The following is a 55599-nucleotide window of genomic DNA, read 5'->3' on the forward strand; positions in this document are numbered from 1 at the left end:
CGAGATAAGGAACTCAACAAAATCAAGGGCAAGCCTTTGCCGGTAAATGTGAGATTTTGCCGATAAAATCGAGATTTTTCCCCCTAAAAGTGAGACAGCGTTTACAGGGGTGTGCGGCTGGCTGCGATGGAGATGAAACGGGACCTGACAGAGTTCGCCAAGATCGCCTTGCTCCGGACCTATCACAAGGAAGCCCGTTGGCTCGCCACCGTCGATCGTATCGCGCCAGATACAGCACCGCTTTCACACGCAGGATCAAAGAGCACCGAACAAACCTGATCGGCATCTCGTCTTTAAGGGCAAAGAATCTTGCTTTTCGGCACCCAACGCGACGAATCTCAAAGTTAAAGGCAAAGTGACACCCGGTCAGCGGATCAGTCGCCGCATCGATGTAGAGCAGCTGGTTGTCCTCCTGTTCAATCGTGCCGAGGAGCAGGTCCTTCGGATCGCGGGCGTAGATGTCCCATCGTCCAATGGTGCCCCGGCTCACGAAGACGAGCGCGTCCATCCTTTTCCTCCGCTTCGAGCTGGCAACATGGTGCCAACCTGAACCTTACCAAAAGCAGGTCCCATTGTAGCCGCCCCTTAGGAGCCAACCCTGTGATCCTTGGCCTAAGAACTGGCGTCGCCCAAGGGTAATGCCGCCTGGAACCGTCGGCCGCCGTCCGTGGTTGGATCGCCTGCCAAGCTCTTCGCGAGCGGCTTTTCGACTCAAGGATTTCGCTTGCCATGACCGCCATCACTCCACCACCCCAGGGGCGCCCGAATGGACAAGGCCCATCCATGTTGTCGACGGTCGGAGCCGCCGTTCTGGGCTGGGCGCTGATCAGGCTTGTCATCGGCGGATCGCCCGGAAACCGAGCGACAGCCAAGCCCCTAGCGCGGCAGGCTGAGCGCACGTCCGAAGGACAGGCAGCCGGGTTCGGGGGCAAGGCCCATGCTCCTAGGGAGGCTGCGGACGAGAAGGGGCGCGGTCGCGAGGCCAACACCCCGACCCAGATCCCGAGCCTCGGCTGGAAGGACATCCTGTGGCGGACCTACGAGGAGTTCAGCCAAGACAGGATCATGTCGGTCGCTGCTGGCGTGACCTACTACGCCCTGCTGGCCATTTTCCCCGCCATTGCCGCGCTGGTGTCGATCTACGGCCTGTTTGCTGACCCAGTGACCATCCAGGACCATCTCAATGCGCTCGCGGGCGTGCTGCCGGGCGGCGCCATGGAGATCATCGGCGAGCAGGTGAAGCGCATCGCCTCGGCGGGCGGAGGCAAGCTGGGGCTCAGCTTCATCATCGGCCTCGTAATCTCACTCTGGAGTGCCAATGCCGGCATGAAGGCGGTCTTCGACGCCCTCAACATCGTCTACGACGAGGAGGAGAAACGCAGCTTCCTGTGGTTGAATGCCCAGTCCCTCACGTTCACGCTCGCCGCCATCGCGTTCGTGCTTGTCGCACTGGCCGGCATTGTCGTGCTGCCGGTCGTGCTCGACTTCGTCGGCTTGGGCGCGGCCGTTGAGTGGCTTCTCTCCCTGGCCCGCTGGCCAATCCTCCTGGCCGTGGTGGTTGCGGGATTGGCGGTGCTCTACCGCTATGGGCCAAGCCGCGACAAGGCCGAGTGGAAATGGGTGACGCCCGGCGGCATCGTGGCGGCGGTGCTATGGCTTGCCGGCTCGATGCTGTTCTCGTGGTATGTCTCGAACTTCGGCAGCTACAACGAGACCTACGGCTCGCTCGGCGCCGCCATCGGCTTCATGACCTGGATCTGGCTGTCGAGCGTCATCGTGCTGCTGGGCGCCGAGATCAACGCCGAGATGGAGCACCAGACGGCGCAGGACACGACGGAGGGTCCGCCCCAGCCGCTGGGCACCCGCGGAGCCCAGATGGCCGACAACATCGGACCCGCCAAGGCTTAGAGGTAGCGTAACCGAAGCCGCGAGGGCGAGGGCACACGAAGCCCGTCTCGGTGTTTATTCGTGGTGCTCCGGGAGGCCGGTTTGGAATTCCGTGTTCATTACAGGCCACCCGGCAGCTGCCGCACCTTGTCGGTGATCGTCGATGCCGACACGCGCGAAGAGGCCGAGTATGTGGCCGCCATCCAGTATGAGTTCCCGTCCGGCACCAAGGTGATCGAGGCCAATCCCTACAATGTCCATGGCCTCGTCAGGACAGAGCCGAAGCTTGATCTCTATTCGGAGGTTCGGCGTCGGATCAACGATGGCTACTACGATGAGTGGCCTCTGACACTCGACGAACGGTCCCGTCGAAGGCACCAGTTCTCCAACGAGGTGGCTGCGATCTTTGGCACTAGGAAAGGCCATGACCACCTGTTCGAGACAGCCGAACGGCTGGCGCGCCAGTTCCGGCTGACCGGCAAGACCACCATTGCAGGACACGTCGTGGACCAGCATGCCCGGCTCAACTTGCTTGACTGGTATCAGCAGCTGAAGCTCGTCGCTGATCACGTCGTGGCGGCACCGGTTCACGGGGATCCAATGGAGATCGTGCGGCCGATCGATAACCGGGTGGGTGCGCGCATCCGGCGGCAGGCCAGGCGCGACGCGGCGGCCAAAGCTCTGTTCGACGCGATGCTGCATCGGCTGTTGGACTGGGAGGGGCGGCCCGTCGCACCGGATTGGGCAATGCAGCCCGAGGCCATCAAGGACGTGTTCAGGCGGAAAGTGCAGGCTACCCATGGACATTGAAACGATCCAGACCAGCATTGTCGAGTTCGTGCGGCAGAACCAGTCCTGGGCGCCTTTCATCGTCGCTGCGCTGGCGTTCGGCGAGTCGGTCGCCTTCCTGTCGCTGTTTGTGCCCGCCACTGTAATCCTGATTGCGATCAGCGCCTTCATTGGGGTGGCCGACCTGGAGTTCTGGCCGCTCTGGCTCGGCGCGGCCATTGGGGCAGCCACCGGCGACGTGGTGTCCTATACGCTCGGCCGGCGCTTCAAGACGTCCATCTACAGGATCTGGCCGCTCTCAACCCACCCGCAGCTTGTTGGCAAGGGTGAGCGCTTTTTCTGCCGACACGGCATTTGGGGCGTGTTCATCGGCCGCTTCTTCGGTCCGGCGCGGGCTGTGGTTCCCCTGGTCGCGGGCGTTTTCGGCATGCAGTTGCCGCTGTTCATGGCAGTGAACGTCGCCTCGGCCCTCATCTGGGCGTTCGCTCTCCTTGCACCGGGAGCAGGGCTGTCGGAGTATCTCGGTTGGTGACCAGACCCGAAGCCAACGGAGGTGACTTATTCTGCCGCTGTGCCTTCATGCTCCCTAACCGCGGCGTCCTTCCGGTCCTGGTCGCGCACAAGCCAGTGCACTGAGCCCAGCGCCAGGATGGCCGCGGCCAAGCCGATGATGGTGAGCGGCTCGGTCTTGGTCGCGTCCAGGATGATGAACTTGCGCACGAGCGCCAACAAGGCGATCAGCACCACCGTGCGCACCTGCACGATGCTTTCCTTGCGGTGCAGGACGCCGATGATCGAGTGGTTGAACTCCAGGGCGATCAGCACGGTGAAGATCATGCCGAAGATCGCCTGGAACACGCCGGTCTCGGCCGGGTCGAGCAGCCCGAACAGCACCAACATGAGGATGCAGAACGTCAGGTTCACGAGCGCCGCCGCGATCACAAGGCTGATCAGGCCGGTCAGGACGAGCGAGACGACCTGCTCGAAGCGCTCGTAGGTGCTCAGGCCCGGCCACGCCTCACGGGTTTCGCGCAGGGCGTGGTCCACGGCCGCGGCGGCCCGGCCGGTGCCCATCGGCGAGCGGGGATCGGTCCCGTTGGTGCTGGGGTGATCCCCCTCTTCAGATGGTTGCATAATGCGCGGTCCGTCTGCTCAGGTGCTGGCGCCGCCCGGGGTGTTGTCCGGCGTTCCGCCACCCTGTCCACCCTGACCGCTCCCGCCTTCTGTGGGGCCATGCCCACCTTGGGCGCTCTGGCCTCCGGCCCCGCGGGCCTGAACCTGAATGCGGCGGGAGCGCTCCTGCTGGGCCGTCTTCGGCAGGGTCACGGTGAGCACCCCGTTCTCGAAGTGCGCCTGCACCTGTTCCGGGTTGATCGGGAAGGGCAGGCGCACGGAGCGTTGGAAGGTGCCGTAGGAGCGCTCGACGAAATGGAAGTTCTCCTTTTCGTTCTTCTGCTCGAACTTCTTCTCGCCCCGGATGGTGAGCACGTCGTCGTCGAGGCTCACATCGATGTCCTGTTCGGTGACGCCGGGCAGTTCCGCGGTGATGCGGATCTCGTTCTCGGTTTCCGACACATTCATGCTGGCGTTGACGAAGTTGCCGACACCGCCCTGGCCTTGGCTGCCGCCCGCAGCGGGTAGGCCGGTACCACGCAGGACATCATCAAAGAGGCGGTTCATTTCGCGGTGAAGCGACAGGAAGGGATCGTTCCCGCCCAGCAAGCCAAACCCGGTGCGGGAGGGTGTGAGGGGATTGCGGGCCATTCTCGTATCCTCCTTTCAGAGATGGATCACGCCGTCACGGCGACGAAGAGATACTGACCATCGCGCTTCACGCGCAGCAGGACCGGTTTCTTGTCTTTCTGCGCTTGCGACCAGGCTTGCGCAACATCCGCCGGCCGGGTCACGTCACGGTTGTTGACCGAGACTATCACGTCGCCTGGACGGATGCCGTTCTCGGCCGCCGGGCTGTTAGGCGCCACCTGCTGGACAAGCACCCCTGTGGCGTCTGAGCCCAATCGGCGACGTGCCTCTTCGTCGATCGGGGCTAAAGCGACGCCAAGCCGCTTGCCCTCCGCCTCCGAGCCTTGCTGAGCGTCCCCCTGGGCCGCTTGCTCTTCCTGACGCTGGCCCACGGCCACCGTGATCTCCTGCGTGTTGCCGCCCCGCACCACCGTCAGGCGCGCCTGCGTGCCGGGCTTCAGGCCGGCAACCGTGCGTGTGAGATCCCGACCGCTCTCGACGGCCTGGTCTCCGATGCGGGTGATCACGTCGCCGGACTTGATCCCGGCTTTCTCAGCAGGACCGCCCGGTTCCACGGAGGCAACCAGCACGCCCTTGTCGTCCGGCCGCCCGAGCGCCTGGGCAATCGCAGGGGTGATCTCCTGCAGCCGCAGGCCGACATAGCCGCGCTCGACGCGGCCCGTGCGGATGAGTTGCTCGGCCACAGTCTGCGCCGTTCTGGAGGGCACGGCAAAGCCGATGCCGATGTTGGCCCCCACGGGCGAGAAGATGGCGGTGTTGACGCCGATCACCTCGCCGCGGGCGTTGAACAGCGGCCCGCCCGAGTTGCCGCGGTTGATGGCGGCATCGGTCTGGATGTAGTCGTCCAAGGGACCGGACTGGATGTCACGCGAGCGGGCCGACACGACGCCCACCGTGACGGTGCCGCCCAAGCCGAAGGGGCTGCCGATGGCGATCACCCACGAGCCAGGCTCGGCCGCGTCCGAGTTGCCCCAGGTGGTCACGGCCATGTTGGGCTGAGGCTCGATCTTCAGCACGGCGATGTCGGTGGCCGGATCCCGCCCCACCAGCTTTGCGGGAACCGGGCTGTTCTCACCGAACGCGACATGGATGTCGTCGGCATCCTCGATGACGTGGTTGTTGGTCACGATGTAGCCATCCGCACTGATCACGAACCCTGACCCGAGGCCCTGTCTAGGTTGCTGCCGCTCAGGGCTGGAGCGCTCCTCGAAAAAGCGGCGGAAAAGATCAGGCAGATCCTGATCGTCTGGTGTGGATTGCGCCCGCTGCTGCCGCTCTTCCACTCGCTGCTTCGTCGTGACCGCGACGACCGAAGGCATCTTCTGTTTGACAATGGCGGTGAAATCCGTCGGCACCTGCTGTGCGAGGGCAGGGACGGGAGCGGCGGAAGCGAGGAGAAGCAGAGCTCCTCCGATCACATTGGCCCGGAGGCGGACGGGCAATCTGCTGTCATGCGTCATGGAAACCTCGTGGCGGTCGGGTTGGCCTGCATCGGCGTTGAAGGCTCGGAGTGAATGCCGTGTCAGGCATCCGGTTCCTCCTCTCCCTCCTGGAGTAGGATCGCGGTCTCCCGGACCCGGATTGCGTTGATCTGAACCTGCGTGCTCTGCGCCCCTTCCTTGAAGACGACTTGCGCTGACGAAGCCTCTCGCAGCGTAGCCGTGATCGTTGCAGGAGCGGCTCGAACGTCCGCAGATCCATCTGTTGCCTTCCTGTGGATCTCATCGGAAACGGCATCTCTCGGGGAATCGGGACGGCTGATTCGGTCGGACGCCGGCGCGGAGGAACGTCCTGGCCCTAAGCCTTCAAAGCCCTCCAAGACATCCAGCAGATCATTAAGCGCCGCATCTGAGATGAGTTCATCGTCGTCCACTCGGATCCCCTCGGCCGCAGAAGTGCGGTCCATCAGGGTGATCTCAGGTCCGAACCATTGCGGCGGAGCAAAGTGTCCGGCCTGATCCTCATTGTCGAACTCGATGACGATACGACCCGGCTCCGACGCGGTTCCAAGCCTGTCAACCAGGATCTCGCGTCCGGCGACGACCATCCGCGAGCGCTCGTAGGCGATCCTTCCCTCAGCCACATCCAGGAGCGCGTCCGCGTGCCCGGGCGGCACCGGGCTGCGGTTCACTCTCGGCCATGGCTGGGCTACGCCATGAACCAGATCAAGACGACCAACGTCATTCTCCACCTGCACGCTCAGAATCTGGCCCGACCGCGTGCGGAAGGATCCTTCCACCACGCGGGCCGTCCCGCGCTCCCGATGGATCAACCGTGCCAGCGAAGACGCGAGCAGGTAACACCGAATGATCATGGCTCACCATGTCCCGCCTGCCATCGACGGGATCAAGTCCCGGCCGGGTAAAAGGTTCATCCACTCGAGATAGCCAGTTTCGAGGCCGGAACCGGGGCTCGCATCCTTCCGTTGATCCTCGCCTTCAGACCGAGGAGCGACGCAATGGAGTTCTGGCACCTGATCGCGAACGATCATGCCAATATCGTGAGCCTTCATAAGGATATCCTCCGCGCGATCCCGGGCGCTGGTGTCAGGAGCCGCGACCGACTGTTCGATGAACTCGACGGCGAGCTCCGGCGACATATCGAGGCTGAGGAGGACAGCCTCTATGACGCTCTCGAGGATGATAAGCGGGCGAAGCGCCTGATCGATGAGCTCGAAGATGAGCACAAGCAGATTAAGAAGCAGCTCAGGCACCTTTCCCGGATCGGTGACAAGAGCAGCCGAGAATGGACCCAGCAGTTCGAGGATTTCACCTACCTGCTTGATCGCCATTTTCATCGGGAGCAGCACGAGCTGCAGCCGTTGGCACGCGAGGTCCTGAACCCGGAAGCGATCCGAGCGATACGCCATGTATTCGCGGAGGAGAAGATCGAGGAGTTTCGCAAGAGACGGCATGGCGCCTTAGGCGATCTCCCATCCGGCCTGATGGTGGGGGCGCTTGCCAGCGCAGCTGCCGGAGCGCTCGCATTCATAGCGTGGCGTAGCGGCTCCTTGCAGAGGCTCCCCGCGGCTCGTCCAGCGCAGCGTCTCCTGTCCCGCCTGCCGGTGACGAACCGGCTCTCGGGCCTCTTCAGTCGCGGGGGGCGAGCTGTCCGGATCCATGGCCCCGATGTGTTGAGGGATGTCGCACGACGCACGCGCACGCCCGTTCAGGATATCTCGTCGCGCCTGCAGCTTCCTCTTGGGACAACCTACTCGCTCGTGGCGGCCCTTGAACGCCAAGGCTTGGTGCGCGTGTTCAGACCCGAAGAGACCGGACGTGGCCGTATTGTTGAAATCACCACTCAGGGGCGCGAGCGAGCTGCGCGCTCGCGCCAGAGCTCCTGGTGAGACCCATGCATCCAAGCCGAACGTCACATCACGAACAAGCTCCAAGTACGTTTCGCTCGGCTGCAGCCGACCAGCAGATTTCCGTGGCCCTGCTTGGAGGACCTTGCTGTCGTTACAGGCGCGACGGGACGGCTGCCACCATCCATCCATTAGGTGTCGGATCATATTAGGATCGGACGAACTTCAGCGTTGCCGGAAGGAGGAGTGATGATTGATCTCGGCAGAGGCATAATCTCAGGGCTTGTTGCCGCAGGTGTCGTGTCCGGGGTCATCGTGCTTGGTTGGACGGTCGGCGTCTTCCCTGAGCCGGACCCGCTCCTCATCACCAATGGAATTGTCATTCAGCCCATCGGGTTGAGTTGGGTCATCCACTTCGGGGTGGGAACATTTCTCTGGGGCATGTTGTTTGCGCTTTTAAGCCCTATCCTCCCTGGTCCCTCTTGGGGCAAGGGTGCACTGTTTGGAGCCATCATTTGGTGCGTGGGCTTAGCTGGGGCTTGGTACGTCGAGCCGAGTGCGTATGCTCCGATCAACATAGGTTCCCTTGCGCTTCACCTGCTTTTCGGCGTTGTGCTCGGGAGGACATATGGGGCTCTTTATGACCCGAGCAGTCGGCGTGCTCCGGATGTCCTGACCTATTGATCGATCTGCCGCCCCGCTTCCCATGAACCCCATCTGAAGTTTCCCTACACATCTGGTAGCCTCGTCGGGCAACTTTGATGCCTCTGTGATTTCGCAAGACACGCCGGGATCCGGTGAATCCATACGTGGTGGTCGCAGCGTTTGTTAGTTCTGACCATGAGCTCGGTGATGTGATGATGGCCTCGAACGTTCTCATTGCTGTTGGTGCCAGCGCGGCTGCCGGCGCCGCTACCGGGCTCGGGGCCCTGCCTCTGCTGCTGGTCAAGCGCATCTCCCCGAGAACCGAGGACGCTATGCTCGGCTTCGCGGCTGGCGTGATGACAGCGGCTGCGTTCTTCTCGCTGCTCCTGCGCGGGCTTGATGCCGCCCGCGCCCAGATCGAGGGACAAGTCGCCCCTGTCGCAAGCGTTGCGGCAGCGCTTCTCGCGGGCGCGGTGGTGATCGGACTGATTGAATGGTACGCACCGCACGAGCACTTCATTCATGGGCGTCAGGGCCGGTCAACGAGAGCATGAGGAAGTGTGGGGCAGACTGGTAACGGATCGGCGGTACAAGGTTTCCGGCCAGACGAAACAAGGTTGCGAGGCACCTTCATTTGCCAAAGCGCACTCAATCCAAACCCGAGCCGCCTGATCCTTCTCCAGCTCTGGAAATTCTGCAGTTCAAGATTTGGCTGCTCGGGATCAGCCCCATGATCTGGCGGCGGGTTCAGGTGCCAGCCAGCATGACCCTGCGAGAGTTGCATGGTGTCATTCAGGTCGTGATGGGCTGGGAGGGCATCCACCTGTTCCAGTTCACTCTTCGAGCCCGGCGGTTCAGCTCCTTGGAGTTGGCGGCGCAGTCTCCGGATGTTCCGCTCTCCGAGCTTCGCCTCCGCTCAGGGATGCGCTTTGGCTACGAGTACGATCTCAATGGTGCATGGAAGCACGAGGTGCGCCTCGAGAGCCGGCATGAGGCTGACCCTGGAAGAGGCTATCCTATCTGCCTGGATGGGGATGGATCCTGTCCGCCAGAGGATTGCGGCGGAGTGCCTGGCTTTCAGGCCCGGCGTGAGGCCTGGGCCGCTCCGGAAACCAGTCGGGACTTCGCCGTCCTCGCCAATTTCGTTGATCAGCTCGCTCTGAAGCGGAGCACAGGCGCCTCTATCGGCGCCGAGGAAGTCGATCAGGTCCGGGAGGCTCTGGAACGCCTTGAGGTGCGTCAACGATGGCAGGGCAAGCCGTTCTCGCGCAAGGACGTCAACGGGCGGCTAAGGAACGCCGAGTATCTCGACCTCATGCATCAACAGTGGTGAAGCCGTGCGCTCCAATGGCCAGCAAAGGCGCCCGGCTTTCTCAAGAGCGCACGGAAGGTTCCATGCAGGTCAGGATCATGCTTCAGATCATCGGAGACGATGGTACCGTTGGCGACGCGGAGGAGGTCGCAGCTCTGACCAAGATCACCGAGCGGGCTGAGGATTTGGGCCTATCCCTGGCCGAGAGCAAGGCCCTGCTGGCAGCCGCTCAGCAGCGGATTGTCGAGGCTCAGGTCAATGGCTGGCTCGAGAAACACCGGCACTGCCAAGGCGGCGGTCGGAAGCTCCGGTGCAAGGGCAGCTACCCGCTCACTTTCCGGACCTTGTTTGGCGATGTCCGGCTCAAGAGCCCCCGCTACTACCTCCCCAAGGAGCGGCAGACCAATGGTCGGGCAACCATTTCGCCATTGACGCAGTTGCTCCCTGACCATGTTGCGCCGGAGCGCCTGTACCTCGAGACCCGCTGGGCCTCGCTTGTCCCCTATGCGGCAGCCGCCGATCTCCTGGCCGACGTGCTTCCTATCGCGAGCGGCGTCAACGCGACGACGGTACGTCAGCATGTGCTCCGCACCGCCGAGCGGATGGAGGGCTGCCTCGCTGAGCAGCGGACCTCGTTCATGGAGGGAACGGACTCTCGCGATTGGGAGGATCTGCCGGTCCCCGATGGACGGATGGTTGTCGGCCTGGACGGCGGCTACATCCGCGACTGGCGCGACAGGAAGAAGAATTTCGAGCTGATCGTCGGCCGGTCCATGCCCGAAGAAGGAGAGGCTCGGTACATCGGTTTTGTCCACGGCTATGATCGCAAGCCGCAGCGTCGCATCATCGATCATCTCAGGCGCCAAGGCTTCCAGGCCGATCAGGATCTGACCTTTATCACAGATGGCGGGGACGAGGTCCGCTCCCTCGCTGAGCGGATCAGTCCGTGCAGCGAGCACGTCCTCGACTGGTTCCACATTACGATGCGGATCACAGTCCTGCGCCAGTTTGCTCAGGGACTGGTGCACCATGACAAGGATGATGGGATGGCGGCTCTCGATGAGCTGCGCCGGATCAAGTGGTTCCTCTGGCATGGCAATACCTATCGAGCCCGCGAGGCCATCGATGATCTGGTGCTCGATCTGGAAGCTATCGACAGTCGCTATCCCAACTTGCGCAAGTTCAGGACGGCTATGCGGGCGTTCCAGGTCTACATCGCAAGCAACGAGTCAAGCCTGATCAACTATGGCGAGCGCTACCGGTCCGGCGAGCGGATCTCCTCGGCTTTTGTTGAGGCAACGGTGAACGCGGTCGTCAGCAAGCGCTTTGCCAAGAAGCAGCAGATGCAATGGAGCCGACGCGGGGCTCATCTGCTCCTGCAGACCCGCACCAGAACCTTGGATGGCTCGCTGCGTGCCGCATTCGAACACTGGTATCCCGGCATGGTGAACGACAACACCAAGGACCACGGACAGGCAGCCGCTTGACTGCCCCACGCTTCCTCATGCTCTCGAAAGAAAGTACGCTATACAGCGGGAGTTATCGCAAGCACAGGAGTTCGGCCTACATGCGTCTGCCACTTCATATTACCCTTGCCACCGATCTCAGTGCCCGGAGCGATAGGGCTTTCGAGCGCGCCGTTCAGCTCGCACGGGAGTGGAACGCCCGGCTGTCCATCGTTCATGCCATTGAAGGCCATCAATACGCCTCCTGGCAGAAAGGATCATCCTGGCGCTGGTCGGCTAACCCGGTCGAATGGGGCAAGACCAAGTTGCGGCGCGAATACCCGGGCTGGGACTCTGGTTCCATGGAACTCGAGGTGAAGCCAGGCGACCCTTACGAGATTGTCAAAGCAGCCGCCCTGCAGAACGATACCGACTTGATGATCGGAGGGGTAGCACGTGACGAGCCTTACGGGCGCGATGTTTTGGGCCGGCTGATTGGTGAGCTGACAAGAACCGCGCCGGTGCCCGTGCTCGTGGTCAAGAAGCGCCTCTCAGGACCCTACCGCCGGGTGGTTGTGGCAAGCGATCTGTCAGAGGCGTCGCAAGCTGCGTTGCAACTAGCGTTGCGGTGGTTCCCGGCCGACGTGGTCACGCTCTATCACGCCATTGAGGCGGCCGCCGCGGGTCAATCACCAGATGACGAGGTGCTGGCGCAGTGCCGCAAGTGGATAGAGGAGACGTGCGGCGAACGTGCAGAGGGCCTTGATGTCGTCGCCCAGCGAGGCGAGGCCAAGGGCCTATTGAAGTATCACGTAGAGGATCATGACGTGGATCTCCTGGTCATCGGAACACATGGCCGCTCCGGCATCGCACATGCCCTCCTCGGGAGCGTCGCAGCCGAAATCCTTCAGCTGGTGAAGTGCGACATTCTGGTCGTGCGACGGAGGTCGTAAATTGTGGGGCATGATGACTGTACAGCAGGAACCTGAGCAACGCTGCTGATACAGGCTGCAGGATCATCCACCTCGTAAACGATACCAAAGCACTTGGGAGACTGAAACACCACCACCTATGCCGAGGCGGAGCAACTAGGACAACATTCAGAAATCGTCTTGCTCAGGTCCAGGAGGAGATCCGCCGCCCATGACCTTGCGCCAGATCAATGCAGCCTTCTTTCCTGTGCTTATGATCAGGGTTGCAGTCGGGCGTGATCCTGCTGTTGATCCTGGAGGGCGAGAAACACCTCTGGGGCCGTGCGGGCGAGCTCAGGCCAATCCTCAAGCATCGCTGAGTGAAATGATCCATAAGAAGGAGACGATATGCTGCGCAGTATCCTGATCGCCCTCGATGGCTCTCCGTCGAGCCTGCAAGCCGCCGGCCTCGGACTGGAGCTGGCCCGGCATCACAAAGCTCACGTGGACGGGCTCGGCATTGTCAACTCGGCTTGGATTCAGCGCCCTGAGGCGGTGCCGGTTGGCGGGATGGCCTACAAGACCGCCCTGGACCTGAAGGAACTCCAGAGTGCGGCCGAGCGGGTGGACGCGGTCCTCCGCGACTTTCGCGAGCGCGCGGGGAGGGCGGGCATTCCCTCGTTCGACATCCGCGAGGTCGATGGCAGCCCCCTTCAGGTGGTCGAGATCGAGGCGGCGTCCCACGACCTGATCGTGCTGGGCCGCAACAGCATGTTTGACGTGGACGGCGAGATCTGCGAGCTGCCCCTGTGCGTCGACCTTATCATCCGAGGCGAGCCGCGCCCGGTCCTGCTCGTGCCAGAGGCCGACCGCGGTCCACGGCATGATGCCTCGCAGGCGCCGGTCCTGGTCGCGTTCGACGGAAGCCCCGCGTCCTCCAGGGCAGTCCACATGTTTGCGCTCCTTGGACTTGGCGCGGGGCGCGTGGTCCACGTTGTGACGCTCGACCGGTTGTCATCCGGTCGGGCCGAGGAGACCGCTCGCCGCGCCTGCGCGTTACTCCGGCGGCACGGGGCGGCCGAGACGCACGCCATCGGCTTGGGGGACCACGAGGCGGGCACTCCCGCGGAGACGATCCTGGGACTTGCCAAAGCACTCAGGCCCGGGATGATCGTCATGGGAGCCTATGGCACCCGCGGGATACAGGAAATCTTCGGCTCCTGCACGCGGGAGGTCCTAAACGCCTGCCCCACTCCCCTGTTCCTGCACCACTAGAGGTCGCCCCTCCACGATGGCCGGCTGGAAGGAGCCCCCCGATGCATGTCACGGTCTTCAGCACCAAGCCCTATGACCGCCGGTTCCTGGAGGCGGCGAACGCCATGGCCGGACATTCCCTGTCCTTCCTCGAAGCCCGTCTGTCCTCCGCGACCAGTGGCCTGGCCGAGGGTGCCGGTGCCGTGTGCGTGTTCGTCAATGACGAGGTGAACGCAAGCGTCCTGGCCAGGCTGGCGTCCATGGGCGTCAAGCTTGTGGCCCTGCGCGCCGCCGGGTTCAACAACGTCGACCTGGAAGCGGCCCGGCGCGAGAGCATCAAGGTGGCCCGGGTGCCGGCCTATTCGCCCCATGCGGTGGCCGAGCATACGATTGCGCTCATCCTCACTCTCAACCGCAACATCCATCGCGCCTACAACCGGGTTCGGGAGGGCAACTTCGCCCTCGACGGCCTTCTCGGCTTCGATCTGGCGGGCAAGACCGCTGGGGTCGTGGGAACCGGCAAGATCGGCGAGGTGGTGTGCCGGATCCTCACGGGCTTCGGGTGCACTGTGCTAGCGCATGATCCGCAGCCCAACGCCGCCTGCGAGCAGATGGGGGTGCGCTACGTGCCGCTGGAGGAACTGCTCGCGCTCTCCGACATCGTCAGCCTTCATTGCCCGCTGACGCCCGCCACGCATCACCTCATCGATGCCCAGGCCCTGGGGCGCGTGAAGCGCGGCGTGATGCTCATCAACACCAGCCGTGGAGCGGTCATCGACACCAGGGCGGTCCTGCGGGGGCTGAAGGACGGCACCATCGGGCATCTCGGCCTCGACGTCTACGAGGAGGAGGCGGACCTCTTCTTTGAGGACCTGTCGCAACGCTTCATCGACGACGACGTGTTCGCGCGGCTGCTCACCTTCCCGAACGTGCTGATCACCGGCCATCAGGCCTTCTTCACCGGGGAGGCGCTAGCCAATATCGCCGAGACGACCATCGACAACATCACCGCGTTCGAGCGGACGGGACAGGCGGCGCACGAAGTCTCGGTGGAGAAGATTGCCCGATAAGAGCATCAGGTGAGACAGGCGTGACATGAAGGCAGTCTACGCTGCGCTCCCTCTGGCTCTGGTGCTGGTCCTGATGATCGGGCGGCGCTGGCCTGCGGCCAAAGCAGGCCTTGCAGGTTTAGCGCTGGCGACCGTGCTGGCCCTGACGGTCTTCGGAGGTGGCGCCGGGAGCCATTCTGAGATCGGCGCAGGCGGCTTACTCGCAGGCTCCGCCCTGGAGGCGCTGTTCACGGCCGCCACCATCCTCTGGATCATCTTTCCCGCGCTGGCCATCTACGAGCTCCAGGTCCGGTCCGGCGCCTTCGACGTGATCCGCGCCGGCCTTGCGGGCCTGTCCGGGGACCCGAGGATCCAGGCTCTCCTCGTGGCCTGGTTCTTCGGCCTGTTCATGGAGGGCGCGGCCGGTTTCGGCACCCCGGTGGCATTGGCGGCGCCCCTGCTGGTCAGCCTCGGTTTCTCTCCCGTGAAGGCGGTCGCTCTCGCCCTGATCGGTCATGCGGTCGGCGTCTCGTTCGGAGCGGTCGGAACACCGGTGCTGGCCCAGGTCTCGCTCGTGGCGTTGAGCGCCGCGGACATCGCGCAGGCCACGGGCCTTCTGCACGGTGGCCTCGGAGTCATCCTGGCGCTGTTCCTCGTGCGTCTGTCGGGGGATGGCGCACCAACGGGCCGGCAATGGGGTTGGGGCGTTGTGGCAGCCGCCTGCTTTCTCGCTCCCTATGCCGCACTGGCGACAATAGTGGGGCCGGAACTCCCAACGCTCGGGGGAGCCCTGATCGGCGGAGCATGCTTCGTCCTCATCCTCCGCTGGAAGGCTGGGCCGTCGAGCAAGCTTGATTGGCGGAATGTCATGAAGGCAGGCATGCCCTATGGCATCGTTCTCGCGCTCATTCTCGCAACCCGGCTGCTGCCGGGATTGAGGGAGCAGCTCCGCTCCGTCGAGATCTCCTGGTCTCTGCTCGGAACGTTCCGCGGAAGCATGCAGCCGCTCTATCACGCCGGAACGATCCTGCTGCTGGGGTTCGTGCTCGGCGGGTTTGCCCAAGGACGCGGGCTTGCAGACCTGCTCAAGGCCTCCCGTGCGGCCCTGCGCCGGCTGGCGCCGGTCACGCTCGCCCTCGTGGCGATGCTCACCCTGTCCCGCCTGATGCTGCACGCCCGGATGATCCAGGAGTTGGCCGAAGGCGCCCGGGAGGCAGGAGCGGCATGGCCGCTCCTGGCGCCGGCCATCGGGGTCCTCGGTACCTTTGTGACCGGGTCCGCCACGGCCTCAAACATCCTCTTCACCGAGTTCCAAGCGGCCACAGCCTCGGCGCTTGCGCTGCCGCTCGCGACAATGGTAGCCGCGCAGGGTTTTGGCGCGGCAGTGGGCAACATCGTCTGCCCGCACAACATCATCGCAGGAGCGGCCACCGTCGGCCTGAATGGGCAGGAAGGGGAGATCCTGACAAGGACTGTGCTGGCCTGCATTGCCTATGCGCTGGCCGGCGGTCTCCTCGTGCTGGTCCTCAGCTCATGACCATCGCCGGCCGCAGACGTTTACCGAAGCGTATGAAACCTTGAAGCGAGCCCAGCCATGAAGCCTGTCGTGACCCTGACCCTCAATCCGTCCATCGACGGCTCCAGCGAGGCCGAAGCCGTGCGCCCCATCCGCAAGGTGCGCACCTCCAACGAGCGCTACGAGCCGGGTGGGGGCGGGGTCAACGTCACCCGGGTGATCCGGGAGCTCGGCGGCTCCTCCCTTGCGCTCTACCTGGCCGGAGGGGTCACGGGCGCGGTGCTCGAGGAGCTTCTCGCGGGCAGCGGTATCGCGGGCAGGCGCATCGCGATCGAGGATCAGACGCGGGTCAGCCTCACGGTCTTCGAACGCTCCACCGGACTTGAGTACCGCTTCGTTCCCGAGGGGCCGCACGTCGCCCCGTCCGAGTGGCAGGAGTGCCTTGCGGTGCTGGGCACCTTGGAATGCGAGTATCTCGTGGCGAGCGGCAGCATCCCTAGAGGCGTTCCGACGGATTTCTATGTCCGGGTCGCCGCCATTGCACGGGAGAGAGGGATGAAGCTCGTCCTCGACACATCGGGAGAGGCGCTCCGTGAGACGATCGCCGCCGGCGGCATTCACCTCGCGAAGCCGAGCCTCGGCGAGTTCGAGCATTTCGTCGGCCGCAGCGTGAAGGATCCAGGCGCCCTGGAGGAGGCCGCCATGGAGGTGGTTCGGTCCGGCCGGGTCGATCTCCTCGCCGTCACCATGGGCCATGAGGGCGCGGTCCTCGCCCATGCCGGCGGCGTGCTGAGGCTTCCGGCGGTGAAAGTCGACGTGCGCAGCGCCGTAGGGGCTGGCGACAGCTTCGTCGCCGCGATGACGCTGGCCCTGGCGCGCGGCGCTGCGCCCAGAGAAGCTTTCAGGTGGGGTGTCGCCGCGGGAACCGCAGCTGTTCTGACACCTGGCACCGGTCTGTGCAAGCGCGGGGATGTCGAGCGCCTCTTCGATGCGATATCGCAGAAACAGGGGGCCTTGGCACCCTGAGGCCTCCTGGACAACCATCGGCGGGCCCGGTCTCGATGCGCCTGCGCTTCCGTCCCGATCTCCCCGCATCGAGGGAAGATCAGGCTCCGGGAACCGGCAGCCGCTTGGGATAGCTTCGGTTGGATGGGCGCTGACGACAACCTGGAGGAGGGAAGATGCCCAAGCGCCTTGCACTGTCGCTGGCTAGCCTGTCGGTTGGCGGCCTTGCGGCCGCCTGGGCCATGCGGGGCTACGATCACCGCGAGGCCCGGTGGGCCTGGGACGCCCTCGCGGCCGAGACCGTTCGGCCTGCGGGCATGTTCGGGCCGGCGATGGTCGCCGGCCTGCCGGAGCCGGCCCGGCGCTACTTCACCTTCGCGATCGCCCCGGGCACGCCGCTCCGCATGGTCGCTGAGATCGACATGGTGGGCGAGATCGGCCTGGGCGACCGGGACCGGCCGAACTACCAGCCCATAGTGGCCCGCGAGATCCTGGCGCCGCCGCACGGCTTCGTCTGGATGCCCCGGATCGGATCGGGGCTGGGCCGCATCTCAGGATCGGACGCCTGCATCGGGGACCGGGCCTGGACGCGCTTCTGGCTTCTCAACACGGTTCCGGTGGCCCGCACCAAGGCAACTCCCGACCTGGTCCGCTCGGCCCGGGCCAGGGCCGTCGCCGAGGCGCTCTGGGTCCCAGCGGCCCTCCTGCCGGCCAACGGCGTCACCTGGGAGCCCGTCGACGGCAACCGCGCACGGGCCGTCTTCCGCCACGATAGTGAGAGCTTCGCGTTCGAGCTGACGGTTGCGGATAACGGGCGCCCGCTCTCCGTCGCCATGCGGCGCTGGACCAACGCCAATCCGGAGAGGGTCTTCCGCTACCAGCCCTTCGGTGCGACGGTGGAGGAGACAGGCACCTTCGCGGGCTACACGATCCCGACCCGCATCGACGGCGGCAACGGCTTCGGAACGGACGAGTATTTCCCGTTCTTCCGCGCCCGGGTGACGGAGGCGCGCTTTCGATGATCCTTGCGCAGGTCCTGCTCCCATTGGCGGCTATTCTCTGCCCGGTCCTCCGGCGCCCGTCATCGGCCTGGGATTTCGGCCTGTGGACGATGGCCGCAGCGGCGCTCCTGCTGGCGGTGCGGCTTGCCGGGATCTGGACCTACCTGCCCCTGTGAACCCCTCTCGCCTTGTCAGGACTGCTGGCGCTCGCTGCCGTCCGGTCGGCATGGCGCCTCCATGAGCGACGGCATCCTCCCCGGTCGTCTTGGTGGCCGTGGGCCGAGCGCGCCATAGCCCTTGGGTTACTGAGCCTCGGGACCGTTCTGTCCGGACTGGCGCTTGCGGGCCGGACACCGCCTGCCGATCCGTTCCTCGATCTCGCATTCCCGCTGCGGGACGGCGCGTTCTACGTCGCCAACGGCGGCTCGGCCGGATTGGTCAACGCCCATGTCGGCTGGGCCGACGATCCCCGGCTCTGGCGCTATCAGGGACAGCGCCATGCGGTTGATCTCATCCAGGTGGACCGGCTGGGCTTCCGCACGGCGGGAGGCGCCTTGGGTCTGCTTCAGCCGACCGGTCCCGAGGCGTACTTGATCTTCGGCAAGCCTGTCCTCGCCCCGTGCAGCGGGCGGGTCGAGGCGGCCATGATGGATTGCGCGACATGCGGGTTCCGGAGACCGATCGCCGGAACCCGACGGGCAATCACGTGATCCTGCGCTGCGGCATCCTGCGCTGCGGCGGATTCGTGGTCCTCCTGGCGCACATGCGCGCCGGCAGCGTGCGATTGAAGCCGGGCGATGATATCAAGACGGGCGACGAGATCGGCGCGGTGGGCAATTCCGGCAACACCGGGGAACCGCATCTGCATATCCATGCGCAGCGGCCCGGTCCTGCCGACGCGCCCTTGTCCGGCGACGGCGTGCCGATTCGCTTCGGCGGGCGGTTCACCGCACGGAACGACGTCGTGACGATCGGCCGCCCGTTCGGTGATCAGGCCGACTGATGCCGGCCGCTCATGCGCAGGCTTCCACGACGTTGCGGATCTCCCCGAGACCAGGCGAGGGCAGCGGACGCTCCCCAATGACCGGAGGTGAACGCACCCTGTGGAGGACCATGGCATTCAGGGGCGGAATCCCTGTTCTGGGCTCAGCCGAGCGGGGCTTCCATCCGCTCCTTCAGCGCGAGGAGTTCCCGAACGTATGGGCGCGCTGCTCGGCATGGGCCCGCCGAAGGGCGGAGACCATTCCGTCCCTGCGCTTCTCATCGGCTGGAGTGCTCGTGAGAGCCTCAAGGCTCTTTTCATACGAGAAATCGATATCAGCCAGAGCCGCCAGCAGGGATTGAAGCCTCGGAAGAATGTCCGGCGCATAGATCTCACCCGAATTCGGCACGTCCTGGATCCGGGAATGCGCGACATAGGCGGTCATGGAGCCCTCCGCTCGTCATCTTGGCTGCTTCTCGAACCATTTGAATCCACGCAAGATTAGGCACGGCACTTTGGTCGGCGCAGGGCAGCTTGGCGGGCACGGTTGCAGTCATCGGAAGCAACCCTGGAAGCATCGTCGGCTTCCTGGCCGTCATCCGCCTTGATGCAGATCAAGGCGCCTCAACGAAAACAGCGTGAATTTGACACAAGGGTGATTGCTCGTACGGAGCTGGATGGAGGGACACGACCAGCCCGAGAGGATGGAGGCCACCATGTTAGGCTGGATTGTCCGGGGTCTTCTGATCGTTACGGGCATTGTGACAGGCTGGTTCGTCGCGCAGGACGCCGCGATCTTCGGCGTCGCACAGGTGATGGTAGCTCTCCTGCTGATCACCGCCGTGGTGGCCATCCTGGCATTCTGGCCATTTCAGTGGACCATCAGCCTGGACCGCTTTCGTAGTAAGTCGCGGTAGGAGCCGAGATCCCTGGAGATTGGGGACGCCGCGCCTGGAGGATGGGCGCAAGCCCTACCCTGAGACTCGACACGTGGGATTGCTTGATGCCCTGATCCGCATCACCACGGCGATCTACGGCGTCCTGAAGGTGGCGGTCACCCGATGGGGTTGAGGAGATTCCACGACTTCCCATCAGGCCTGCATCACATAGGTGCCGGGTGCATCGCACAGGGCAGGGTAGCCCTGCGCCGGAGCACCCAATGCAGGTGGACTGGTAGGCTCTCCGGAATGGGAGGCAAGCCAACAGGTCCATTCCGGCCACCACGAACCCTCGAACCGAGGTGCAACCCTGGTCCAGGTGTCGGGATCCACATAGTGGCCGCTAGCGGATCTCGTCAGAACCTGGAAGCTTCCTTTGGCCTGACTGGGATCGGCAACGATGCCAGCATTGTGACCTCCCTTCGTGAGAAGGAAAGTCACGTCGGTATCGGCCAGGAGATGGATCTTGAACGCCGAGCGCCAGGGCGCCACGTGATCGCGCTCGGTGCCGACCGCAAAGATCGGAGCCCGGATGTCACTGATGGCGATAGGGCGACCATCGACCTGGAAGCGGCCTTCGGCGAGATCGTTGTCGCGGAAGAGCTGCCTCAGGTACTCCGTGTGCATGCGATACGGCATGCGGGTCGCATCGGCGTTCCAGGCCATGAGATCGTTCATGGGCGTGCGCTCGCCCATCAGGTAATGCCGGACGAGCCGCGACCAGATGAGGTCGTTCGAGCGCAGGAGCTGAAAGGCTCCGGCCATCTGCCGCGTGTCGAGATAGCCCTGGCTGCGCATCAGGTCCTCGAGGAAGTGGAGCTGGCTCTCGTTGATGAACAGGGTGAGCTCCCCGGCCTCGCGGAAGTCCGCCTGCGCCGCCAGCAGGGAGATGGTGGCCAAACGCCTGTCGCCGTCGCGGGCCATGGCCGCGGCCGCTATGGAAAGAAGCGTGCCGCCGAGGCAGTAGCCAACCGCGTGAACCTTTTGATCAGGCACGATGGCGTTCACGGCATCCAGCCCGGCCATCACCCCGAGAGTGCGGTAATCGTCCATGCCCAGGTCCCGGTCCTCGGCGATCGGGTTCTTCCAGGAGACGATGAACACCGTGAAGCCTTGCTCCGTGAGGTATCGGACGAGCGAGTTCCGGGGTGACAGGTCGAGGATGTAGTACTTCATGATCCAGGCGGGCACGATCAGGATCGGCTCGGGCCTGACCCTGTCGGTTGTCGGCTCGTACTGGATCAGCTCGATGAGGCGGTTGCGGTAGATCACCTTGCCCGGCGTGACGGCCACATCCCGGCCGACCTGGAACGCCTCCGTGCCGGCGGCAGGCTTCCCATGGACGATCCGCTCCCGGTCGTCCGCGAAGTTGCGCAGTCCCTGTACGAGGTTCCGGCCGCCTGTTTCCAGGATGCGCCGCTGGACGACGGGATTGGTGGCGATGAAGTTCGTCGGCGAGGCCATGTCGAGGATCTGGCGCATGGCAAACTCGACCACCGCCTCATGCTGCCTCGTGACGCCGTCGACCCCGGTCGTGGCGTTGTCCCACCATTGCTGCTGGAGCAGGAAGCCCTGCTGAATGACATTGTAGGGCCATTGCCACCACTCCGTCTCGGCAAAGCGGCGATCCTGGGGCAGGGGTTGGATGCAGGGCTCGGCTGTTCCCCCGGCTGCCGAACATTGAGCCGCGTACTGCGCCAGCCGCCCCCATGCGCGGGCTCCCTTCGCGGCGAGCTCGACCTGTTTGCCTGGGGAGATCGCCATATGGACAGCCCAGTCCATGAAGGCTCCGGCCACGGCCGCGGGGGACAGGCCGGCCGTGAGGCGTGCCAGCCCCGCATGGGCGATATGGTCGAGGGAATCGCGGAGCTGGTGCAACTCGGCATCGTTCCAGTCGTCCAGAGGCCTCGGCGGCGCGGTCGCCTTGATGCCCTCGGCTGCCGGCTTGTCAGCGGAAGGAGGTGGCTGAACAACCTCCGACGTCCGTCTGGGTCCGCGGCTGCTTCTGAGGGGCGCTGTTGGGCGAGGGGGCATCTCAGGCTCCAGACATGGTCCCTCACGGGAGGGTACGGGACTGCTGCACATTGACAGGTGCGCTGGCTCGGGGCGTTGCGCTGAATCAAAGCATCATCCGGGATTTCGACTACATCATGGTTCCATCGCTCACCCGGCGAGGATCCATCTCGCCCGGGCAGGCCAATGAGGAGTAGGCAATGATCAGGGACGTGATGGTACATCTGGATGGCAGCCCCGAGGACGAAATTCGTCTGGAGTACGGGCAGACTCTGGCGTCCGGCGAAGGGGCCCACCTGATCGGCATCTTCACCAACCTGCTTCCTGACCTGTCGACCGCCATGCCGTTCGATGGCGGCGCTGCCGCCGTCGTGCAGATCGTCACCGAGCTTGAGCAGCAGGCCCGCAAGGACGGCGATGCCACGGCCGGGCGCCTGGCGGACAGGATCACCCGACTTCCGGTTCCGACGGAGCTGCGCCGCTTCGACGAGACCTTCGGCACCATGTCGATCAGGGTGGCTGAGCAAGCCCGCTACGCCGACCTCTTCGTCGCCACCCGTCCGTATGGTGCGGGTGACACTCCCGTGTGGCTTGACTTGGTCGAGGCCGTCCTCTTCGGCAGCGGACGCGGTCTCCTGGTCGTTCCGCCGGGTCACCGCCAATCGGGACCCGTTCGGACGGTTCTGGTGGCCTGGAACGGAAGCCGCGAGGCCGCCCGTGCCTTGGGCGAAGGGCTGGGGTTCATCCAGGATGCCGCGCGCACCGTCGTCCTGATGATCGATCCCAAGGGCAACGCCCTTATGGGCCAGGACATCGAACGGCATCTCGCCCGCCACGGGGTGACGGCCGAGATCGTCGCAGTCGAAAGCCGGGGGCGCCGGGTTGCGGACGTGGTTCTCGATGAGGCGCGCCGCGTGTCCGCCGATCTCGTCGTCATGGGGGGCTACGGCCACACCCGCCTGCGGGAGCAGGTCTTCGGCGGCGCGACCCTGGACATGCTGACGATCTCGGACCGCCCCGTGCTCCTGGCGCATTGAGCGGAACGCAGCCCCTGATGGAGGAGCCTGCATGACACGCGTCGCCATCATCCAAGGCCATCCGTCTTCCCACAGTCGTCATTTCTGCCATGCGCTGGCCGATGCCTATGCCCAGGGCGCGGCCGAAGGAGGGCATCAGGTTCGCGTGGTGCCCGTGGCCGATCTCGACTTCCCGCTGCTGCGTTCGAAGAGTGATTGGGAGGGCGCCTTGCCGTCGCCTGCCATTGCAGAGGCACAGCAGGCGCTCGCCTGGGCCGAGCACCTCGTCATCATCTATCCCCTGTGGCTCGGCGGAATGCCGGCACTGCTCAAGGGCTTCATGGAGCAGGCCTTCCGGCCGGCCTTCATGACCGGGGGAGAAGGCCCGAAGGCGAGCTGGAAGACGGCTCTCAGAGGCCGCTCGTCCCGGATCATCATCACCATGGGCATGCCCGTGTTCGCGTATCGCTGGTACTTCGGCGCGTACAGCCTCAGGAGCCTGAAGCGCAGCATTCTCTCGCTGGTCGGCATCGGTCCGAACCGCCACACGCTGGTCGGCATGATCGAGGGAATGAGCGATGCCAAACGCAAGGCATGGCTCAGCACTATGCGTAAGCTCGGAGCCAAAGCGCGGTAAGTGTGAGCCATGTCGGGCATCCGGAAGGCCGCACCTGAAATCCCGTCCATGCTGCACCCACCTGCGATCCTGGGCGCACAGGGCATGCGGGATCTTGACCGCTTCGTCCGTCCCATTCTCTTGGTCATGCCTCTGCTGGGACTGATCCTGGGATTCGGCACGCGCCATGCCGGGGTCGGGCAGTGGTCCGGATCAGTCTGGGCCGCGGCCACGATCCCCGTTCTGGGTGCGCTATTCCTCGAGATCGTTGCAAGCCTACGCCGGGGATGTAGGGCTCGACATCGTGCATCACGACGGGTCATCCCTCCATGCCCCAGTTCCAGCTCGATCCGGCCCAGATCAACGATCTGCTCGCCTATCTGAATTCCATTCAAGGCTAGAGACTTGCTCACTCGCGCACGACGCGGACGAGATCTGACCGTGAGAGAGTACGTTCATCGTCTCGCTCCCGAGAAGCAGCGCCGGGTCTCCAGCGCATCAACGCTGGTGGTCGCAGCTTCGGACAAATCTGCTATGCCTGTTTTCGCCTATGCTCCTTGAACAAGGCGGGTTTGGTCCTCCCAGACAGCAATCAGTGAACACGTCCGATTGAACACCAACGGGAGAGGCCGTAAAGCTGAGAAGACTTGCTCAGGCGACAACGCCATCATGCCGCATCCTCACGAGCCTGTTGGGCTGTGTTGGGGTAATCTGTCGCTGCCAATCCCTTCTCGCGAAGAGAGAAGAAAGAATGGCTTCGGCTGAGAGGAGCAATTGCACCTTCATCCGAAGCATTGCATTGGCTCCTGCATCTTGGCCAACATTGCAATCCCGCACGGGCAGATCTATGACCAGCCCGATGCGGCGAAGCGGAGCTTGGAGTACGGCTGACGGTACTCGGGTCTTGGATCCCATCCTGCGAAACAGGATTATGTCGCCGGACGAGGCGGCCGCCCTTATCCCCTCCGGCGCGAATGTCGGGATGAGCGGCTTCACCGGAGCCGGGTATCCGAAGGAAGTCCCGCTCGCCCTCGCGCGACGCATCGTGGGGGCGCACGAGGGCGGCGAAGCGTTCAAGATCGGGGTCTGGACCGGCGCTTCGACCGCCCCGGAGCTCGACGGGGTACTGGCCAAGGTCGACGGCGTCGAGATGCGTCTGCCCTACCAGTCGGACCCGACCTGCCGGCAGCACATCAATGCCGGTGAGATGGACTATCTCGACATTCACCTGTCGCATGTGGGCCAGTTCGTCTGGTTCGGTTTCCCGGCCACCTCGACGTCGCCGTCATCGAGGTTGCGGCAGTTCTCGACGGAGACGCCTGATCCCCTCCTCGTCGGTCGGGAACAACAAAACCTGGCTCGATCGGGCCGACAAGATCATCCTCGAGGTGAACCACAGGCAAAGCCTCAACCTCGAGGGTATGCACGACATCTACTATGGCACGCGGCTGACGCACCCGAGCGACCGCATCGGGATCCCGTATCTCACCTGCGACCCGGACAAGATCGTCGCCATCGTCGAGACGAACCAGCCGGACCGGAACACCACCTCCACGCCGCCGGACGAGACCTCGCGGCTAATCGCCGGGCACATGATCGGGTTCCTGCAGCACGAGGTCAAGAAAGGCGGCCTGTCGAACACGCTCCTGCTCCTGCAGTCCGGGGTCGGCAACGTGGCCAATGCCGTGTTTGCCAGTCTGAAAGACAGCCCGTTCGAGAACCTCACCGCCACACGGAAGTGCTTCAGGACGGCATGCTCGACCTGCTCGCCGATGGCAAGCTGACCTTCCCGTCGGCGACCGCTCTGTCGCTGAGTCACGAGGGACTGGCGCGCTTCGAAGCCGGGATCGAGGAGTCCCGCAGGAAGATTGTTCTGCGGCCGCAGGAGATCAGCAATCATCCGGAGATCGTTCGCAGGCTCAGGGTGATTGCCATGAACGGGATGATCGAGGCCGACATTTACGGCAATGTGAACTCCACCCATGTGATGGGATCGAGCATCATGAACGGGATCGGCGGCTCCGGCGACTTCGCCCGCAACGCCTTCATCTCGTTCTTCATGACGCCGTCGGTGGCGAAGGGCAGAATGATCTCGTGCATCGTGCCCATGGTCTCCCATGTTGACCATACGGAGCACGACGTCCAGGTCATCGTCACGGAACAGGGGCTTGCCGATCTTCGGGGCTTGGCGCCGCGGCAGCGGGCCCGCCTCATCATCGAGAACTGCGCCCACCCCCACTTCCGTCCCGCGCTCCAAGAGTATTTCCAGCGCGCTCTGAAGGACGCGCCGGGCCGGCACACGCCGCACCTGCTGGACGAGGCTCTCAGCTGGCATACACGCTATCTTCGACACGGCTCGATGTAGATCGGAGCCTTTCTCACAGGCTCCTTGCTCCTGAGCCGGCGAGTTTTGCCGTTGATGCAACCCCTTGATGATCCGGAGGCTCGATCCATGGGCACGTTCGAGCTGTCATAATGGTGTGGGGAGCCGAATTCTCCCCACCCAGCTTTCACCTTGGTGTGGCAGAGGTTCAGGCCCGACCTGTCAGGTGCTGCTCGATTTCATAGACGGGATGCTTTGTCAGGTCCTTGTTAACCTCGGCAAGAATCCGCTGTTTTGCCGCATCGGAGAAACAGTTGCGCAACTCCGCCAGGGTGCGCGGGGGCGCCGCCACCACGATTGCGTTCACGTCCCCGCGGAAGCAGGCGGCATTGACCGTCTCCGCCACCTCACCCGCGAATTTGCGCTCGGCGAGCTCATGCCAGTCGGTCTGCTCGACGGCTCCGCGCTGGGCGCGCACCCCGGGCCGATCGGTGCCGTGCTGATGGGTTTGCGGATTATCGGGAGCTTGCAGGACACGCTCGACCTTAAAGTTGGGATAGACGTCATCCCCCTGGTTTTTCAGGAACAGGGCTTTGCGGCCGTCGCTGACGAGGATCATTCCGTCATGGGGGATCTTGAGGTCTTTGTTCACAATGATGCTCCTTCTCACGGGAGCGATTCTTACGCATCGCGGCGCGCACATGCTTTGACCCAGATCATCCCTTGCCAGGTGATCTCTGGCTTATCCTGAAGGAATGACCGGAAGAACCAAGCTTCTGCGACGGCGCATCGTCACTGTCTCACGGCAATGTCCATCAACCTGAGAGTACCACAACAAGGCTTGCCTTGTTGATTTCAGGTGATCTGGCCTGCTGCGGTTTTCCATTCCGCAATCGCGGGTGGACGATGCGCTCTGGCGCGGAGGTGAACGGCGCCTAAGCAGTGATGTTGCGAACGCGGACGCGAGAGGCGCTTGCCCTACTCCCCGAGGCTTTGCGGTAGATCAAGGCGCGGCTTGCGGGCCAGACCATATTCTTACCTGGATTTCAATCAGAGTTGAGAGATAGGGAGGGAGCAACATGGTCCAGAATATCAAGAGCGTGCTGATCGGCCTGACAAAGGAATTCGGCCCGGATGAGGTCTCGTCCGCCCTCGGGTATGGGCTCTCCTTAGCGCAGCAGGCCGCAGCGCATGCCACCGTCCAGGCGGTCTCCGTGAAGCTGGATCTGACGAGTGCCGGGGTCAGCAGGGTCGTTTCGGGTATCGTCCAGGCCGAGAACCGGCGCCTCCAAGCCCTCGCCGAAGCGGCCGCCCGCAGTGCCCAGGCCGACGCCGCGGCGGCGGGTGTGATCTGCTCTGCCAGAGCCCCACATCTTAGCTATCCAGACCTGCTGGCTGTGTTCAGGGCTCAAGCCCGTCTGAATGACCTCACCATCGTCGATGCTGAACCGGAAGCCCTTACGCTCGACCGGGACCTGATCGAGGCCCTGCTGATGGACAGCGGGCGGCCGCTCCTCGTCGTCCCATCCGACCAGGACGTGTTCGGCACCCGGCGGATTATCCTGGCCTGGGACGGCAGCGGGCGGGCGGCCCGCGCGGCGGCCGACGCCCTGCCGTTCCTGCGGGCCGCCGAGACCGTGGAGATCGTCTCGGTGACCGGAGAGAAGGACCTGGCCGATACCGTCCTGGGCGCCGACATCGCGCCGCACCTGACCCGCCACGGCGTCAACGCTGTTGTCCAGACGCTGCCGGCTTTGGAAGGCGACGTCGCCGAGACGCTGCGCAACCACGCCACCCTGACCCGCGCTGACATGATCGTGATGGGCGGCTACGTTCACTCGCGGTTGCGCGAGCTGATGTTCGGCGGCGTCACCCAGTCCCTGCTGAAGCAGAGCCCGGTGCCGCTGTTCCTGTCCTACTGAGGGCAGGGGCCGACAAGCTACATCGGGCCAGGGTGGAAGTCGAACCTCATCGTTCGTCTCGCGTCGCGGTCGGGTGGCCAGGTTGACCACTGGGGGAGGCATGCCACCACGCTTGCCCGCTCCCATTCCGCGAGGGCGATGGCGCGGCCTATTAGCCATCAGCGTCCACACAGGAGGAATTCGCCATGCCCAAGATGAAAGCCGCCATCTTCGTCGAGCCCGGCCGCATCGTGCTCGACGAGAAACCGATCCCTGACGTCGGCCCGCTCGATGCCCTTATTCGGATCACTACGACTACGATCTGCGGCACCGACGTCCACATCCTCAAGGGCGAGTACCCAGTCGCCCGCGGCCTGACCATCGGCCACGAGCCTGTCGGCGTGATCGAGAAGCTCGGCTCTGCGGTCCAGGGGTACCGGGAGGGGCAGCGTGTTATCGCTGGCGCGATCTGCACCTCCGGCCACAGCCATGCGGCCCTGTGCGGGTGCCATGCCCAGGACGGCCCCGGCACGCGGCACGGTTGGAAGGGCATGGGCGGCTGGAAGTTCGGCAACACCATCGACGGCACCCAGGCGGAGTACGTGCTCGTGCCCGATGCCACGGCCAACCTAGCCACGGTTCCAGACGGGCTCACCGACGAGCAGGTGCTGATGTGCCCGGACATCATGTCGACCGGCTTCTCCGGCGCGGAGAGCGGCGCCATCCGCATCGGCGACACGGTGGCGGTGTTCGCCCAGGGTCCGATCGGCCTGTGCGCGACCGCCGGCGCCCGTCTGATGGGCGCGACCACCATCATCGCCGTCGACAGCGTGCCCGCCCGCATGGAGATGGCCCGCAGCATGGGCGCGGACCACGTGATCGACTTCACGGCTTCCGACCCCGTGACGGAGATCATGCGGCTGACCGACGGCCGCGGAGTGGACGTCTCCATCGAGGCTCTCGGCCGTCAGCAGACCTTCGAGGGCGCCCTGCGCGTACTGCGCCCCGGGGGCACGCTGTCGTCGCTGGGTGTCTACTCGGGCGACCTGAAGATCCCGCTCGATGCCTTCCTGGCGGGCCTGGGCGATCATACTATCCGGACGACGCTCTGCCCGGGCGGCAAGGAGCGCATGCGCCGCCTCATGGAGGTGATCGCCTCCGGACGGGTCGACACGCGCCCGCTCGTGACCCATCGCTTCAAGCTCGATCAGGTCGAGGAAGCCTACGACCTGTTCGCAAACCAGCGCGATGGCATGCTCAAGGTGGCGATCACGCCCTGATTGCTCCCGGGTGGGACGCAGCACTCTACATGCAACTGGGAGGAGACGACGATGCACAAGACGGCTGTGCTTGCTTCGGCTGGTGAAGGCACCGATGCGCAAAAGCCGCTCGGGGCAAGTCCGTGGCACGCGGGTTCCGTTGAGGCAACGTTGGCCGCATCCGATGCGAAGCCTGAAGGCCTGAGCGTTGCCGAGGTCAGCCGGCGGCTTGACCTCCATGGGTACAACCGGATGCCGGAGGGGAAGAGGCGCAGTGCGCTCTCCCAGTTCCTGTCGCAGTTCCACAATGTCCTGATCTACGTGCTTCTCGGTGCGGCTGCGGTCACCGCGCTCCTCGGGCACTGGGTCGACGCCGCGGTGATCCTCATCGTCGTTCTCGTCAACGCCGTCATCGGTTTCATCCAGGAAGGTCGCGCCGAGCAAGCCCTGGAAGCCATCCGCGCCATGATCTCGGCCCAGGCCTCGGTGATCCGGGACGGGCAGCGCCAGACCATCAAGGCCGAGGAACTCGTCCCGGGTGACATCGTGCTTCTCGAGGCCGGGGACCGGGTGCCGGCCGACCTGCGGTTTCTGCGGGCACGCAGCTTGCGCATTGACGAAGCTATTCTCACGGGTGAATCGGTTCCGGTGGAGAAGGGAACGGCTTCGGTTGCGCCGGATGCGGCGCTCGGCGATCGGACCTGCATGGCCTTCTCGGGCAGCCTCGTCGTGGCCGGGCAGGGGATGGGGGTCGTCACCGGCACTGGGGCCAACACCGAGATCGGCCGGATCACTACTCTGCTGCACGAGGTGGAGACCCTCACCACGCCGCTCGTGCGGCAGATGAACCAGTTCGCCCGCTTGCTCACGGGCGTGATCCTGGCCGTGTCGGCGGTTGTCTTCGCGATCGCCGTCGCGGCCCATGGAACCCCGTGGGGCGAGGCCTTCATGGCCGTTGTCGGGTTGGCCGTCGCGGCCATTCCCGAGGGGCTGCCGGCCGTGATGACGATCACGCTCGCCATCGGCGTGCAGCGGATGGCGGCGCGCAACGCCATCATCCGCCGCCTGCCTGCGGTGGAGACGCTCGGGTCCGTGTCCGTGATCTGCTCGGACAAGACGGGAACGCACACCCGCAACGAGATGATGGTCCAGACCGTCATCACGCCGGACGGGCGCTTCGAGGTGACAGGCAGCGGGTACGCTCCCGAAGGCGGGTTCCTGCTCGATGGGACGCGGGTATCCATCGAGGACCAGCCCACCCTGCCGGAGGTGGTCCGTGGCTCAGGCCTGTGCAACGACGCCGGCCTGCGCCGGACAGAGGCCGGATGGTCCGTGGACGGCGACCCGATGGAGGGAGCACTGGTCTCGCTGGCCATGAAGGCCGGCATCGACCCGCAGGAACTCAGGCATCGGCTCGGCCGCGTCGACGAGATCCCGTTCGACGCGCAACACCGCTTTATGGCCTCCCTGCACCGCCTGCCCGAGGGCGGCGCCGTCCTCTACGTGAAGGGCGCTCCGGAGCGGGTGATTGCCATGTGCGCCAGGGAGTATGCCTCGTCCGGAGAGCGGCCGCTGGATTCACACTGGTGGACGGCCCAGGCCGATGCCGCCGCCCGGCAGGGGCAGCGGGTGCTCGGGATCGCAGCGAAGCGGCTGCCGCAGGTGCCGTCGGAGCCGCTGACGTTCGCTGACGTCGAGGACGGCCTGACCATGCTGGGCCTGCTCGGCCTGATCGATCCGCCCCGTGACGAGGCTCTCGCGGCGGTCAAGGAATGCCAGTCCGCCGGGATCAGGATCAAGATGATCACCGGCGACCATGCCGCCACTGCCGCGGCAATCTCAGGGACACTTGGAATCCAAGCAAGCAACGGAACAGCCGTGACGGGTGCTGACCTCGATCGGATGAGCGAAGAAGGCTTCCGATCCGCGGTTCGCGACGTGAGTGTGTTCGCGCGCACCAGCCCGGAGCACAAGCTGCGCATCGTCCAGGCATTGCAGGCCGACCGCGAGGTGGTCGTGATGACCGGTGACGGCGTCAACGACGCGCCCTCGCTCAAGCAGGCCGACGTCGGCGTCGCCATGGGCCGGAAGGGAACGGAGGCGTCGAAGGAAGCGGCCGAGATGGTGCTGGCCGACGACAACTTCGCCTCCATCGTGGCGGCCGTGCACGAGGGCCGGACGGTGTACGACAACCTCAAGAAGGTGATTGCCTGGACCCTCCCGACGAACGGCGGCGAGGCGCTCGCCATCATCGCCGCCATGCTGCTCGGGCTCACCCTGCCGATCACGCCGGTCCAGATCCTGTGGGTTAACATGGTCACGGCCGCGACCCTGGGGCTGACTCTCGCCTTCGAGCCGCCGGAGCCGGATGTGATGAGCCGTCCGCCGCGCCGGTTGGACGAGCCGATCCTCTCCAGGTTCCTGGTCTGGCGGATCGTCTTCGTGTCGGTGCTGTTCGTGGTGGCCGTCTTCGGCATGTTCGAGTGGGCCATCGCGCGCGGCCTGCCCATCGAGGAGGCCCGCACGATCGTGGTGAACACCCTCGTGGTGCTGGAGATCTTCTACCTGTTCAGCGTGCGGTTCCTGCATGCGCCCTCCCTCACCTGGCGGGGGATGTTGGGCACCCGGCCCGTTCTGATCGGCGTCGGCGTGGTCGTCCTGGCCCAGCTCGCCTTCACCTACCTCCCGCCGGTGCAGGCGCTGTTCGACACGCGGGCCGTGTCGCTCCTGGACGGAGTGGCCATCGTGGCAACGGGCGTGGTCCTGCTGTTGATCCTGGAGGGCGAGAAACACCTCTGGGGCCGTGCGGGCGAGCTCAGGCCAATCCTCAAGCATCGCTGAGTGAAATGATCCATAAGAAGGAGACGATTGCTGCGCAGTATCCTGATCGCCCTCGATGGCTCTCCGTCGAGCCTGCAGGCCGCCGGCCTCGGACTGGAGCTGGCCCGGCATCACAAAGCTCACGTGGACGGGCTCGGCATTGTCAACTCGGCTTGGATTCAGCGCCCTGAGGCGGTGCCGGTTGGCGGGATGGCCTACAAGACCGCCCTGGACCTGAAGGAACTCCAGAGTGCGGCCGAGCGGGTGGACGCGGTCCTCCGCGACCTGGTCCTCAGCTCATGACCATCGCCGGCCGCAGACGTTTACCGAAACGTATGAAACCTTGAAGCAAGCCCAGCCATGAAGCCTGTCGTGACCCTGACCCTCAATCCGTCCATCGACGGCTCCAGCGAGGCCGAAGCCGTGCGCCCCATCCGCAAGGTGCGCACCTCCAACGAGCGCTACGAGCCGGTCCTCACCATCCACTCTGCCGCTTACAACACCTTCAACGTCATCTGATCTCTCGCCAGACTCTGCGGCTCTTCAGAGCCGAATTGGCGAACCAATGGCAGATCGCGACCGCTGCCGCTTGAGAGACCAATGCGCAGGCCTTCTGCTGGCCCACTCCAATTACCGTGACAGAGCCTCTCGATACTCCAACGCCGCTACAGGCTTCCAAGCTGGTGTTGCGGCCGCCCCTGAATTAACATCACACCTCGATCACCCAGCAGGGCAGGCCTGTAACTTCTCGTCCATCTACATGACATCGAATGGCAAACAACAGAGGCTCGGCTTGATTTGAACTGCGATTAAGTTGGTCAGCAATCAACCATCGATCTAATGGAACTTCTAGGTTGAGGAGCAGTTCGTGTTCGGCATTTTCGGCATCCTCATTGCTTTGGTCACGTTGATCTATTTCGCCTATCGAGGTGTCAGCGTCCTCATCCTCGCTCCTGTAACGGCTCTATTGGCTGCTCTGCTGTCAGGTGATACGCCCTTGCTTGGAGCCTATACGCAGACATTCATGCGGGCGACGGGAAATTTCATTGCACAGTATTTCCCTGTATTCCTCTTGGGAGCCATCTTCGGCAAGCTGATGGACGACAGCGGTTCTGCCCAGGCAACGGCGGAATGGATCATCAAACGTCTGGGGAGGGAAAATGCGATCCTCTCCGTTGTTCTATCATGTGCCATTCTCACCTATGGCGGTGTGTCGCTCTTTGTGGTGGCATTTGCTGTTTTCCCGATCGCGGATGCGTTGTTTCGACAGGCTGATCTCCCTAAGCGCCTCATCCCAGCGACGATCGCACTCGGAGCCTTCACCTTCACCATGACGGCGCTGCCTGGAACACCGTCGATCCAGAACGCGATTCCGATGCCGTTCTACGGGACCACAGCTTTTGCTGCGCCAGGACTCGGTCTCATAACCGGAGCGATCATGCTGCTCGGAGGGCAGATGTGGCTCTCTCGACAGGCTGCTCGAGCGCGTGCGTTGAGGGAGGGTTACGGGGCCAAGGAAGATCGCGGGGATTCACCTGTTAAGGCTGTCCGGGAGTATGCCCTTGGCGAGGGTTTCGATATCTCGGAGACACCCCTGCCTGCTCATCCTGGACAGCCGCCGCACTTCCTTGTGGCGGTTACCCCGGTGATCCTGGTTATCGTGCTGAACTTCGTCTTCCTGGAGGTCGTTATCCCGGCGCTCGATGCTTCCTATCTTCAGCAGGAAAAATATGGTTCAACAACCATCGAAGCCCTACGCGGAATTTGGGCCATCATTTGCGCCCTCGTTGCCTCGATTCTCGTGCTGATTGCACTGAACTGGCACCGCTTGTCCGATTGCAAGCAGTCATTGGGAGACGGAGCAAACGCCTCCGTCCTCCCGATCTTCAACACAGCCAGTCAGGTTGGGTTTGGCGCGGTGATCGCCTCTCTTGGAACATTTGTCCTAGTTCGTGATGCCATCTTAAGCGTGGGTAGAACCGAGCCCTTGATATCACTAGCTCTGTCGGTGAACGTTCTTGCTGGGATTACCGGATCGGCTTCAGGGGGCATGAGCATCGCTCTCCAAACCTTAGGGAGCGAATACGTGGCACTTGCTCGCGATGCAGGAATCTCTTTGGAGTTGATGCACCGCGTGACCACTGTGGCAACGGGAGGGCTCGATACCCTGCCCCACAATGGGGCAGTGATCACCCTTCTGGCAATCTGCGGCTTGACTCACCGAGAGGCCTATTTCGATATTTTCATTGTGGCTGTCGTCATCCCCCTGGTGGCTCTTGCTGTACTGGTTGCGCTGGGGTCGCTCATTGGGACGTTTTAGATGCCGTAATGGGCCTGCCGCTCACGAGCTAGCGGAGCGGGGTGGCTGTCCCTCAGAGTGATGGTGTTGGAACGGGGTCCGAGCGGATCGGCCCCAAGCATCATGAGGGACAGACATGGACTACTATGCCGGAATTGACGTGTCGCTGGAACTGAGCAGCGTCTGCATCCTCGATGCCTCGGGACAGATTGTCCGCGAGGCGAAGGTCGCCAGCGAGCCTGAGGCGCTTTCTGCCTTCCTCGCCAGCCTGAACCTGCCGCTCACCCGCGTCGGCCTGGAGGCCGGGCCACTCTCGCAGTGGCTGCATGCCGGCCTTGTGCAAGCCGGGTTCGAGGTCGTGCTGCTGGAGACCCGGCATGTGAAGGCGGCGCTCTCGGCCATGATTGTCAAGACCGATCGGCGCGATGCCCGCGGCATCGCCCAGCTGCTGCGCATGGGCTGGTTCCGCCCCGTCCACTGCAAGTCGCCGCCGGCCCAGGAGGTCCGGGCGCTGCTCATGGCCCGCAAGCAGCTGCAGGCTAAGATGCGGGATGTCGAGCTCAGCCTGCGTGGGCTGTTGCGCGGCTTCGGCCTGAAGGTCGGCGAGATCAGCAGGGGCCAGTTTGCTGCCCGAGTGCGCACCCTCACGACTGGTCATGAGATGCTGGAGAAGATCACCGATGCCATGCTGCGCGCCCGAGACGCGCTGCAGACGGAGTTCGCCCGGTTGCATCGGGCCATGCTGGCGATTGCTCGGAAGAACGAGGTCTGCCGGCGGTTGATGAGCGTGCCAGGCGTCGGCGCTCTGATTGCGGTCACCTTCACGTCCGCAGTCGATCATCCTGAGCGCTTCTCGCGCTCGCGAGCCGTAGGGGCGCATTTTGGCCTGACGCCGAAGAAGTACCAGTCGGGCGAGACCGACATCACGGGAGCGGTGAGCCGGGTGGGCGATCCGATGGTGCGCACCGCGCTCTACGAAGGAGCCCACATCCTGCTGACGCGGGCCGTGCGCTTCTCGGCGCTGAAGCGCTGGGCGCTCGAGGTGGCCAAGCGGCGCGGCATGCGGCGGGCCAAGGTGGCGCTGGCCCGGAAACTTGCCGTCATTCTGCATCGCATCTGGATCGACGGCAGCACCTTCCGCTGGGGCCGGGAGGAAGCTGCCGCATAGGAGGAACAAGCGTTCGGAACGGGGCGGCTCTCGTCCTGTTCCCCTGAGGTCCCGTCGCCGGGACGATGGAGGCGGTCAAGCCGTAAGTAGTGCCGTGAGCACCTGATCGAGGTGGAACACGCGTCTTAGATGGGCTGACCGCATCCTCTCTGATGGCATGGTGGGGCGGCCGCGCGCCGACCCCGAACAGAAGCAAGACTTCGGCGACAGGACAGTCACTCAGGGGATTGACACCCACCGGCCCATTACAGAAGCACTACAGTTGCAGCTGTTGCTGGTGCCCTAGTTATCTCCTGATCTGACCCAGGAGGCTGCCATGACGGGTGTAGCCATCGAGCAGGTGCTCGAGCTCTGGTGTGTGGAGTTGCGTCAGGTCAAAGCCGATCTCCAATCCCTGTTTGCTCATCCCAGTGTCGGCGCCTCAGCGGCTGCTTTCCTCGACGGATTGTTGGGACCGGAGCGGCGCAAGACCGGCTGGATGCGGGCCGAGGCCGCGGGCGATCCAGGTCCCTGGCACCAGCAGGCGGTATTGGGCCGAAGCCATTGGGAGGCGGACGCCCTGCGCGACCTGGTACGCGAGTATGCGCTCGAGGCGCTGGCCTCTCCGGGTGCGGTGCTGGTCATCGGCGAAACCGGCTTTCTGAAACAGGGCCAGCGCTCTGTGAATGAGCCAAGCGCCTGGCGGTCGCGAACTCGTCAGTGATTAGGTCCCGTGAGCAGACCGGTGCCATGGGTCACCTCCCGCCAGCAAGGCAACAGGCCATGGTTATAAACCTGAACATGCCGGATGCACCACTTAGCGCTTCATGTCTGTCAACTCACGTCCAAGCGCATTCGAAAGATCTTCGGCGGAGTCGTAGAGCAGCTGCAAGGCGTAATGGGGATTGTGGACGTGAATGCCGGCGTCTGCACCGACGAACTTCCAGTTGTAGGCTGCCTTCAAGAGCCGCGGCGTCCAGCTCGCATAGGAGACGGACGCGCCCTCCCGCTGATCCGGCTTCCCGTCCCCATTGTGATCGGCGAAGAAATAAGGATGCCGATTGACATAGACCAGCGGCGTTCCCGCCACCTCCCGCGCATAGTCGGTGATGAGAACGAACAGGCGCTGCCGGTTCGTGTCGATGTCGCGACGGATACCCTGGTTTAGATTACCGCTGCCGTCATAGCTCATGCGAGACACACGGATCTCGCGCGAATTGCCGGTCTGGTGACAGGTTGTGCAGGTTTCCTCGGCAACCGTGAGATTATGGGGATCGTGACAAGAGGTGCATGACGAGACGGGCCGCGCATGCGCAAAACGCGGCTCATAGGTCTTGTTAGGGTACTGATATCCGAGACCGCCGGTGCTGCCCAGCAGGCTCGCCGCTGCGACCGAGTAATGAGGATTGATGAAGCGCAACTCCGCGTTGATCACATCGTCCGATCCACCAGCAATGGCGTTCTCGATTGTCACCGTCGACGCGCGGCCCTGATGGCAGGTCATGCAGGCTGCTTCGAAGCCGGCAACGGGATGCGACATGCCGGAGGGCAGGGGGATCTCAGTTAGTTTTGGCAGCCCGGGGTTGTGACAGGTATCGCAATCGACAACCCCGCCCACGGGTATCGGGCTCTGTGGAAGGCCCGGTTTGCTGCCGTCGAACCCGTACAGTGAGCGGAATCCGGCGCCGGAGTGGCATGTCGAGCAAACGGGAGGAATAACACCCGACTTATTCCAGTAAGAGAACGCGGGCGAGTGTATATTCGCATGACCAGATCGTGACCATTGGGTAATTTGCTTAATACTCGCTTCTCTGGACGGGGTCTGCCCTGCAGCGACGACGACAACAAATACAAGCGGTATACTGATCAAGAGAAGAAGGGGACGAAAGTGCATTGACAGATCCGCTCAGGCGACTGGAATGGCGGAAGGCTCTATGCTAGGACGTCAATTGTCAAGCAGAGGTGCCGCCAGCGACCATCCGGCCACGACCAGGATCACGAGGAGAATCAAGCCATTTTCGGATTGTCTGACCGCGGCCTTTCTGTTCCCGTTTTCACACCACATCCGCTGCCGGAAACGCCCGAGACCGTGATCACGGCTGAAGCCGGGCTGAACCTCGGTTCGCAGATCGACTTTCGAGCCGAGCCGCTGGTGAAAGCAGGCGATCACGTCGCCCAAGGCGCGCCGATCCTGAGGGATCGGCGACGGCATGAATGCATCATCACTGCTCCGATGGCCGGTCGCGTTGCCGAACTGGAGATGGGCGCCGGAAGGCGCCTGGCAAGCCTCGTTCTTTACGCCGAGGATCGTGACGACAGACATGCCTACGAGGTGGGCGCCGCCAGTGACGAGATCGCTTGCGGCGAAGGTTCGGCGGCCCTGCGCAGGCTGCTTCAGGAGGCCGGGCTGTGGATGCGCTTTCGCTCACGGCCCTTTGGCAGGGTTCCGGCGCCCGAGACAATTCCCGCAACGATCTTCGTCATGGCGGTCGACACGCGTCCGCTTGCGCCGGACCCACGTGTGGCTCTGACGGGTGAGAATGCCGAATGGCTGCAGCTTGGATTGCGGGCGCTCGCGCGGCTTTGCAACGGGCAGATCCAGTTCTGCCAGGATCGCGGTCCCGACATCATCTCCCCTAACGAGAGGGTGAGGATCAGGCGGGTGGGCGCGCTTCATCCCGCTGGGCTGGCGGGTTTCTGCATCCATCAGTCCTTTCCGGCCCGCCCGGACCGCCAGATCTGGGACATCGACGCCGAGGATGTTGCCGCCATCGGTGAGTTGCTTTCGGAACGGCGGCTGCCCGCTACCCGCCTCGTCTCGGTCGCTGGGCCCGGCATGCGCGAGACGCTTCTCGTTCGCTGCCAGCCAGGCGCTGACCTTCGCGACCTCGCCTATGCCCATATGAGCCCAGGTCAGCAGGCCATTCTTTCCGGCTCGGTGCTGGAGGGGCAGGAGTCCCGCTGGCTAGGCTATAGGGACCGGCAAGTGACCGTCATCAGTCGCCCCTCGGGGGGACGGCCGCGTCACTGGCTCGAAACGGCGCTGCGGCAGGCCTCTCACCCCAAGCCGATCATTGCCACGGCCGCGGTCGAGCAGGCGCTCGGCGGGTACATACCCGCCATGGCATTGCTTCGGGCTTTGGCCGTGGGTGACGACGAGGCTGTGGCAGAACTGGGAGGTCTGTCGCTCCTGGAGGAGGACCTGGCATTGGTCGACTACATCACATCCGCCAAGCCGCGCTTTTCCGAACTGCTGCGCGCGTCGCTGGACCGCATTGAGGCGAACTTATGATCCGGGGGATCTGGACGCGTGAGACTGTGGCGCTGCTGATCGTGGCGTCCGCCCTGCCGGTTGCCGTGGCGTGGCTATGGGAAGAGGGCATAACCGGGGCCGGCCGTCTCGTCTTTGCTCTGATCCTGGGAGGCCTATGGCAGACGCTGTTCACAATCGTGCGGGCGCAGGCGCCGAGCCCGGCGGGGTTGGTATCTGCGCTGGCCATGGCCATGGTGGTGCCGGAGGTCGGACCATGGCAAATCGCGCTCGGCATCAGCTTCGGTTTCGTCTTCGGCGAACTCATATTTGGTGGCTGGGGCCGGAGCGTTCTTAACCCTGCGGTCGTGGCGGCCATGTTTCTTGGCTTCGGCTTTCCCACGGCCGAATGGCCCCTGCTGGCCGTTCAGGTCGGCTGGGCCGTCATCCCGGCTGCCGCGCTGCTCCTGGTCTTCGGCGTGATGCCCTGGCGGGTGCTGGCGGCGGCACTGATCGTGCTGGTCGTGGCGGGAGGCTTCAGCCTCGACCTCGTCACCACTGGGGTGAGCTTTGCGCTCGTGTTCTTCGTCTGCGATCCTGCGACAGCGCCCTCGATGCCGCTGGGGCGCTGGCTGCACGGGGCGCTGTTCGGCGTGCTCATCGCTGTTTTTGCCGCAATCTGGGATACGTCACAGGTGCAGATTGCCGTCTCTGCCGCATTTCTTTCGTCCTTGGCCGCACCGCTTCTGGATGAGATCGCCACAGCGATTTGGCTGGCCGCTCGGAGGTATCGTCATGGCTGACCTCAACCCGATCCGCCTTTGGCGCCAGCTGCTTTCGCAGCCGAACGAGAGCCGAGCCAAGACGCTTGCGGTCGCCTTTCTCGTCTCGACGTTGTGCGCGGTCATGGTGACTGCGGCAACGGTCGTCCTGCGGCCGATACAGGTGCAGAACCGCGCGATGGAGCAGCAGACGCGCCTCGAGGGCTTATTGTCAGAAATTCCGGGGCTGAAGGACCTCTTGGGCAGCTCCGAAGAGATGACGCTCTCGACAGTGGTGGTCGACCTGCGGCGGGCCCGGGCGGCTAAGGACGTGACGCCCGAGACCCTCGAGAGCGCGCTCGCAGATTCGCGGAACTGGACCCCGCTGACCCCGCAGGAGGACATCGCCAATCTGGGCAGCCGCGCCGACCTCAAGCAGATCTATCTGCTGCGCGGGCCAGGCAACGAAGTTGGACTCGTGGTGTTGCCGGTCAGCGGCACCGGCTATGGCGGTCCCATCGAGGCGATGATCGCCATCGGGGCGGACATGAGTAGGGTGGCGGGACTGGCGGTCTTGTCCCATAATGAAACCCCCGGGCTCGGCGGCCGCATCAGCGAGCCGGCCTGGCGGCAGCAATTCACCGACAAGAGCATCCGCGACAGCACGGGCGGCGTGCGATTGGCGGTGGCGCGGGGCAGGGCGACCACCGAATTTGAGGTCGACGCGATCACCGGCGCGACGCGCACCAACAATGCGATTACCCGAATGCTGCAGTTCTGGCTCGGGCCGAACGGCTATGGGCCCCTGCTCGATGCCATCGGGCGGGGGGACTTCTGATGAAGCTCTGGGCACAAGTCACCGACCCGATCCTGCACCAGAATCCCGTCACGCTGCAGATCCTGGGTATCTGCTCCGCTCTGGCGGTGACGACGACGCTCGCCGCAGCGCTGACCATGTCAGCGGCGCTGACCGCAGTGATTATCGCCGCCTCCGGCATCATCAGCCTCATCCGCACCCATCTGCCATCATCGATCCGGCTGATCGTGCAGATCATCATCGTTGCATCGCTGGTGATTGTGGTTGACCAGTTCCTCCAGGCCTTCTTCTACGAGATGAGCCAAAGGCTGTCGGTCTTCGTCAGCCTGATCGCAACCAATTGCGTGGTGCTGGGACGGACCGAATCGTTTGCCCTGCACAACCGTCCGCTGCCGGCGATGGCCGACGCGCTCGGCAATGGGCTGGGCTACTCAGCTGTACTGATCATCCTGGGCACAATGCGCGAGCTCTTCGGCCGGGGCACGATCATGGACATCCCGGTTCTGCCCACGATCGAGCAGGGCGGATGGTTCGAGCCCATGAACCTTATGCTGCTGGCGCCCAGCGCCTTTTTCCTACTGGGGGGACTGGTCTGGGCGATCCGCAGCTGGAGGACTGAACAGGTCGAAAAACTCGAATACAAGCTTGCGCCGGCCGAGGAGCCGCGCAGATGAACGATCTCGTCGCCCTCTTCATCAGCTCTGCCTTCATCGAGAACATGCCGCTGACCCTGTTTTTGGGACTGTGCACGTTCCTGGCGCTGTCGCGGCGGCCGGGAACGGCGGTGTGGCTGGGCATTGCCGTTATCGCCGTCATGGGGGTAACGGTGCCGCTCAACCACCTGCTCTACCGATACGTGCTTGCCCCCGGCGCGTGGGCGTGGGCAGGGATGCCCGATCTGGATTTGAGCTACCTCAGGCTACTCACCTTCATCGGCGTCGTGGCGGCGGCAGTGCAATTGGTCGAGATGATCATGGACCGTGCGATGCCTGCGCTCTTTGCGACATTCGGCGTCTTTCTGTCGCTGCTTGCCGTACATTGCGCCATCCTGGGAGGAAGCCTGTTCATGGCCGATCGAAGCTACAACCTCGCCCAAAGCGCGGTCTTCGGGCTGGGCGCCGGGACCGGATTCGCGGTGGCGGTCATCATGCTCTCGGCCATTCGCCGGCGACTGGCCTATGCCGACCTGCCGCAAGGACTTCAAGGGCTGGGCATTGCCTTCATCCTCACAGGAATGATGTCGTTGGGGTTTTCCACCTTTGCACAGGTGGCGCTGCCATGATCGAGATCACGCTTGGCAGTCTGCTGATCATCCTGCTGATCATGGCGCTGGCCGCTGGTCTTCTGACCGCCCGTGCGCGGCTGGTGCCGGATACCGTCCTGCGGGTGACCGTCAACGAGGGGCAGACCATCGAAACCAAGCGCGGACGCAAGCTGCTCGAAGTGCTGCACGGGGCGAATATCCCCATTCCGGCAGCCTGTGGCGGCAGCGGCACCTGTGGGCAGTGCCGCGTCGTCGCGGAAGGGGAAGGTGCTGGGGACTTGCGGTCCACCGAGCGCGGACTGTTGTCAGCCAGGGAGCGCCGCAGCCATGTGCGATTGGCGTGCCAGGTCAGCCTGCGCGGTCCTGTTGCGGTGACAGTGGCGCCCGAGGTCATGTCAGCTGAGACTTTCACCTGTTCTGTCGTTAGCAATCGCATGCTCGCGCCGCTGATCCGTGAGCTCGTGCTGGCCCTGCCCGAGGACCGGAGCCTCGAATTTCGAGCCGGCAGTTTCATGCTGCTGACGGCCCCGCCGCATGAGCGTGATTTCTCACAGATCGAGATCGACCCCGAGCATGAGCTGGCGTGGCGGGTTTCGGGCTGGCCGGGGCTGAGATCGAGCACGGTGGACCGCACGAGCCGCGCCTATTCGATCGCTAACCGGCCGCAGGATCGCGGCCTCCTGATTCACAACGTCCGGCTCGCGGTGCCGCCCGCCGGGCGAGAGGCGGAGATTCCGCCGGGGATCGTCTCGTCCTATCTCTTCGGCCTTAAGCCCGGCGACAGCATCGAAGTCGCCGGACCCTTCGGGGACTTCCACGTCCAGCCCACCGAGCGCGAAATAGTATTCGTCGGCGGCGGCGTCGGCATGGCCCCGCTCCGTTCGATGATCCACGAGCAGCTCGGGCTCGGTACCAGGCGCCGGATCTCCTATTTCTACGGCGCCCGATCGGTGGCTGACCTGTTCTATGGCGACGAGTTCGAAAAGCTGGCTAATGAGCACGAGAATTTCAGTTGGACGGTAGCTCTGTCGGATCCTGCGCCAGGGGACCGCTGGCAGGGAAAAACCGGGTTCATCCACGAGGTTCTGCGTGCCATCATGCGCCATCATCCGGCGCCAGAAGATTGCGAGTACTACCTGTGTGGCCCGCCAGTGATGATCTCGGCCGTTCTCTCCACCCTCGACGGCCTAGGCGTCGAGCCGCGTTCCATCTTCAACGACGATTTCGGGAGCTGAGGACATGAGATTACGGCTTACTCGTCGTGAGGCCCTTGCGACCGGCCTTGCCGCCGTCGCCGGCGTCGCCGCTCCGGCGCTCGCCCGTGCGGCTGCGCCCACAACTCAGATCGGCGGACCCGCCTATGGCACCTGGTGGAGCCTCACCCTGCCTGCCAAGGGCGATGCATTGGCTTTGCGCCCGGTGATCGAGCAGGTACTGGCCCGCATAGATCGCCTGATGTCGCCATGGCGGCCTGACAGCACGATCACCCTCTTCAATGCAGCCCGGAGCACCGACTGGCAGCGCGTTGGCAGCGAGACCGCAACCGTCGCACGGGCGACTCTGGCGCTCCGCGAGGCCAGCGCAGGCGCTTTCGACCCCGCCGTCGGCCCACTGGTCAGCCGCTGGGGCTTCGGCCCGATCTCCGGCGAGAAGCCCTCCAGCGACACCGGCTTTGCCGTCGGGGATGACGCCTTGTGCAAGCATCATCCGGGCCTGACGCTCGACCTTTGCGGCATCGCCAAGGGCTATGCGCTCGACCAAATGGGTCGCGTCCTGCGCGACCGCGGCGAGGAGGACTTCGTGATCGATCTGGGCGGCGAAATCGCCGCCATGGGGTGGCACCCGGACGGCCGGAGCTGGCACGTCGCCATCGAAGACCCGCGGGAGGGTCGTTCCGGCGCCGTCGAGATGCTGAGGTTGAGCGGCAATGCGATCGCCACATCCGGCGACCGGACAAACGGGTTTACGGTCGGCACCAGGCGCTACAGCCACATAATCGATCCAGTGACGGCCGAGCCGGTGGAGGGATCCACGGCGTCGGTCTCCGTTCTTGCGGATGACGCCATGACCGCAGACGGATGGGCGACTGCGCTCATGGCCGCAGGGGCCGATGGTCCCGCGCGGGCCCGTAACCAAGGGCTGGATGCGCTGTTTTTCATTCGCGATGGGGAGAGCCTCCGACGCGTTCCGGTCGGCCGCTTCGACGATCATTTGGCCTGAGAGGGAGCAAGAATGGAACTCCTCTTTGCTCTGGTGATCGTCTTGCTCGTGACGGGTGGCCTCAGCCTGGGGCTGATGTTGCACGGGCAGCCGCTGCGATCCTCCTGCAGCGGGATGACCTGCTTACCTGACGAAGCGCGCTGCGCGGGCTGTCCCCGCCGCCTGAAGCATGGATCGGGATCATGACGGATCAGATCTCAACCATTATGCACCGAGAGTTCCCAACGTTAGTCGCCGAGATGCCTATCCGCCAAGCAGCCGGCCTGCTCCATTCCAGTGGCTTCGAATCCGCTCCGGTGGTGGACGCCTCCGGCGAGCTGATCGGCATCTTGACCCAGAAGGACTGCTTCCGCCCTGCCCTGCAGGCGAGCTACTACCGGCAATGGCGCGGCACCGTCAGCGACCAGATGAGCAGCCCGGTCAAGACCATCGAGGCGGAGACTGATATGGTCACCGCCGCCCAGATGTTCCTCTCGGAACCCCACCGATCGTTCCCGGTCCAGCAGTCCGGCCGACTGGTCGGCATGCTACGCCGTGAAGACCTCTTGGGCGCCTTTCTGCGCTTGGGGTAGGAGTCGGAACAAGCACTCACATGGGGTTGGTAGGGTCAAGGCAGGCTGTTTCAGGCGGGCACGACGACGATCTCCACGGACATTGCGGATCCAAGGTCCGGTCTTGCTTCGGAAAAGATACTGCTGGCGAATCCGATGTTGCTTCTGTGTTCGCAGGTGAAGGACTGACCTGAAGCTGGTCGAACACAGGTAGCGGCTGTTCACTCCGAAAGCTTGGCAGCCACCTCAGCTGCCCGAAGCGATCGCCAGCAGTATCTTCTCAGGGGGCAGACCAGTCGCGGGCGGGGCACGTCCTGGCTTCTGTCAAGCGAGAACACCTACTGGGGCATATCCTCGGCGATCATGAAAAGCTTATGGGGATCGCGGACTATGATTCTTTGTCGTCCACCCTCCACCAACCCCTGCTCCTCCCAGACACTCAGGATTCGACTGACAGTATGCAGGGTGGTTCCTGTCATCTCAGCGACATCCTAGCGCGAGATCGGAAGCCGATCTGAACATCTATCCCAACTTTTCGTCCGGCCTGACGCGCCAGCCGCAGCAAAGTATGGGCTACGCGGCGCTCGACCTGCTCGGTCGACATCTCCACTACCCGGGTATGTGCATCCTGGAGCCGCGCGCTCATGGTTTGCATTGCATTGCCGGCGAGCTGCGGGAGGCTTCCCACCAGGCGCGGCCAGATCAGGACGATACTCTCCACCACCGCGTGTGCGCTCGCCGGATAGCCCGTCCTACCGCCCGCACCAGCCCCGAGCACAAGCTGCGCATCGTGCGTGCGCTCCAGGCCAACGGCCACATTGTCGCCATGACCGGCGACGGGGTGAACGATGCGCCCTCGCTGCGGCAGGCCGACGTGGGCACTGCCATGGGCATCAAGGGAACGGAGGCCTCGAAGGAGGCCGCCGAGATGGTTCTGCTCGACGACAACTTCGCGTCCATCGTCAATGCGGTCAGCGAGGGCCGGACGGTCCACGACAACATCCGCAAGGTGATTTCCTGGGAGATCCCCACCAACGGCGCCGAAACGCTCGCGGTCGTGCTCGCCATCCTGGTGGGCTTCAGCCTGCCGATGTCGGCGACGCAGATCCTCTGGGTCAACCTGATCCTGGCCTCGACGCTGGGGCTGTGCTCGCCTTCGAGCCGCCCGAGCCCGGCGTCATGCGCCGTCGACCGAGGCCGGCCAAGGCGCCGCTGCTCTCGCCCTTCCTGCTCTGGCGAGTGGTGATCGTCTCGGTGCTGCTGGCCGCCGCCTCTCTCGGCGTATTCTTCTATGCCCTGGAGCCTGTGTGAAAACCCGAACCAAGTTGGTTGAGACAAACTATTCGTACAAGTTCAAGCCTCTACACTGAGGATTTCACGATCTATCAAGGCGGACCAGAAATAAAGTTTCGGCAAGGAGTGGCTCGTCAGCGTTTTCACACAGGCTCCCCTGAATAGCGGACGCGATGTCGAAACGGCGCGTACGATGGTCGTCAACATGTTCATCGTCGGCGAAATCTTCTACCTCTTCAACGTGCGCTATCTCCACATGACGTCTTTCTCCTGGAGAGGCGTTCTCGGCACGCCAGCCGTTCTCATCGCCATCGCGGTGCTTGTCGTCGCCCAGTTGCTGTTCACCTACGCGCCGTTCATGCAGGCCCTGTTCGAGACCCGGCCGCTTTCTTTAACGGACGGTATTCTGATCGTCGCGATCGGCGCCGGTCTCATGATCCTCCTAGAGGGTGAGAAGCTCCTGATGCGGCGCCTCGGCTGGTTTGAGGAACTGAAGGACTGAGGCATCGAAAGAAAAGCCGGTCGAGTTGGGCTCGACCTCAAGGCGCCTGGGACGCCATATGATGCACCCCGACGATGTTCTCGATGGGAACGACGAAGGCGAGCCCGTTGCCGGGCTTGTCCAGCTCAACGGCCTCAACGATCCTCTGTAGAATGGCATCCGCCTGGCTGCCAGGGGTAAGCGTGAGCAGGATCTCCTTTTCCGGCTCGATCGGGATGCCGAAGATGGAGTCCTTCTCATTGACCCCCACACCCCGTCCGGAGAGGATCGTGCCTCCCGTGGCGCCTGCCTTGACCGAGGCCTCCAGGGCCGTGTTTCCCCATCCTTTTCGGACAATGGTGACAATCATGGTGGAGCTAAGCATTTCGTGTTTCCTTCCGGAACTCTTTCCATCGGATGAGCAGGCCCAAGGTCATAAGGGACAAGATCGGCGCCATTGCGATCAGCGCGACCAAGCCAAAGCCATGAACGAGCGGGTCCTGGTTTCCCATCGCCGCCGATGCTCCCAGAGCAAGCGCCAGCAGGAACGTGTTGGCGAGCGGCCCCGTGGCCACGCCGCCGGCATCGATGGCGATCGCCACGAACCGGCTGTCGGAGAACCACATGATGATAACGATGAGTGCATAGCCTGGTATGAGCAGGTGCAGCAGCGAGATCCCGTAGCCGATCCTGAGGAAACCGATCCCGACCATCACGGACACGCCGATACAGATCGCGTAGAGGACCATGGATCGGCGAATGGAGCCGTTGGACGCGTCATCGACCTGGTCGGCCAGGATGCGCACCGCAGGCTCACCCCAGGTGGTGGCGAACCCGAGAAACAGGCCGGCCGGCAGCAGCAGCCATTTCTGGGGAAGCGCACCAAGGGCTTCGCCGATCGCCGTCCCGTACGGCATGAAGCCAATGGCAACGCCCGCCAGGAACAGGAACAATCCCGCGGCCGCGATCGCAGTTCCGGTCAGGATCTTTCGGACATCTGAGCGGGGCAGCTTGAGCAGGAAGATCTGGAAGAGCAGGAACAGCACCGCTAGCGGCAGAACCGCCATCACGACGCTCCATGCTGTGGTCTTGAACTCCCCAAGCAGTTCCATCATCACGACAGCAGGCCCATGATCATGATGACGACGATCGGACCAATCGATGCAAAGCCCAGCAAGCCGAATCCGTCGGAGATCGCGTCGCGGCCGGCAAGGACAGAGCTCAGGCCCGCGGCCAAGGCCAGCACAATCGGCGCCGTCAGCACGCCTGTGGTGACGCTACCCGCATCATAGGCCAACGGCACGATATCCGCCGGTGCGATGAAGGAGAGCAGGATGACAATGCCGAGTGAGATCGTCAGCAGCACCCGCATCGAGGCGCCGTAGACAATTCGTGCCATGGCCAGGGCAACGAACACGCCGACTCCGCCGGCGATCAAGTAGAGAAGGGAGGTTCGGCCAGTTCCACCTTGCGAGATGTTGCCCACTTGGCTCGTCAGGACCAGCACGTCGGGTTCGGCGATGGTGGTCGCGAAGCCCATGACGAAAGCCACGGAAAGGATGAACGCGATGGATCCCTGCTTCGGCAGTTCCGCCCCGATGAAGCGTCCCATGGGCAGAACGCCGAGATCAATGCCGATGAACAGCAGCGTCATGCCGAGGACGACGAGCGCCACCCCAGCAAGGAACTGGAAAAACAGGAGTGTCAGTGCCTGCACGAGTGTCATCTGGAGCAGGCCGGCGACAATGATGAGCGGCGCCACGGTCTTCAGCGAATCCAACAGGTTGTTCTTTAGCAGCGAGATCATGACTTGAGGCACCTCGATTGGTCGTCGCCCTTGGTCAGGCGAACTCGGATGAGCCACAGAATAGCTGTTGACCTGGAACGGGCGTGCTCCCGAAGGTGGCTAAGGCTGTTCCTCCTGGCCCGAGGGCTGGGGCAGGGGAACCGCCAAGACATCAATCTCGGAGCCTTGCAGCACGCCCTCTGCGACGCTGCCGAGGAGCAGGGTTCCAAGACCCGATTGTCCGCGCGTTCCCACCACAATGAGGTCGGCGCGCTCGTACCGGGCGCAGTTCTTGATGATCGCACCGGTGGGCTCCTCAGCGAGCTTCAGGATCTGCCGTCTCGGCTTGAACCCGACTCGGCCGATGAACTCGACCATGTTGATAGTGGCGCATCGTTCCTGCTCAGCGATGTAATCCTTGATCTGGTCCTGCGGCAGCGTTGCACCGAACATCATCCCCCGGGCGGGAGCATCGAAGACGTGCAGCAGGAGGACCTCCGCGTCGTGGAAGAGGCCGAGATCACGCGCCGTGTTCAGGGCATGGGCCGAGCTTTCGGAAAAGTCCGTGGCGATCAGGATGCGGTGGTACTGCCGGGAGGGAACGGCATTGGCCATGAGAATGGGCCGGCGGCTGCGCCGGATCGTGCGCTCGACGGTCGTGCCCATGAACATCTCCCGCAGGGCTTGGCGCCGGTACGGCCCCATGACCGTGAGGTCCGCATCGAACTCCTCCGCTGCGCCGGAGAGGCCCTCAAACGGTTCTCCCAGCATGACCTTGGCGTCACAGGGCACGTTGTCGACATCATGGACGGTGCGAGCCAGTTCGGTGAGGAGAATCGTTGCCTCGCGCTGGCTGACCTCCACCAGCCGCGCGGGCTGGTCGTCGTCAACGACGTGAACCAGGACGAGGCGAGCGGATGTGCCACGGGCGAGTAGGGTAGCGCGGCGCAATGCACGATCCGACCTCGTCGAAAAGTCGGTTGCTACCACGATCCGTTGCGTCATTCGCTATTTCTCCGTGTTGGTGGATCGAATGCGGCTCAAGTCCGCTCACGCATTGTGGCCCAAGACGGCTTGGTAAGGCCACTGCTAAGTTCTGCCGCCTCGACCTTGCAAGCGCCGCGGGCGCTTTGGGTAGATCGCGTTCTTCAAGGCAGCTAACACTCTCCAGGTTGTCTTAGCCTATTCCCTGTCTGGAAACGGCCGCGAAACCAAGGTAGATCACTCCGTGCACTGGCTGTGCCGTAATGGGAGGGTTCATGAACATCCAGGATCTTGTCGTCCACGTCCCGCCTCACGTCGATGGCCCCGATCACGGCGTCAAACTGGCGTTCGACCTAGCGAAGCGTCAAGGAGCCTACGTCACAGCCCTCGTCGACGAGGTCCGGCTCACCAGTTTCGACAGCCCGTCGGCAACCAGCGAAGCTGACGAGCGCCTCCGGCAGGAGATCAACGAACGCTCGCGGCACCAGGCCCAGCGCCTGTCTCATGCCGTTGCGACTGCGGCTGAGGCAGCGGGCATTCGGCACGAGGTCGTGATCGAGCCCGCCTTGTCTTATCAGGAGGGACAGGTCTTTGCGGATTATCTCCGGGTGCGGGCTCTCGGGATCATCGGTGTCAACGGAGCCCTGGAGGGAGACATCCGCCTTGTGGTGGAGACAGCCCTGTTCGAGACCGGCCGGCCGGTACTCCTCGTCCCGCCCACCTCATCCGCCCTTGGGAACGACAGAGTGATGGTGGCCTGGGATGCGACCCCTGCCTCCGTGCATGCCGTCACGGCTGCTATGCCGTTCCTGCGTGCCGCCCGCGAGGTCGTTGTCGCTCATGTCACGGATGACAAAGCCTTCCAGCGCGGCCGGTCCGGCGTCGAACTCTGTCATCACCTGTCCCGGCACGGCGTTCAGACGCAGTTTGCGCCCGTGCAGCGTGGCGAGCGGGATGTGGCCGATGCTCTCCTTGAGGCCACCCGAGTTCATGACGTCGGCCTCCTCGTGATGGGTGCCTATGCCCATTCGGCGCTGCGGCGTCTGATTTTCGGCAGCGCGACACGTGGCATGTTCGAGCGTTCGTTCGATGTGCCGATCCTGATGGCGAACTAGCCATCCTGCTGGGATCGTGCTCAACCAACAGGCTCTGGCAGCTGTCCTAGCATGCGCTTGGATCACCCTGCTGGGCAGCCCCAGAACCAAGTCAAATCGAAGGATGCTGACCCCGGCAGGTCACGACCAGCCGGGGCATGTCTGCATCAGACGGAAGCCAGTTCAGTAGGAGAGGAACAGCGGAACCGGAGATGCGTTCAGGAGCGATTGGGTCACGCCGCCGAGCACGAGCTGCCGCAGGCGCGAATGGGCGTAGGCGCCCATCACGACCATGTCCGCCTGGGTTAAATTCGCATGGTTGCGCAACGTCTCGGCCACATCCCCCTGCTGGGCTGGCAGGTTCACGACATTGACATTGATGGCGTGGCGCGCCAGATGCGGCGCGATCTCGGCACCCGGTACAGTCTTGGCCAAATCCTTCTCGCCTGTAACGCTCACGAGTTCGACCTGTTCGGCCGCCCGCAGGAACGGCAGGGCATCGTTGAGCGCGCGGACCGCCTTCGGGGTGCCATCCCAGGCAACGATGATCCGCCCGGCTCTGAAGGTATCCACACCATGTGGAACGACGATCACCGGCCGGCCGCTGGAGAAGATTGCCTGTTCGATTAGGGTGCGATCCATCGTCAGGACGTCCGGATCGGCATCGACCACGGTCAGGTCGTGCACGCGGGACAAGGCGGTGAACCTCTCGACGAGTTCGGCATACCGGAGCTGAACGCTCTCGACCGTGCAGGGAACCCCCTCCAGGTCTGCCTGGCGGCGGGCGCTCTCGGCCGCGGCCTCGGCGAGCTCCCGCACCCGCTGATTCTCACCCGCCACGAGCCCGGCCGCCATCCTGCTCACGACCGCGTGGGTCAGCACCAGTTTGACCGAAGCGGACAAGGCGGTGGCATGGGCGCCGGCCTCCCGCGCCAGAGACAGCCCATAAGCGAGCGCCGCCGACGGGACATCGGCCTCCTCCGTAAAGCCGACGAGAATGTTTTTCACATTGTTCAGGGGCACTCTTAGTCTCCTTGATAACCTACGACGATGTGGAAGGGAGGAAGCGAGCCTACATCGATGCGCATGATCTCTGTCACGCAAGGTATACGAAGCAGGCGTAGGCTCTCATCCGTCAGCGCTCATTGTTTTCAGTGGCCAGCGCCAGGCCACGTCTCGGATGGCAAGGGCCTGGACAGCTCGCCCAGGCCGCGCGGTAAGCTTACGCCCGGGGAGCATATCAGCCGCTTGGGCCATTATCTTCGGAGCGGCCACCGCACCGGATGCGCCTCGTCCAGATGCTCGCGGAGCAGAGCCATGTTGCGCAGGTTCGAGCGGAAGAACACGTCACCGACCCAGCCCACGAGTGGAATGGCGCCGATCACGAAGTCCACGCCGACATTCCCAACCATGCGCAGGAGCGTCCCGGTCGGCACGCCGAGACGACGTGCTTCCCAGATCAGGTAGGCCGACATACCCTTCGAGGTCAGCGTACCGATGCCGGGAATGAGGTTCAGGAGGGCGTCGGCGCCAAAGCGGATGTTGGTTCCCGGCACGCGAACAGCGCTGTCGAGAAACCGCGCCAGCACGTCGAGGCGCGCGCGGGTCTCGTCCGCGCGAAACGAGGCGTCGCTGAGAGGAGAGGGATAGGAATAAGACGTCACAGTCGTCTCCCAGATGCGGAGCGGCTTCAAGCGCTCCTCAGGTGAGAGAGTCCGACATCACAGCCTGGGGAAGACTGCCAGAGGGGCCCGGACCCCGGTGGCCTGTACGTAGGAAGGACGAGAACCGGGTTCAAGATGGGAGCAGCAGGAACGAGCACCAGATCAGGACCGCAGGACCAGGATAGTCGCGACAACCGGCAGCGCCGAGACGAGGCCAGCCAAAGCGGCGGCGCAAGCGATCAGGCTCCGTAGCCGCGGCCGATTGATCCAGCTCATGGATCGGGTTCAGGCCCCATGGCATGCTCCCACGATGTTTCGACTTTCACCCGAGCCGTTCCTCACGGTCCTCGCTGCCTCTAACACTTCGATCCGGCCGCTCGAATTTGACGATTGCGGCCTCTCTCTCAGAATGTGGGGGATCACCAATGAGGCCTCTCACTGGCTCTCATTCGCGCGGATCCTCCCTGCGGCCTTCATGCTCGAGGTGCTTCAAGATCGTATGCCGTTGGCAAGAGGTCTCATGACCAACTCGCTTGTAGCCCTTGTTCGGTCTGCCCCTAAGGAGAGGAGGGCGGCATGATCGAGAGCGCGGGCAATGCTCCCGAAAAGCCTGCTTCAATGTCTGAGATCAGGACAGTCGGGCCTTCAGCCTCCTCTCGATCTCGGTCAGTCCATGGGGCAAAGGCGCCGTCACTGCAGAACCTCCACAAGGTCGTCCGCCCCATCCTGGTGGCCCTCCCCGCATTGGGCCTGGTTCTGGGATTCGTCACGGGACTGGCCGGGGGCGAGCCTTGGCCGGGGATCATCTGGGCCGCCGCGACGGTTCCAGTGTTGAGCGCTCTGCTTGTCGAAATCGTCACGAGTCTCAGGCGGGGAGAAGTGGGTCTCGACATCGTCGCGGCTCTCTCCATGACCGGCGCCCTGGTCTTCGGGGAGCACCTGGCTGCTGTGGTCGTGGCCCTGATGTATGCGGGCGGACAGTATCTGGAGAGCTTCGCCGAGCGCCGCGCCAACCGCGAGATGACGGCCCTGCTCGCTCGTGTGCCGCGAACGGCCCTCCGCCATCGAAACGGCAGGCTCGAGGAGGTCCCTCTCGACACCATAGAGCCTCAGGACCGTCTGCTCGTCCGCCAGGGGGACGTGGTGCCCGTGGATGGTGTGGTGGAGGGGATGGCCGCCCTCGACCAGTCGGCCCTCACAGGCGAGTCGCTGCCCGTGCAGAAGGCAGCCGGCGAGGCTGTGATCAGCGGAGCAACGAACGTCGGCGAGGCCTTCGACCTGTTGGCCACCCACCGTGCGGCCGAGAGCACCTATACAGGGATCATTCGCCTGATCGAGGCTGCCCAAGCCTCCAAGGCGCCGATGGCGCGGCTCGCGGACCGGTTCGCCATGGCCTTCCTGGCCCTGACGGTCGCCCTCGCCGGTGGCGCATGGTTCTGGAGCGGCGATCCGATCCGGGCCCTGGCCGTTCTCGTGGTCGCCACGCCTTGCCCTCTGATCCTGGCGGTGCCGGTCGCCATCGTCTCGGGCGTCTCGCGGGCGGCCAGGATCGGGGTCCTGGTCAAAGGAGGGAGGGCGCTGGAGACGCTTGCCCGCGTTCGCACCCTCGTCATCGACAAGACGGGCACGCTTACCCATGGGCAGGCTCGGATCGTCAAGATCCACCCCATGGCAGAGCTATCCGCCGAGAAGCTCCTCCAGCTGGCAGCGTCGCTCGACCAGGCCTCGAAGCACGTCATCGCACGGGCCCTCGTCATGGAGGCGCACGCGCGAGGTCTCGACCTCCTGCTGCCCACACAAGTCCAGGAAATCCCGGGCGAGGGGCTGGAAGGTGTCGTGGACGGCCGACGGGTCGCGGTGGGCGGAACCCGATTTGTTGCACAGCGGATTCCGAATGCCGGCGCCGTCCTGGCCGGCGGTCAATACCCGGTGGGATCCGTCGTGGTGGCTGTGGCCGTCGATGGCCGGCTTACCGGATTCCTGGTGCTGGCGGACCGGCTGCGCTCGGAGGCGGCTCTGGTGGTCGACAGCCTGCGCCGGCTCGGGATTGTCCGCATCGTTCTGGCAACAGGAGACCGCCGCGACGTAGCGGAAGCGGTCACGGTCGGGCTGCACCTCGACGCGGTTCATGCCGAACTCACGCCCGACCAGAAGATTGCGATCGTGCAGGCTGAGAAGCCACATGGCCCTGTGATGATGATCGGGGATGGAGTCAACGACGCCCCGGCCCTTGCCGCCGCCAATCTTGGCATCGCCATGGGCGCGAGGGGAGCCGCCGCATCCGCCGAAGCGGCCGATGTGGTTCTTCTGGTGGACCGGCTGGACAAGATCCCTGCGGCGGTGCAGGCCGCGCGCCGCTCCCGGCGCATCGCGCTGCAAAGCGTCTATGCCGGGATCGGTCTTTCGGTAGTCGGGATGCTTGTGGCTGCCCTGGGCTATCTGACGCCGGTCCAGGGCGCCTTGATCCAAGAGGCCATCGACATTGCCGTGATCCTGAACGCTCTGCGGGCCCTATGGGGTGGAGGTCAGTTGGGAGCACAGGGCCTCAGGCGAGCTCGTGTCCAACCTTCTCCTCTCTGACCCTGCCGAAGGTCCAACGAACTCGCTCTCCCCGACTGGCAAGAAAGGAGTGTGGTGCATGAGGCGATGCAAGATGTCATTGACCGGCTCTCCCATCGTTTGTCATGGATCAAGCCTGGCTGTTCGGTTGTCGTGTACTTAAGATACGATCGTTCGTGTTCATTCCTCGACCCAGGAGATGCCCTTGCCGCTTCGCCTTCACTTTTTTGGCGCTGCCCGAACCGTCACAGGTTCGTGCTTTCTGCTCGAGACGGATGCGGCTCGCGTGCTGGTCGATTGCGGAATGTTCCAGGGGTCGAAATCCGAACGGGAGCTCAACTACCAACACTTTCCGTTTCGTGCGGCCGGCGTCAGCGCGCTCTGCCTCACCCATGCCCATATCGACCACAGCGGCCTCGTGCCGAAGCTCGTGAAGGCCGGCTTCGATGGGCCGATCTATGCCACGGCCGGCACGACGGATCTTGCCTCGATCATGCTCCCGGATTCCGGTTATATTCAGGAGCTCGAGGTCGATCAGCTCAACCGGCGCAACCGCCGCCGCGGGCGGGAGACGGTGTCGCCCATCTACACGGCTGAGGATGCGATCGCCTCTCTCGATCAGTTCCGGGCTGTTCCATACGGCCATTGGCAACCGGTCGCCCCCGGCTTTCGGGCCCGCTACTGGAATGCAGGCCATCTCCTTGGCTCCGCCTCCATCGAGATGGAGGTCAAGGCCAGTGGCGAGGAGAAGCCAGTCCGTCTTCTGTTCTCCGGCGATATCGGACCCGACCACAAGCTCCTGCAGCCGGACCCGGACGGACCGCGTGACCTCGATTATGTCATCCTCGAATCCACCTATGGCGATATGGATCGCGAAGGCGCCACGATCGCACGCCGGCGGCGGATGCTGCGGGACGAGGTCCGCGCGGCCATGCGCCCGAGCGGGGTCCTGCTCATCCCGTCCTTCGCGGTGGAGAGAACTCAGGAGATTCTCGTCGATCTTCTCGAGCTGATGCAGGCAGGTGAGCTTCCCGACATCCCGGTCTTCATCGACTCTCCCCTGGCTATGAAGGCGAGCGCCATCTTCAAGAAGCATGCCGGCGAGCTGGAGAACGGCTCGGATCTCGTCGAGGCTCTCGAATCGCGGTGGGTCCGCTTCACGGAAACGGTCGAGCAGAGCAAGGCGATCGATCGCATCCACAGCTTCCACATCATCATCGCGGCCAGCGGCATGTGCGAGGCGGGGCGCATCCGCCATCACCTGAAGGCTTGGCTCTGGCGCGACGAGGCCACGGTCCTCTTCGTCGGCTTCCAGGCGCAAGGCACGCTCGGGCGGATCCTGCAGGACGGCGCTTCGAAGGTCAGGATCCACGGCGAGGAGATCAAGGTTCGCGCCCGCATGCGGACCCTCGATCTTTATTCCGGCCATGCGGACGGACCGGAGTTGAAGGCTTGGCTCGCGGACCGCCTCCCGGTCCGGCGTGGTGTCTTCCTCGTGCATGGCGAGGATCCCGCCCTGAAGGCGCTGCAATCGTCCCTCGCCACTCTCGATCACGTGCCCGGAGTCATCATCCCGGAGATCGATGAGATCTATGATCTGGCGGGCGATCGGGCGGTCCGGCTCGAGCGCCATGAGGCACGCCTGCCGGCCGCGAGCGCGGGCCATCGCGACTGGC

55 protein-coding genes and 4 pseudogenes (1 of these 59 only partly in view) are annotated in these 55599 nt (G+C 64.0%); 43 read left to right on the top strand and 16 right to left on the bottom strand.

The window, feature by feature from the left end; genetic code table 11:
- Positions 1-22: 22 nt before the first annotated feature.
- On the bottom strand, positions 23-508 hold the full coding sequence (locus tag BLP10_RS22890; protein WP_139165509.1) for a hypothetical protein: 486 nt from the start codon (positions 506-508) through the stop codon (positions 23-25).
- A 230-nt stretch (positions 509-738) separates the two neighbouring features.
- Between BLP10_RS22890 and BLP10_RS15440 the strand changes: the two genes are divergently transcribed.
- From BLP10_RS15440 to BLP10_RS15450, 3 genes are all read left to right on the top strand, one after another.
- The gene (locus BLP10_RS15440) at positions 739-1908 is read left to right on the top strand and encodes a YihY/virulence factor BrkB family protein (protein WP_425286963.1); all 1170 of its coding nucleotides are present in this window, start codon (positions 739-741) and stop codon (positions 1906-1908) included.
- Positions 1909-1989: 81 nt separating this feature from the next.
- A complete protein-coding gene (locus BLP10_RS15445) occupies positions 1990-2697 on the top strand; it encodes a hypothetical protein (RefSeq protein WP_091136471.1) in 708 nt (235 codons plus the stop codon).
- Complete coding sequence (locus tag BLP10_RS15450) at positions 2687-3208, top strand: DedA family protein (RefSeq protein ID WP_091136475.1); 522 nt, start codon at positions 2687-2689, stop codon at positions 3206-3208. The genes BLP10_RS15445 and BLP10_RS15450 overlap by 11 nt, the downstream gene beginning before the upstream one ends.
- A gap of 26 nt (positions 3209-3234) precedes the next feature.
- On the opposite strand, the gene BLP10_RS15455 is transcribed toward BLP10_RS15450, so the two are convergent.
- From BLP10_RS15455 to BLP10_RS15470, 4 genes are all read right to left on the bottom strand, one after another.
- Positions 3235-3750, bottom strand: a complete 516-nt coding sequence (locus BLP10_RS15455; protein WP_244510594.1) for a phosphate-starvation-inducible PsiE family protein — start codon at positions 3748-3750, stop codon at positions 3235-3237.
- A 78-nt stretch (positions 3751-3828) separates the two neighbouring features.
- Positions 3829-4440, bottom strand: coding sequence for an Hsp20/alpha crystallin family protein (locus tag BLP10_RS15460; protein ID WP_091136482.1), 612 nt, complete (start codon positions 4438-4440; stop codon positions 3829-3831).
- Between the two features lie 26 nt (positions 4441-4466).
- Positions 4467-5900 carry a Do family serine endopeptidase gene (locus BLP10_RS15465; RefSeq protein ID WP_091136485.1) on the bottom strand — a complete coding sequence of 478 codons (1434 nt, stop codon included), beginning with the start codon at positions 5898-5900 and terminating at the stop codon, positions 4467-4469.
- Positions 5901-5962: 62 nt separating this feature from the next.
- The gene (locus BLP10_RS15470) at positions 5963-6754 is read right to left on the bottom strand and encodes a CYTH domain-containing protein (RefSeq protein ID WP_091136489.1); all 792 of its coding nucleotides are present in this window, start codon (positions 6752-6754) and stop codon (positions 5963-5965) included.
- 144 nt (positions 6755-6898) lie between these two features.
- On the opposite strand from BLP10_RS15470, the gene BLP10_RS15475 reads away from it, so the two are divergent.
- The 14 genes from BLP10_RS15475 (at position 6899) to BLP10_RS15535 (ending at position 18888) form a co-directional block, all read left to right on the top strand.
- Positions 6899-7789, top strand: coding sequence for a hemerythrin domain-containing protein (locus tag BLP10_RS15475; RefSeq protein ID WP_091136493.1), 891 nt, complete (start codon positions 6899-6901; stop codon positions 7787-7789).
- Positions 7790-7996: 207 nt separating this feature from the next.
- Positions 7997-8431 carry a DUF6789 family protein gene (locus tag BLP10_RS15480; protein WP_091136497.1) on the top strand — a complete coding sequence of 145 codons (435 nt, stop codon included), beginning with the start codon at positions 7997-7999 and terminating at the stop codon, positions 8429-8431.
- 173 nt (positions 8432-8604) lie between these two features.
- Complete coding sequence (locus BLP10_RS15485; protein WP_091136499.1) at positions 8605-8946, top strand: hypothetical protein; 342 nt, start codon at positions 8605-8607, stop codon at positions 8944-8946.
- A gap of 80 nt (positions 8947-9026) precedes the next feature.
- Complete coding sequence (locus tag BLP10_RS15490) at positions 9027-9725, top strand: plasmid pRiA4b ORF-3 family protein (RefSeq protein ID WP_091136503.1); 699 nt, start codon at positions 9027-9029, stop codon at positions 9723-9725.
- Between the two features lie 62 nt (positions 9726-9787).
- The gene (locus BLP10_RS15495; protein WP_091136928.1) at positions 9788-11191 is read left to right on the top strand and encodes an ISKra4 family transposase; all 1404 of its coding nucleotides are present in this window, start codon (positions 9788-9790) and stop codon (positions 11189-11191) included.
- Positions 11192-11271: 80 nt separating this feature from the next.
- The gene (locus BLP10_RS15500) at positions 11272-12102 is read left to right on the top strand and encodes a universal stress protein (RefSeq protein ID WP_175493933.1); all 831 of its coding nucleotides are present in this window, start codon (positions 11272-11274) and stop codon (positions 12100-12102) included.
- A gap of 366 nt (positions 12103-12468) precedes the next feature.
- Positions 12469-13335, top strand: coding sequence for a universal stress protein (locus tag BLP10_RS15505; RefSeq protein WP_091136510.1), 867 nt, complete (start codon positions 12469-12471; stop codon positions 13333-13335).
- Between the two features lie 41 nt (positions 13336-13376).
- Positions 13377-14384 (top strand): 2-hydroxyacid dehydrogenase, encoded by a 1008-nt coding sequence (locus BLP10_RS15510; RefSeq protein ID WP_091136514.1) that lies wholly within the window; start codon positions 13377-13379, stop codon positions 14382-14384.
- Between the two features lie 25 nt (positions 14385-14409).
- Complete coding sequence (locus tag BLP10_RS15515; protein WP_091136518.1) at positions 14410-15900, top strand: L-lactate permease; 1491 nt, start codon at positions 14410-14412, stop codon at positions 15898-15900.
- Positions 15901-15957: 57 nt separating this feature from the next.
- Positions 15958-16905, top strand: coding sequence for a 1-phosphofructokinase family hexose kinase (locus BLP10_RS15520; protein WP_091136521.1), 948 nt, complete (start codon positions 15958-15960; stop codon positions 16903-16905).
- Positions 16906-17060: 155 nt separating this feature from the next.
- A complete protein-coding gene (locus BLP10_RS15525) occupies positions 17061-17906 on the top strand; it encodes a DUF6544 family protein (protein WP_091136524.1) in 846 nt (281 codons plus the stop codon).
- On the top strand, positions 17903-18061 hold the full coding sequence (locus BLP10_RS23220; RefSeq protein ID WP_175493934.1) for a hypothetical protein: 159 nt from the start codon (positions 17903-17905) through the stop codon (positions 18059-18061). Before BLP10_RS15525 ends, BLP10_RS23220 begins: the two co-directional genes overlap by 4 nt.
- A 12-nt stretch (positions 18062-18073) precedes the next feature.
- Positions 18074-18595 (top strand): hypothetical protein, encoded by a 522-nt coding sequence (locus tag BLP10_RS15530; protein ID WP_091136528.1) that lies wholly within the window; start codon positions 18074-18076, stop codon positions 18593-18595.
- On the top strand, positions 18592-18888 hold the full coding sequence (locus BLP10_RS15535) for a peptidoglycan DD-metalloendopeptidase family protein (protein ID WP_210183628.1): 297 nt from the start codon (positions 18592-18594) through the stop codon (positions 18886-18888). Before BLP10_RS15530 ends, BLP10_RS15535 begins: the two co-directional genes overlap by 4 nt.
- 172 nt (positions 18889-19060) lie before the next feature.
- Here the strand turns inward: BLP10_RS15535 and BLP10_RS15540 are convergent, their stop codons facing one another.
- Entirely contained in the window at positions 19061-19312 is a 252-nt protein-coding gene (locus BLP10_RS15540) for a hypothetical protein (RefSeq protein ID WP_091136536.1), read from the bottom strand.
- Positions 19313-19583: 271 nt separating this feature from the next.
- Between BLP10_RS15540 and BLP10_RS15545 the strand changes: the two genes are divergently transcribed.
- Positions 19584-19784 carry a hypothetical protein gene (locus tag BLP10_RS15545; RefSeq protein WP_091136931.1) on the top strand — a complete coding sequence of 67 codons (201 nt, stop codon included), beginning with the start codon at positions 19584-19586 and terminating at the stop codon, positions 19782-19784.
- A gap of 19 nt (positions 19785-19803) precedes the next feature.
- Positions 19804-19938 carry a hypothetical protein gene (locus tag BLP10_RS23870; protein ID WP_280141109.1) on the top strand — a complete coding sequence of 45 codons (135 nt, stop codon included), beginning with the start codon at positions 19804-19806 and terminating at the stop codon, positions 19936-19938.
- 20 nt (positions 19939-19958) lie between these two features.
- Here BLP10_RS23870 and BLP10_RS15550 read toward each other — a convergent pair whose 3' ends face one another.
- Positions 19959-21839: a PHA/PHB synthase family protein gene (locus BLP10_RS15550; protein WP_091136540.1), complete on the bottom strand. Its 1881-nt coding sequence runs from the start codon at positions 21837-21839 to the stop codon at positions 19959-19961.
- 179 nt (positions 21840-22018) lie between these two features.
- Here BLP10_RS15550 and BLP10_RS15555 point away from each other — a divergent pair, with 179 nt between their 5' ends.
- From BLP10_RS15555 to BLP10_RS15570, 4 genes and pseudogenes are all read left to right on the top strand, one after another.
- Positions 22019-22855 carry a universal stress protein gene (locus BLP10_RS15555; RefSeq protein WP_091136543.1) on the top strand — a complete coding sequence of 279 codons (837 nt, stop codon included), beginning with the start codon at positions 22019-22021 and terminating at the stop codon, positions 22853-22855.
- 31 nt (positions 22856-22886) lie between these two features.
- Positions 22887-23471, top strand: coding sequence for an NAD(P)H-dependent oxidoreductase (locus BLP10_RS15560; RefSeq protein WP_091136546.1), 585 nt, complete (start codon positions 22887-22889; stop codon positions 23469-23471).
- A 308-nt stretch (positions 23472-23779) separates the two neighbouring features.
- The gene (locus BLP10_RS24140; protein WP_483127768.1) at positions 23780-23851 is read left to right on the top strand and encodes a hypothetical protein; all 72 of its coding nucleotides are present in this window, start codon (positions 23780-23782) and stop codon (positions 23849-23851) included.
- A gap of 458 nt (positions 23852-24309) precedes the next feature.
- Positions 24310-25815: pseudogene (locus BLP10_RS15570) on the top strand (acetyl-CoA hydrolase/transferase family protein).
- Between the two features lie 166 nt (positions 25816-25981).
- Here BLP10_RS15570 and BLP10_RS15575 read toward each other — a convergent pair.
- Positions 25982-26425 carry a host attachment protein gene (locus BLP10_RS15575; protein WP_244510570.1) on the bottom strand — a complete coding sequence of 148 codons (444 nt, stop codon included), beginning with the start codon at positions 26423-26425 and terminating at the stop codon, positions 25982-25984.
- A gap of 427 nt (positions 26426-26852) precedes the next feature.
- Between BLP10_RS15575 and BLP10_RS15580 the strand changes: the two genes are divergently transcribed.
- The 8 genes and pseudogenes from BLP10_RS15580 to BLP10_RS22900 form a co-directional block, all read left to right on the top strand.
- Positions 26853-27695 (top strand): universal stress protein, encoded by an 843-nt coding sequence (locus tag BLP10_RS15580; protein WP_091136552.1) that lies wholly within the window; start codon positions 26853-26855, stop codon positions 27693-27695.
- Positions 27696-27880: 185 nt separating this feature from the next.
- Entirely contained in the window at positions 27881-28954 is a 1074-nt protein-coding gene (locus BLP10_RS15585; RefSeq protein ID WP_091136555.1) for an NAD(P)-dependent alcohol dehydrogenase, read from the top strand.
- A gap of 51 nt (positions 28955-29005) precedes the next feature.
- Positions 29006-31774, top strand: coding sequence for a cation-transporting P-type ATPase (locus BLP10_RS15590; RefSeq protein WP_091136559.1), 2769 nt, complete (start codon positions 29006-29008; stop codon positions 31772-31774).
- Between the two features lie 27 nt (positions 31775-31801).
- Positions 31802-32056: a universal stress protein gene (locus tag BLP10_RS15595; RefSeq protein WP_091136563.1), complete on the top strand. Its 255-nt coding sequence runs from the start codon at positions 31802-31804 to the stop codon at positions 32054-32056.
- 57 nt (positions 32057-32113) lie between these two features.
- Positions 32114-32272 (top strand): hypothetical protein, encoded by a 159-nt coding sequence (locus tag BLP10_RS22895; protein WP_175493935.1) that lies wholly within the window; start codon positions 32114-32116, stop codon positions 32270-32272.
- A 349-nt stretch (positions 32273-32621) separates the two neighbouring features.
- Positions 32622-34073: a GntP family permease gene (locus tag BLP10_RS15600; protein WP_091136566.1), complete on the top strand. Its 1452-nt coding sequence runs from the start codon at positions 32622-32624 to the stop codon at positions 34071-34073.
- 115 nt (positions 34074-34188) lie between these two features.
- The gene (locus tag BLP10_RS15605) at positions 34189-35220 is read left to right on the top strand and encodes an IS110 family RNA-guided transposase (protein WP_091136570.1); all 1032 of its coding nucleotides are present in this window, start codon (positions 34189-34191) and stop codon (positions 35218-35220) included.
- 316 nt (positions 35221-35536) lie between these two features.
- A pseudogene (locus BLP10_RS22900) lies at positions 35537-35881 on the top strand (transposase); the annotation flags it as partial.
- 135 nt (positions 35882-36016) lie between these two features.
- On the opposite strand, the gene BLP10_RS15615 reads toward BLP10_RS22900, so the two are convergent.
- Complete coding sequence (locus tag BLP10_RS15615; RefSeq protein WP_139165511.1) at positions 36017-36703, bottom strand: cytochrome c3 family protein; 687 nt, start codon at positions 36701-36703, stop codon at positions 36017-36019.
- Between the two features lie 519 nt (positions 36704-37222).
- On the opposite strand from BLP10_RS15615, the gene BLP10_RS15620 reads away from it, so the two are divergent.
- From BLP10_RS15620 to BLP10_RS15655, 8 genes are all read left to right on the top strand, one after another.
- Complete coding sequence (locus tag BLP10_RS15620; RefSeq protein ID WP_091136579.1) at positions 37223-38491, top strand: hypothetical protein; 1269 nt, start codon at positions 37223-37225, stop codon at positions 38489-38491.
- Positions 38488-39252: an RnfABCDGE type electron transport complex subunit D gene (locus BLP10_RS15625; protein ID WP_091136584.1), complete on the top strand. Its 765-nt coding sequence runs from the start codon at positions 38488-38490 to the stop codon at positions 39250-39252. The genes BLP10_RS15620 and BLP10_RS15625 overlap by 4 nt, the downstream gene beginning before the upstream one ends.
- A complete protein-coding gene (locus BLP10_RS15630) occupies positions 39245-40048 on the top strand; it encodes an FMN-binding protein (RefSeq protein WP_091136587.1) in 804 nt (267 codons plus the stop codon). Before BLP10_RS15625 ends, BLP10_RS15630 begins: the two co-directional genes overlap by 8 nt.
- Positions 40048-40701 carry an NADH:ubiquinone reductase (Na(+)-transporting) subunit D gene (locus BLP10_RS15635; protein WP_091136591.1) on the top strand — a complete coding sequence of 218 codons (654 nt, stop codon included), beginning with the start codon at positions 40048-40050 and terminating at the stop codon, positions 40699-40701. Before BLP10_RS15630 ends, BLP10_RS15635 begins: the two co-directional genes overlap by 1 nt.
- On the top strand, positions 40698-41309 hold the full coding sequence (nqrE, locus tag BLP10_RS15640; protein WP_091136595.1) for an NADH:ubiquinone reductase (Na(+)-transporting) subunit E: 612 nt from the start codon (positions 40698-40700) through the stop codon (positions 41307-41309). The genes BLP10_RS15635 and nqrE overlap by 4 nt, the downstream gene beginning before the upstream one ends.
- Positions 41306-42526 (top strand): NADH:ubiquinone reductase (Na(+)-transporting) subunit F, encoded by a 1221-nt coding sequence (gene nqrF, locus BLP10_RS15645; RefSeq protein WP_091136599.1) that lies wholly within the window; start codon positions 41306-41308, stop codon positions 42524-42526. The genes nqrE and nqrF overlap by 4 nt, the downstream gene beginning before the upstream one ends.
- 4 nt (positions 42527-42530) lie before the next feature.
- On the top strand, positions 42531-43511 hold the full coding sequence (locus BLP10_RS15650) for an FAD:protein FMN transferase (protein WP_091136604.1): 981 nt from the start codon (positions 42531-42533) through the stop codon (positions 43509-43511).
- Between the two features lie 182 nt (positions 43512-43693).
- Positions 43694-44083, top strand: a complete 390-nt coding sequence (locus BLP10_RS15655; protein ID WP_244510571.1) for a CBS domain-containing protein — start codon at positions 43694-43696, stop codon at positions 44081-44083.
- A gap of 317 nt (positions 44084-44400) precedes the next feature.
- On the opposite strand, the pseudogene BLP10_RS23585 reads toward BLP10_RS15655, so the two are convergent.
- Positions 44401-44831, bottom strand: a pseudogene (locus BLP10_RS23585) (Crp/Fnr family transcriptional regulator); the annotation flags it as partial.
- On the opposite strand from BLP10_RS23585, the pseudogene BLP10_RS24065 reads away from it, so the two are divergent.
- Positions 44820-45857: pseudogene (locus tag BLP10_RS24065) on the top strand (HAD-IC family P-type ATPase); the annotation flags it as partial. The pseudogenes BLP10_RS23585 and BLP10_RS24065 sit on opposite strands and share 12 nt — an antisense overlap.
- A 37-nt stretch (positions 45858-45894) precedes the next feature.
- Here BLP10_RS24065 and BLP10_RS15675 read toward each other — a convergent pair.
- From BLP10_RS15675 to BLP10_RS15690, 4 genes are all read right to left on the bottom strand, one after another.
- The gene (locus tag BLP10_RS15675; protein WP_091136615.1) at positions 45895-46221 is read right to left on the bottom strand and encodes a P-II family nitrogen regulator; all 327 of its coding nucleotides are present in this window, start codon (positions 46219-46221) and stop codon (positions 45895-45897) included.
- Complete coding sequence (locus tag BLP10_RS15680) at positions 46214-46903, bottom strand: DUF1538 domain-containing protein (protein ID WP_244510596.1); 690 nt, start codon at positions 46901-46903, stop codon at positions 46214-46216. Before BLP10_RS15680 ends, BLP10_RS15675 begins: the two co-directional genes overlap by 8 nt.
- Positions 46904-46950: 47 nt before the next feature.
- The gene (locus tag BLP10_RS15685) at positions 46951-47643 is read right to left on the bottom strand and encodes a DUF1538 domain-containing protein (protein ID WP_091136626.1); all 693 of its coding nucleotides are present in this window, start codon (positions 47641-47643) and stop codon (positions 46951-46953) included.
- Positions 47644-47742: 99 nt separating this feature from the next.
- A complete protein-coding gene (locus tag BLP10_RS15690; RefSeq protein ID WP_091136629.1) occupies positions 47743-48627 on the bottom strand; it encodes a universal stress protein in 885 nt (294 codons plus the stop codon).
- Positions 48628-48881: 254 nt separating this feature from the next.
- On the opposite strand from BLP10_RS15690, the gene BLP10_RS15695 reads away from it, so the two are divergent.
- Positions 48882-49721 carry a universal stress protein gene (locus BLP10_RS15695; RefSeq protein WP_175493936.1) on the top strand — a complete coding sequence of 280 codons (840 nt, stop codon included), beginning with the start codon at positions 48882-48884 and terminating at the stop codon, positions 49719-49721.
- A 162-nt stretch (positions 49722-49883) separates the two neighbouring features.
- Here the strand turns inward: BLP10_RS15695 and BLP10_RS15700 are convergent, their stop codons facing one another.
- Complete coding sequence (locus BLP10_RS15700; protein WP_175493937.1) at positions 49884-50723, bottom strand: universal stress protein; 840 nt, start codon at positions 50721-50723, stop codon at positions 49884-49886.
- A gap of 233 nt (positions 50724-50956) precedes the next feature.
- Positions 50957-51364, bottom strand: coding sequence for a DUF4112 domain-containing protein (locus tag BLP10_RS15705; protein WP_091136938.1), 408 nt, complete (start codon positions 51362-51364; stop codon positions 50957-50959).
- 576 nt (positions 51365-51940) lie between these two features.
- On the opposite strand from BLP10_RS15705, the gene BLP10_RS15715 reads away from it, so the two are divergent.
- Together BLP10_RS15715 and BLP10_RS15720 are read left to right on the top strand one after the other, a co-directional pair.
- Complete coding sequence (locus BLP10_RS15715; RefSeq protein ID WP_244510572.1) at positions 51941-53944, top strand: heavy metal translocating P-type ATPase; 2004 nt, start codon at positions 51941-51943, stop codon at positions 53942-53944.
- Positions 53945-54122: 178 nt separating this feature from the next.
- A protein-coding gene (locus BLP10_RS15720; protein WP_091136640.1) for an MBL fold metallo-hydrolase RNA specificity domain-containing protein crosses the window boundary here: on the top strand, positions 54123-55599 show its 5' portion. The gene runs 125 nt beyond the window's last position; the window shows 1477 of its 1602 coding nt (coding positions 1-1477); it begins with the start codon at positions 54123-54125; the stop codon falls past the right edge of the window.

The sequence above is a fragment of the Microvirga guangxiensis genome, assembly GCF_900102135.1.
Lineage (GTDB): Bacteria > Pseudomonadota > Alphaproteobacteria > Rhizobiales > Beijerinckiaceae > Microvirga > Microvirga guangxiensis.

What these genes read in the sequence shown, in the direction of transcription:
- BLP10_RS15560 (WP_091136546.1), top strand. Translation starts at nt 22,887, where the DNA reads ATGACACGCGTCGCCATCATCCAAGGCCATCCGTCTTCCCACAGTCGT.
- BLP10_RS15525 (WP_091136524.1), top strand. Translation starts at nt 17,061, where the DNA reads ATGCCCAAGCGCCTTGCACTGTCGCTGGCTAGCCTGTCGGTTGGCGGC.
- BLP10_RS15545 (WP_091136931.1), top strand. Translation starts at nt 19,584, where the DNA reads ATGTTAGGCTGGATTGTCCGGGGTCTTCTGATCGTTACGGGCATTGTG.
- BLP10_RS22895 (WP_175493935.1), top strand. Translation starts at nt 32,114, where the DNA reads ATGAAGCCTGTCGTGACCCTGACCCTCAATCCGTCCATCGACGGCTCC.
- BLP10_RS15500 (WP_175493933.1), top strand. Translation starts at nt 11,272, where the DNA reads ATGCGTCTGCCACTTCATATTACCCTTGCCACCGATCTCAGTGCCCGG.
- BLP10_RS15520 (WP_091136521.1), top strand. Translation starts at nt 15,958, where the DNA reads ATGAAGCCTGTCGTGACCCTGACCCTCAATCCGTCCATCGACGGCTCC.
- BLP10_RS15630 (WP_091136587.1), top strand. Translation starts at nt 39,245, where the DNA reads ATGGCTGACCTCAACCCGATCCGCCTTTGGCGCCAGCTGCTTTCGCAG.
- BLP10_RS15465 (WP_091136485.1), bottom strand. Translation starts at nt 5,900, where the DNA reads ATGACGCATGACAGCAGATTGCCCGTCCGCCTCCGGGCCAATGTGATC.
- BLP10_RS15495 (WP_091136928.1), top strand. Translation starts at nt 9,788, where the DNA reads ATGCAGGTCAGGATCATGCTTCAGATCATCGGAGACGATGGTACCGTT.
- BLP10_RS15650 (WP_091136604.1), top strand. Translation starts at nt 42,531, where the DNA reads ATGAGATTACGGCTTACTCGTCGTGAGGCCCTTGCGACCGGCCTTGCC.
- BLP10_RS15505 (WP_091136510.1), top strand. Translation starts at nt 12,469, where the DNA reads ATGCTGCGCAGTATCCTGATCGCCCTCGATGGCTCTCCGTCGAGCCTG.
- BLP10_RS15540 (WP_091136536.1), bottom strand. Translation starts at nt 19,312, where the DNA reads ATGACCGCCTATGTCGCGCATTCCCGGATCCAGGACGTGCCGAATTCG.
- BLP10_RS15685 (WP_091136626.1), bottom strand. Translation starts at nt 47,643, where the DNA reads ATGATCTCGCTGCTAAAGAACAACCTGTTGGATTCGCTGAAGACCGTG.
- BLP10_RS15615 (WP_139165511.1), bottom strand. Translation starts at nt 36,703, where the DNA reads ATGACCTGCCATCAGGGCCGCGCGTCGACGGTGACAATCGAGAACGCC.
- BLP10_RS15675 (WP_091136615.1), bottom strand. Translation starts at nt 46,221, where the DNA reads ATGCTTAGCTCCACCATGATTGTCACCATTGTCCGAAAAGGATGGGGA.
- BLP10_RS15485 (WP_091136499.1), top strand. Translation starts at nt 8,605, where the DNA reads ATGATGGCCTCGAACGTTCTCATTGCTGTTGGTGCCAGCGCGGCTGCC.
- BLP10_RS15475 (WP_091136493.1), top strand. Translation starts at nt 6,899, where the DNA reads ATGGAGTTCTGGCACCTGATCGCGAACGATCATGCCAATATCGTGAGC.
- nqrE (WP_091136595.1), top strand. Translation starts at nt 40,698, where the DNA reads ATGAACGATCTCGTCGCCCTCTTCATCAGCTCTGCCTTCATCGAGAAC.
- BLP10_RS15515 (WP_091136518.1), top strand. Translation starts at nt 14,410, where the DNA reads ATGAAGGCAGTCTACGCTGCGCTCCCTCTGGCTCTGGTGCTGGTCCTG.
- BLP10_RS15480 (WP_091136497.1), top strand. Translation starts at nt 7,997, where the DNA reads ATGATTGATCTCGGCAGAGGCATAATCTCAGGGCTTGTTGCCGCAGGT.
- nqrF (WP_091136599.1), top strand. Translation starts at nt 41,306, where the DNA reads ATGATCGAGATCACGCTTGGCAGTCTGCTGATCATCCTGCTGATCATG.
- BLP10_RS23220 (WP_175493934.1), top strand. Translation starts at nt 17,903, where the DNA reads ATGATCCTTGCGCAGGTCCTGCTCCCATTGGCGGCTATTCTCTGCCCG.
- BLP10_RS15590 (WP_091136559.1), top strand. Translation starts at nt 29,006, where the DNA reads ATGCACAAGACGGCTGTGCTTGCTTCGGCTGGTGAAGGCACCGATGCG.
- BLP10_RS15455 (WP_244510594.1), bottom strand. Translation starts at nt 3,750, where the DNA reads ATGGGCACCGGCCGGGCCGCCGCGGCCGTGGACCACGCCCTGCGCGAA.
- BLP10_RS15690 (WP_091136629.1), bottom strand. Translation starts at nt 48,627, where the DNA reads ATGACGCAACGGATCGTGGTAGCAACCGACTTTTCGACGAGGTCGGAT.
- BLP10_RS15585 (WP_091136555.1), top strand. Translation starts at nt 27,881, where the DNA reads ATGCCCAAGATGAAAGCCGCCATCTTCGTCGAGCCCGGCCGCATCGTG.
- BLP10_RS22890 (WP_139165509.1), bottom strand. Translation starts at nt 508, where the DNA reads ATGGACGCGCTCGTCTTCGTGAGCCGGGGCACCATTGGACGATGGGAC.
- BLP10_RS15655 (WP_244510571.1), top strand. Translation starts at nt 43,694, where the DNA reads ATGACGGATCAGATCTCAACCATTATGCACCGAGAGTTCCCAACGTTA.
- BLP10_RS15605 (WP_091136570.1), top strand. Translation starts at nt 34,189, where the DNA reads ATGGACTACTATGCCGGAATTGACGTGTCGCTGGAACTGAGCAGCGTC.
- BLP10_RS15450 (WP_091136475.1), top strand. Translation starts at nt 2,687, where the DNA reads ATGGACATTGAAACGATCCAGACCAGCATTGTCGAGTTCGTGCGGCAG.
- BLP10_RS15680 (WP_244510596.1), bottom strand. Translation starts at nt 46,903, where the DNA reads ATGGCGGTTCTGCCGCTAGCGGTGCTGTTCCTGCTCTTCCAGATCTTC.
- BLP10_RS15470 (WP_091136489.1), bottom strand. Translation starts at nt 6,754, where the DNA reads ATGATCATTCGGTGTTACCTGCTCGCGTCTTCGCTGGCACGGTTGATC.
- BLP10_RS15625 (WP_091136584.1), top strand. Translation starts at nt 38,488, where the DNA reads ATGATCCGGGGGATCTGGACGCGTGAGACTGTGGCGCTGCTGATCGTG.
- BLP10_RS15635 (WP_091136591.1), top strand. Translation starts at nt 40,048, where the DNA reads ATGAAGCTCTGGGCACAAGTCACCGACCCGATCCTGCACCAGAATCCC.
- BLP10_RS15715 (WP_244510572.1), top strand. Translation starts at nt 51,941, where the DNA reads ATGATCGAGAGCGCGGGCAATGCTCCCGAAAAGCCTGCTTCAATGTCT.
- BLP10_RS15555 (WP_091136543.1), top strand. Translation starts at nt 22,019, where the DNA reads ATGATCAGGGACGTGATGGTACATCTGGATGGCAGCCCCGAGGACGAA.
- BLP10_RS15460 (WP_091136482.1), bottom strand. Translation starts at nt 4,440, where the DNA reads ATGGCCCGCAATCCCCTCACACCCTCCCGCACCGGGTTTGGCTTGCTG.
- BLP10_RS15695 (WP_175493936.1), top strand. Translation starts at nt 48,882, where the DNA reads ATGAACATCCAGGATCTTGTCGTCCACGTCCCGCCTCACGTCGATGGC.
- BLP10_RS15580 (WP_091136552.1), top strand. Translation starts at nt 26,853, where the DNA reads ATGGTCCAGAATATCAAGAGCGTGCTGATCGGCCTGACAAAGGAATTC.
- BLP10_RS15550 (WP_091136540.1), bottom strand. Translation starts at nt 21,839, where the DNA reads ATGCCCCCTCGCCCAACAGCGCCCCTCAGAAGCAGCCGCGGACCCAGA.
- BLP10_RS15510 (WP_091136514.1), top strand. Translation starts at nt 13,377, where the DNA reads ATGCATGTCACGGTCTTCAGCACCAAGCCCTATGACCGCCGGTTCCTG.